This is a genomic window from Biostraticola tofi (assembly GCF_004343195.1).
Classification (GTDB): domain Bacteria; phylum Pseudomonadota; class Gammaproteobacteria; order Enterobacterales; family Enterobacteriaceae; genus Biostraticola; species Biostraticola tofi.
This window is the reverse complement of the sequence record NZ_SMCR01000004.1, coordinates 57,672-115,342: the sequence shown is the minus strand read 5'-3', so window position 1 is coordinate 115,342 and position 57,671 is coordinate 57,672. Positions and strand designations below refer to the sequence as shown.

The window sequence follows — 57,671 nt, the reverse complement described above, 5'->3', positions numbered from 1 at the left end:
AATCAGTAAATGCATTAATACAGTCTTACCGCAGCCGGCAGAGGCGAATATGCCGATACGCTGGCCAATGCCGCAGGTCAGCATACTGTCAATCGCCCGGATACCGGTGACCAATGGCGCATCGATCACTGCCCGTTGCAAATAGGAAGGAGCGGCATTATCGATGCTCCGGGTTTCTGTCCTTGACCTGAATGGCTCAGGCACTAGACGTTCAATAATGTCGCCTGCAGGATTCATTACTGTGCCGGTGATGTCATTGCTCAAATCAATCATCAGCGTTTTACCGGTAGGATGGAGCAGTACATTTCTCGACAGTCCCTGACTGCTGCCAATGAGGCTGAGCACGGTAAGATGCTGGTTGAACCCAAGAACCTGTGCCCGGGCTATCACTTCAGAAGATCGCCAGTCGCGGCGAATCTCGCATATTTCGCCAATCTGGACATCCGGCAATGCGGCCTCGATAATCGGTCCGGCCAAACGCAGGGGCATCGCCTGGCGAGTTAATAATCGCAGACTCTTCATAAGTTACTGCACTACCATGACAAAGCGCTCCAGACGTTCGAAAAAGCCGCTGAGCGCAACGGCAAAATTCTGCCCGCAATCCATGCAGCTGGGGCTAAGTAATCCCTTTAATTCCAGATAGCCCTCACTCTCGGATAACATGAGTTTGCCTCCTCGAGTAAAATCGGCTCCCTGCATCAGCTCTTTTAATAACGCCGGTGCATTCTGTTCCAGCACATGGTCATTCTGCTCAGCAATTCTGGACCACAGCCAAACGTCATCATCGAGCTTACTGATATTAATACTTGGCATATCATTAAAATCGAGAGCTATCGTAGAGTGGCTATCAAAATTACTCAGCAATTTTGGATCACAGCCACTTCCCAGCAATGCCTCCCGCACCAAAGTAGCAATATCGACGTACATTTGTATTCTCCTGAATGATCAGATGGTTTTAATTACATTTACGGTGACGGTTTCCGTTAGTTCACCGAATGAGATCACTTCCAAATCCCTGAAGCGATTTTCAATAAGTATTTTTATAAAGCGGCGAATATCAACCGATGCCAGAAGCACCATATCTTTTTGGTCAATGAAAATGCTTTCCAGCGCAACATTAAACATATCGGTGACCTGATCAGCCGTTGGCGGATCCAGATTCAGAAAGGATCCTGACGACGTCGTTCTAATACCGCCACGAATAATATCTTCAATTTCCGGTGAAACCATAACCACACGCAGTTCATTATTCACTGAAAATTTATGACAGATATATCGTGCCAGTGCGCCCCTCACATGCTCCACCAGCGCAATAACGTCTTTTTCTCTGGGAGCCCAAAGCGCAAGTGATTCCATTATGAGTTTCATATTTCGAGTGGATATACGTTCGGTCAACAAGCGCTGTAATACTTCTGCGATACGCTGTACGGTGGCGTGTCGCAATACTTCCTTGAGCAGATCAGGATATTTATTTTCCATCAGATCCAGCATGTGCTTGGTCTCCTGAACACCGAAATATTCATTCACATGATGAGATAGCAATACGGAAAAGCAGTGGTAAAACTCATCAATAGCGCTGCGCAGGTGATAGCCCAGTGGGGACAGGACAGCCTGGCTTTCACGGCCTACCCAAATGGCACTTTTTTCAGCTATCAAATTAATACCAAGATGATGTAATTCATCACTGGCATTCACCACCCTCAGAGAGTCGAAATGGATAATAAATGAATCAGCCCTGATCTCATTGATAAGCACCACCACTTCATTTTCATTAATTGAATCTGATACACGCAGCACCATTTCCGGTAATTTAACGCCATAATCGATAAAGAACTGGCTGCGTAGACGTCCGCTGATTTCTGCCTTTTCGAGCCGCTGGTGATTATCTTTCGACACCAGCAATATCAGCGCTACCGTTTCAACCGCCACCTGATCTATGTCATTAATCATGTCAGCCTGGCTGGTCAGCTCAGTTCCTTGATCCGATGATTGCTGGCTGAACGCCCCTGGAGAAGGCTCCGAACTCGCACGCCTGTCGAGCTTCGCCCGACGATATCTCATATAAAAGAGAATAATTAACGCTGAAGCCAGCAGAATAAACACCGGCAAAGGGAACCCGGGTAAAAATCCGATACACAGGGCAAGCATGGAGGTTACAACCAATACAAAGGGATTGCCCAATAACTGGTGCATCATATTGCGGCCCATATTGTCGCCTTCGCCGCTTACCCGGGTGACAATCAAACCGGCACTGATTGATATAAGCAACGCTGGGATCTGAGCAACCAGACCATCGCCAATGGTCAACATAGTATAGGTGGACAGCGCCTGGCTCATATCCATGTGATGTTGGCTCATGCCTACGGCAATACCGCCAATGAAATTCACAAAGGTCACGATAATACTGGCGATCGCATCTCCCTTGATAAATTTCATCGCTCCATCAAATGAGCCATACAGCTGACTTTCCCGTTCTAGAACACTGCGACGAAGCTTGGCGCCCTCGGCATCAATAACGCCGCCTTTAAGATCGGCATCAATACTCATCTGTTTACCCGGCATGCCATCAAGTGAAAAACGAGCAGCAACTTCTGCCACGCGTTCAGAGCCTTTGGTAATAACGATAAACTGCACGACCGTGACGATGGCAAAGATCACGAAACCTACCACCAGGTTATCGCCAATCACAAACTGGCCAAAGGTGGCGATAATCTCACCCGCATCGGCATCATTAAGTATCAGTCTGCTGGTGCTGATTGTCAGGGCCAGGCGGAACAGGGTGGTTATCAGCAGTACGGCGGGAAATGTCGAAAAACTCAGGATCTGGTCGATATAAAATGCGCCGAGGAAAACTAATACGGCAATAATTATATTGAGGCCAATGAGAAAATCCACCAAGTAAGTAGGCAGAGGAATAATTAGCATTGCAATGATCATAATGACCAATGCCAGGATAAGCAATTCTGGACGCGTTCGAACAGTATTCAATAAATTATTTAACACTTTAGATTTCCATAGCTGTTTATCGTGGCATCACTGCCTGTCTTTTTTTCTGTTTAGAATTAACTCATGTCGGTATGCTAGGCCGGTCATTTTTTTAAGCTCCGTCAGCAGTAAAAGCGCGGATGCAGGATCAATAAATAATTCATTTGGTAGTGATTTGCATGCTTTGTAAATAAGGCCTAGCAGGCTGGCACGTTCAGAGTATCCCCCCATAAGGAACAGTTCGCCCAAATTATCCTGCAGATGGAGAGCAATTAGTTCAGGAAACTCCAGAATGGACATTAACAATATTAACCACTCTTTTTCGCTTTTTTGTATACTGACCTGCCGTGGTGGAGACAATAAGGTATTAATAAACAGATAATCACCCGACCGCAGACGCTTCAATTGTCCCAGCTTAATGATAAGGGTGCCGAATTCACCCCTTGAACAGCTTGGATCCTGAGATAACATATCCGCTACCAGCGCCGCTTCGATAAACTCCAGTACTCTGGCCCGATGTAAATAGCCATAACAGGTGATCCAATCCTGATATTCTTTTACTTCATGCCGCTCATTTTTTAGGAACTGTCGGTAACTCAGGCGAAGTAAGGCCGGTTTCATCTGCATACTCCGCAGCCCAAACAGCCTGGCTTTAAGCCCGCAATTAATGCCTGCTTTCAATTCCCTTGGCGCAGCCTGTAGCTCTACCTGCTTTAGCAAGGCCTGCAGCTGTTGCTTTACGTGTTCAGTCAACTGTCTTCGGCGCAGCAGCTCACGCAGCACCATCACCAGATCACTCTCATCAGGAAAAGCCGCCCGAGCCTGCTGCAGCAGGAATTCCAGAGATAATTTTCGGGTAGCGCTAATCTTGAGCAGCATATCCACCTTTGGTACCACATCATCTTCAAGAATATGTTCAAAGCTTTCAGCGGCGTCCTGTTCTCGCTTGATACTCTGACGGCGTAGCCCGAATTGCGTCATCGCCAGCGACATTTCGTCCGAGAGCATCGCCAGCTTTTGTTCCCCGCCGGTCTCATCGCGCTCCTCAACACCTTCGTCCTCAGTGACATGATGTGCAGAGGCCCCACTGCCTTTGTTTTCCTTAGGCAGCGTCTGCCTTAGGTAATTGAGCCAAGGCGCGGCGGCAGAATTTATGGTTGCCATTTCTGGCTATCCAGATAATTGCGGGCCCAGTCCTGCAATACATCAGGCTGGCGTTCCGCCACAATCTTTTTCACGAATTCACTGGCATCAGTCGCCAGGGGTTCGGTGATTTCCCGCGGCTGAATAAGGAAGATACGAACCGTATTGGACTGATGATTGACCCGATAGCGAAACAGTCCGCCAATGAAGGGGATATCCCCCAGCAGAGGGATTTTCGCTGTGTTGCCGCTGTCCTCATCGCGGGTGTATCCCCCAATCAGCAGGCTTTTTCCTCTGGGAACCCGCGCCACAGTGCTGATGGTGGTTCGGCCTACCTTCGGCAGATATTCGTCGTCATTCTCATTCACCGTCGGTATCTCGCTGCCATCCTCGATATTCAGCACCATTTCTATTTCATTGCGCGGTGAAAAACGTGGCAGCACGCTGACCAGCGTACCGTAGGTCACCTGCTTCAACTCGACGCTGCGCTCGCCTATAAGCTTGGTGTAAAAAGTGCGATTATTATCGAAGATGGCAGGCACATTCTCCTGGGTCAGCACAATCGGGCGTGAAACGATATTGGCCCGGTTCTTGCGCGATAATGCCATAATTGAAGCCATAAACCGCGCCCCATTGAGGGTGGTATAGGAGCCTCCATTAAGAGAAATATTCAAGCTGTTACCAATGCCGGCATTGCCCTGCCAGTTGATCCCCAACTGGTCGAGATCGTCTTTCTGCATATCCACAATCCACAGCGAAAGTTCAACATGTCTCTTCGGCAAGTCAAGCGCCATGGCCAGATTGCGTACCAGCTCCACCTGCCTGCCGGTGCCTTTCACCAGCAGGCTGTTAGTACTGGGATTAGCAATAACCCTGACGCTCTCAGTCGCTCCCTCAAGGCGCTGGACGGGCGCGGCAAAGGCATTCCCTCCCGTATCGTCTGCCGCCACATCCGAGCCTGATAGCGCGGCGGCGTCAGGCCCGGACTCCACTTTCGGCCGTACAGCCTGAAGATCGCCTGACAGCAGTTGGCCAATGACATTGGCGATACCGGGAATAATCAGTTTCTCGCCGCGCAGCGCATATGAACGATCGCTGACAAAGGTATTGTTAAGCTGGATAACGCGGGTTATTTCTCCTCCTTGCGCTCTATCGACTTTCTCATCCAGAAAGCGGGCGGAGTTAAGCACCAGATCAACATAGACCGGCGGTCCGGAGATATAAAAGGTGCCCCGGTTTTCATCGCCACGAAGAGGATAACGCTCATCGTAAAGCGAGGATTTTCTGAGGTAATTTTTCAGGGTCATAAAAGAGATATTCTGCAGAGACATCATGCTGTTCTGCATTTCGGCCGCATCATAGATGTAGATTGCCTGCCCATCGTGATACCAGACAAGGCCCATCTGGCGAGATATTTTTTCTAGCAGAGCATGGGGTTCAGAGAGATCAAACTCTCCGCTTATCTGTTTTCTGGCGACCGTTTTGCTGACAATAATGGGTATGCCCAAGCGATCAGACAGGGCATCAAAAAACACTTTCAAACCATCTTTATGAGCAATATAGCCTTCCGCAGCGCCGCCCTTTTTCACCAAAGGCATCTGGGTAGCCGTCAATGCCGGCATCCATAAAATAGTTAGCAGGCAAAAACTGAAAAGTCCGCTTCGAATCAAGATTTTATTCATTTTATCGATTTCTTCGTCATCATATTCCATAAGCTTCGAGGTGAGACCCCGAAGGCATCCCTGATATCATTTGAAAGATGGGATGAAGATGCGTAGCCATGACGCATGGCAATAGCCGTCAGGCTTTTTCGTTCTTCAACAACATCAAGCAGGGCTCTCGCAATACGCCAGCCCCGCAATTCGCTTTTTGCGGAGTTACCCAATGCATTCCGGCATAGACGTCGAAAGTGGGAATACGACAGTCCGTAACGTGCGCCAAGCACATTCAGCTTGTCGTTGTTCACAGACTCATTCAGCAGGAACCTGATGAGCCAATAGCATTCCGTCCGGCGCAGAAATGATGCCAGCCGACTCATTTCATCGGAGGGATTATGATGCTGCATCAGCAGCCATCGCTCGATGTCGTTACCGGTATGTATTTCCGGTAATTGCTTCAATTGGATAGTTGTCCAGTGTTGCTGGCGGGCATATTTGATTGCCAGACCCCGGGATTCATCGATAAAAACCTGTAACTTGACCAGCGTAAAGAAAGGCAGCTCCTGATAAGTAGCTTCACCTGAAATCACTTCCATGCTGACTCTGTTCATCAGCAAAAGGCCATTCCAATCCGCGTCCAGCTGCAATCGGGTTATTCCTTCCGGACAGTGAAATGCCATTTCGCAAATATTATCGTTAGCCTTCAGCAACCAGCATTTCTGTTTCGTTATATCTTGCCTGAAGGTGTTAACAAGCGGCGTGCCAGGAGATATAATACTTTCCTTGCTCATAATTATCCCTTTCCGCGTTCGACTCATTCCCACTCTGATGATAATGCCCTATTACCTGCAAAAAATCATGATGGGAATCTGACTAATAGTGTTGTGGTTTATTTTTTATAAAGGATAGGACGTTTGTTCCCCTACCGGCTCGGTTACCTTATTATTGTTTTAAATTATTTTTAAATAAATCCCTGGAAATTTTCTGGGGATATTAATATGAGGCAACTATATCTCTGGGCAAAGCATTTAGCTGATATCGACATATCGAGCCAGTTTACATGTTGAAAAGATAACTTACTTGATGCCGTTACTTTTCTAGGCGCGCAACGTTTTCAACCTGGGATCATGCCGCCAGATAGCCAGGCATGGCGATGCTTCTCGCTCCAGTTTATGTTGCCATTCTCTGGCTGCCGGATCACCCTTGCAATAACGGATGAGGGGCAATATTGCCGCCGGGACCGTGAGCGATGGCTGCTCCATGATGATGTCTACCTGCTCGATACCGTCATCATTCGAACGTGCAAACAGCCCGACATAGAGCATATTAAAATAAATGATGCCATCCCCCGGCATCGACTGGCCCAGGCCAGTACTGACTTCACTCGCCAGATTGAACTGTCCTTTATCACAAAGGATGACTGCCTGCATGCTGCGTAACAGTGGGTGGTTATCGGCGCCCTGGGCTGACACCATTTCCAGAGCCGCGGTCATGTTGCCGCTGCAGTATTCGATCCACATGATAAGTGCCTTGATATCGATCCGCAGCGGCAGCCTTTGGCTGGCCTGCCTGGCGAAGTAGAGGGATGTTTGCAGCTCCCCGTTGATGAAAAGATGCCAGGCATAATAGTAATTTATCACCGGATATCCCGGTGCCAGCGTAATTATCTGCTTGAAGATGTCTTCTGCCTGTTGATATTGCGATTTCATTGCATAGACTAACCCTCGCATGGCAAGGGCGAGGGGATGATCGTCAACCTGCTCAAGCACCTGCTCAGACAGAAGTGCGCAGTTATCGAGCGCGTCGTTCAAGTTGGTTATTCCCATCTGGCCAAGAGAGAAATGGCATTCAGCAAGCTGACTCAGTATTGAAGTATCGTTGGGCGCCTGCAGACGATATTGCTCGGTCATTGCCAGCGCATGCTGCAGGCTTTGGGGTGTATAGACGTTCATCGCGTCCCTGACTTCTGCCAATGCCGGATAAGCGGAGTCTTTTAAAGGAATGCCTAAATCGACATCAAATTGTTTTGACAGGCTGGGAATATAACGCAAGATAATATCTTTGAGCATTTTTTTCAGCAGATCAGGCGTCACATTATTGCCTATGGGTATACACTCACGCCGTCTGACGAAATGGTCATGGGTACGGATCAGCTCAATTCTCAGCGATGGATTGCCGCCGACAATGAGCTCATAGCCGGTGAGGTAGTAATCTGGCCTGACTTTTTCCAGCAGCTCCAGAATTGAGTGTACGGAACGGCAATTGATCGTCAGCGAGGAAGGCAATACATGCAGCCCTATATGCTCGCAGCCGGTCATTTCCTCCACGATGGCATCCTGCAGCCCCAGCACATCAAGCGAGCTTTCAAGCTTGAAAGGCAGCACGGCAATGATACAGCTTGATGTCTTCAGCTTGGGTTCAGTTGGTATCAGACGTGTCACGGGCCAGGAAAACCGGTAGCCCTTGCCATATACCGTATCGATAAAACGCCGGTTCTTTCCCTCCTGAAGAATTCGGCGCAAGACATAAATACAGCGTGTCAGTGATTCTTCACTCACATTGCCACCACACCAGACATCCTGAATCAACTGAGTTTTGGTGACAACTTCGCCTGCTGACTCCAGCAGCAAATAAAGCACCGCCAACTCCTTTGGCGAAACACTTAACTGCTTATCCTTATGAAACAATACCTTGGAAGAATTAAGGACGAAATCGCCAAAGGTATATTGTATTTTTGAATGGCTGATGACCTCTTTTCTGACGCCTTTAATCGGCAGGTAATTGGAGCGGGATTTAGCCGCATAGGGTTTATTTGCTATTTCGGTCATTATTTACACCTCCTAATACTGATTCAATATAATCTTTATTACTAGCAGACATCGTCGATGCCCAAAAAACCAAGCTTACAATTTTAAATCAATGGCATGACCCGTTTTGCCGTCTAGGAATAAAACGCATGATTCAAATAAACATAATTTCATTGCTAACTAATTTAAAATTACTTGATTGTTGATAATACATTACGCCTAGAATATAATCTTTTTAGTTAAAAATATCATATTATCGATTGTGGGAAGTCCAACCTATCACGATGTCCATAAAAAACACAAAACTATTTATTTTAATACGTAGCATTTCAAGAACCCTAAAATCCAGTCGAACGTGAGTTGCTGGCTTTTATACATTAATGGTTAACCGCTTGCAGTCAAATCATTACTCTGATTGTAACAATGAGTTAATTAGGATTCCGTTATAAATCGTGATTATTAATCAAATCACAAACACGTTCAGTCTGATTTTTCGCTATCGCGCCGATCCTATCGACGGGATTCAATTTACAATAAGGCTATTTTCGAGGTTTTTAGCGGTATGCCTTACTTACGGCAATATCGGAACTTTAATTTTTTACTTCATCCTGTCGACTTAAATGAAACCGGGAATCTCATCATAAACTGATAATAATAGAATCATATTCGCTTTAATCGCTTTTCTTCTACGTGAACTGAAACGGTTTTTGACGAAACACTTACAGTGTTTCGTCGAATATGACTATATTCTGATGCATCATTACCACCACATTTTACAACCGGCTTCTTCGTAACCTATGCCAAACCATTCTCGCCGAACCATTAAGTGGCGCAACGTATTCCTGCTGCTGGTACCCGTACTGCTTATCGTCTTGCGGGTTATTCATTTTACCACCGACAGTGCTCACGACGGCAGTGCCGGAGGATCTCCCCCCCGGGCAACCTCGTCATGGGCGGAGCGACTCCGGTGCACAGCGGCCGGGCCGGGCTGCGCCTGATTGATCCGGGCAATATGGTGCACAGCAGTGATACCACCGGGATTGTGACTATCACCCAGACTCAGCCGATTGCCTTGACGTTCAGCGTGCCGCAGGCGAACCTGCAGACCATCCTCAGTGCCCTGCATCAATCGAAAACGTTACCGGTCACCGCCATCGCAGAAGATGGCAAGACCGTGCTGTCGGAAGGCAAACTCAACTTTGTCAGCAACGAAATCGACAGCAACACCGGCAGCATCAAGCTTAAAGCGGTGTTCGATAATCAGGATGACCATCTCTACCCGAACCAGTTCGTCAATGCCAGGCTGCAGACTTTAATCCTCACCCAAGCGACGGTGCTACCGGCGCAGGCCATGCAGCTCAGCAGCGATGGCGCCTTTGTCTATGTGATAAGGCCCGATAATACCGTCGAGCGCAAGGCAGGGGCCAACATGCTGGACCAGTGGCTGAATAACGCATTCAGCCAGCGCCAGATAGCCACCCGGTATAAAACTCTCAACCACTATCATGTGGTCATGTCGCTGGATGCCAATTTTACCGCCGATCCGTCGGTGCTCGACGATCTGCAGGTGGTCAACAACCAGGGAAGCGCAGTGCCGCTACCCGCTTTTACCCGCCTGCGCGGAGCCAATACACCGTTATCGGTTGCCCATCAGGGGCAATCCGCCACCAGCACCATTGACTTCAATCTGGCGGATGACGTCTCTTTGGATAAAGCCCGGCAGGTGATAAAGCACGCCATGGCGAATATCGGCCTGCCCAATACCATTCAGACCGGGTTCGAGGGCACTGCCAAAACGTTTTCCGCGCTTACTGCCACCATACCCTGGCTGATTCTCGCCGCCCTGGCGGCCGTGTATATCGTGCTGGGCATGCTTTATGAAAGCTATATCCATCCACTGACCATATTATCCACCCTGCCCTCGGCGGAGGCTGGCTAACAGCCACCGCCTCCCGTTAGCCGGCGCTCTGCAGCAATGCCGGCCAGAGGGCGATAAGACGGTCGGTTACCTGGTCCAGATCGGCGCAGCTGGTGCCATCTCTGGCCTGCACCGACATACCCTGCAAAAAGCAGGTCAGAAATTTAGCCAGAGCGCCGATATCGATGGTGTTTTCAAACTCACCGCGCTGCTGCCTGAGGGCCAGAAACTTTATCAGCATGTTTTCCTGCAGGTGGTGGCAAGAGCTTAATGCATCAGCCTGTGGCTCCTTGCCACCGTTGAAAGCAGCGGTAGTACAGGTAATAAAACAGCCGCTGGGCAGTTCTTTATCGGTAAACATCGCCGCCGTGGCGCGAAAAAAGTCACCCAGCGCCTGAGGCAGGCTGCGGTTGGGATCGGTCAGCAGGCTGGCATCGCGTTCGGCAAATTGGGTGACATAGCGCTCCACCGCCGCCCGAAACAGTCCTTCTTTATTACCAAATTCAGCATACAGCGTCGGTGCCTTGGCCCCGGTAGCCTCTACTAACTCCGCCAACGAAGTGGCTTCATAGCCGTGACGCCAGAACAGGTCCAGCGCCTTGTCCAAGGCGTCATCACGGTCGAATTGCTTCGGCCGTCCCCGCCCTTTCCTGGCGCATGTCACATGTTCAGTGCTCATAGTGTTGCCTTGTTAATGACTTCATAGCTATATAATTAGTGATCATTAAAATAATTACAAGGGCTTTTGCACCGAATTGGAACGTCACCCGTTGCCATGACGGAGCGTTTGCCCGAGCACCCTTAAAAGGCGGGAGTCAGCCCGGGTATCGGATCAGGTCTGCTACCTACCTGAGGCGCATTATCTTTAGTGGGCCAGATTCGGCAGCAAAGAAATAATTCTATATATATCAGCGTAATACTTATTAAATTAATGATTGATAACAAAAAGAGTTGATCGACGTCACAGTTAAGACTAGTATTTAGTTATCGAACGTTAACTAATAACGTTTTCACTAAGAACATAACTTATTAAACGAGAGTAAACATTATGAAAAACGTAAAATATGCTGTTGCCGCCATCGCCCTGAGTGCCCTGTCTTTTGGTAGTTTTGCCGCTGATTTAGTGACCTCAGTACCTGCCGGCCAGCAGAAAGTGGGCGTCATTAACGCCAGTGCCGGTTCTAATCTGAGTTCGCTGGAAAGCCAGCTGGCCGCTAAAGCCACTCAATCAGGTGCCAAATCTTTCCAGATTACCTCTACCTCAGGTCAGAATAACCTGCACGGTACTGCGGTAATTTATCAGTAATCGACCGAAGACCGGGGCTGCACCCGGCCAGATTAGCAGGCCAGAACCCAATGCCTGCCGGGATAACCCGGCAGGCTTTTTTGTGCACCGGATTCAGGTGCCGACGCCGCTTTTGTGTACGAGATTCAGGCGCGGGGGCCGCTTTTGTGCACGAGATTCAGGCGCGGGTGCCGCTTTTCTGCACCGGATTCAGGTGCCGACGCCGCTTTTGTGTACGAGATTCAGGCGCGGGTGCCGCTGAGGGTCGGCCATAAGGCCATCAAGGTGGTAACGATGCCGTCCAGATCAGCGGCCGATGCCCCGTCTCTGGCCTGAACCGACATCCCCTGCAGGGTACAGGCGAGAAATTTTGCCAGTAGCACGATATCGCTATCAGCCGCCAGTTCGCCCTGCTGCTGTCGGGACAGCAAAAAATCGCGTAGGGTATGTTCCTGCAAATGATGGCGGGCGCGCAGTATCTGGGCTACGTCCTCAGATGAGGCGGAGAGCGCGGCAGAAGTACAAATGATAAAGCAGCCGGAGGGCAGGCTTTTATCGGTAAACATTGAGGCAACCGATCTGAAGTAATCTTCAATGGCCTGGGAGACACTGCGGTCCGGTTGCATCAGCAACGTTTTGCCTTTTTCAGCAAATTTGGTGACATAGCGCTCGGCGGCCGCCTTGAACAGGCCCTCTTTATTGCCGAACTCAGCGTATAGCGTCGGCGCCTTAGCGCCAGTGGCTTCAACCAGATCCGCCAGCGACGTCGCTTCATAACCATGACGCCAGAACAAATCCAGCGCTTTATCCAGCGCAACCTCACGGTCAAATTGTTTGGGCCGCCCACGGCCTTTACGAAGACTGGCAACTGATTCAGAACACATAGGAACCCCTAAAGAGCCGAATGGGAAACGCCATAGATATATTAATGTTCATTATAAAAAATCGTGCCCGAGGTGTCGAGCAACTTATCCGACTTTACATTGCCCTGGCCGGCAGGACTCGCCGGCCGGTGCGTTGTGGGTATTATCAGGCTTGGCTGCCGTTATATTCCCATCCGCAAGATATAAATGGCGCATCTTTATTTAGTCATTTTCTTATATATTTTCCTTTACCACATCAAATTAAAAATATAACAGCATCGATCATGAACAAATGTAAATACCGGTTCTGTTTTTACGTTTCCTTTACTGTTTGGCTTATTGACCCAGATAGGCTTTCCAGGGAATCATTAACTGTAGTTTAATAAATTATCTGGAGAGTATTTATGCGACGCCTTATCGCCTTTGTCGGTATTATCCTGTTAAGCGCAGCGCTGAGCGGTTGCCTGTGGCCCCCTCCTGGCGGTGGGCATGGTGGTGGCGGCCATGGTGGTAGTGGTGGTTATAGCGGTGGTGGGGGCGGTGGTTATAGCAGCGGTGGGGGCGGTGGTTATAGCAGCGGTGGGGGCGGTGGTTATAGCAGCGGTGGGGGCGGTGGTTATAGCAGCGGTGGGGGCGGTGGCCCGGGCGGCCATCCCTAATCCATTCAGTTACGACCCGCAATTTCCTGCCGGCATTATACCTGCGTCATTGGGCGCAAGTATAATGCCGGCAATCCATCTGAATAATCGCATCCACGTTTACGACTGCAGAAAAGCGCTTTTATAAAAGAATAAATTCTCTTTGCAAACATCATCACTTAAAACACCACCACTTAAAACACCACCAATTATAATATAAAGCGATCCCCTTTCCTTTGAAGAGTACTATCACGGCGAAAATGTCCACTGAAGACACCGCAGACACTGCAACCACCGGTCAAATGCTTGCAGTACCGAGTAAATAACGACAGAATCTCCCTTTACGCCTACGCCTTCAGGTAACAAAAGGTAAGTCATGACTGAATTGCGCCGCTTTAAACAGGTTGATGTGTTTACCGATACCCCCCTGTGCGGCAATCCGCTGGCGGTGGTTATCGATGCTGACGGTTTGTCGGAACCCCAAATGCAGGCGATCGCTCGCTGGACTAATTTATCTGAAACGACCTTCGTGCTGCCTCCGACCGATCCGGGCGCTGACTACCAACTGCGTATTTTTTCGCCTGGCGGAGAGTTGCCTTTCGCCGGCCACCCTACGCTGGGCACTGCTCATGCCATGCTTGAAACCGGTTTTCGGCCTAAAAACGCCGATCGCCTTATCCAGCAGTGCGGCGTCGGCAACGTCGCCATCAGCCTTGCCCGCAAAGGCTGGCTGGCGTTTCATGCTCCGGCGGCTGAAATCGTGGCGGTTAACGAAAGTTACTACCCGCTGCTTGCACAAGCGGTCGGCAAATCGACCGCCTTTGGCTTCTGTCCGCCGGTGGTGGTGGATATGGGAATACGCTGGCTGCTGGTCAGGGTAGACAGTGTCGAAGCCTGCCTGACCGCCATGCCGGATCGTGACTCGCTGGCATCTTTGCTGACGCGCTGCGAGGCCAACGGCCTGACCCTCTATAGCCGTCATCGCCCCACCGGGCCGGCTGATTATGAAATCAGGGCCTTTGTGGTTGAGAACGGACAATTGGTGGAGGACCCGGTGACCGGCAGCGCTAACGCTTGTCTGGCGCGTCTGCTCCAGGCTCAGGGATTCCCGGATGATCCGGTGTTTGCCGGATCTTACCAGGTTAGGCAAGGCACTGCCCTTAAACGTCATGGTCGAATAAGCCTTGAGTTCATCAACGGGGAACCCTGGATCGGCGGACAATCGGTCACCCTTATCGATGGCCATTTGCACCTGTAACCCAAGACCCGTCAGCAGTCCCCTATCAATTTCAGCAGGCCCTGTAATCAGGAGGCTTTACCGCCATCAGGCAGGACAGCGTCTTCCGGTGCCGGCGTTTTCTGTTCATCAGGTGAGGTAGCCGCTTCGTCAGCAGCTTTACGCTCATTTCGCTCACGCAGCGCTTTAGCCCGGCTCTCAAGGCCCAGATAGAGCACAATCGCCAGCAGCAGCGGAGCGATAAAATAGACCGCCCGATAGGCCAGCAGGGCGGCGATGATCGAGCCATGCGTCAGGTCTTCGCCGCGCAGCATCGCAACGAACACCGCTTCCAGCACACCGATACCCGCCGGGATATGCACAATAACTCCGGCAATACTGCTGACCAGCAGCACCCCTACTACCAGGGGGAAATCCACTTTATCGCCCAGCAGAATATAAATGATGCCCGCCATGGTCAGCCAGTTGGCGCAGGACACCAGCAGCTGGGTACAGGCCATGCGCAGTGAAGGCAGCACCAGCTTCTGTCCTTTGATGCTCCAGCGGCGACGCCGGGAAAAGGTACATAGCCATAGATATGCGGCGATAAATACCAGCAGGCCGGCGCCGGTCAGCCGTAAAGCGACTTCACCGATGCCCCAGTTAGCCGGCAGCTTGATAACGCCGAACGCACAGATGCCGCCACTGAGCAGAATATATCCCAGCCAATTGGTGGCGATACTCAAGCTAAATACTTTGGTAATGGAACTGTTAGGCAGCCCCAGCCGGGAGTACAGTCGGTAGCGCATGCCTATGCCACCGATCCAGGTGCTGAGCGTTAGCGTAAATGCATAACAGATAAATGACACCAGCATCACCTGATGCTTGGCCAGCTTATGGCCGCAATAGGCCCGGCCGATCAAGTCATAGGCGCCATAAAACAGATAACTCAACACCACCAGACCGATAACCGCCATCAGCGCCTGCCAGCTATAGCTGGTAATGGACTGGGCGACATCATCCCAGTCTACCCGGCGGGCATAAACCGCCAGCAGGACCACCACGCCGATAAAAAACAGCGCCGTCAGCACCTTTTTGGCTGCCGACCATATCCGGTGTTTTTTGCTTTCCGGGCCACGGTTACGGGTTTTCCTGGTACGGGTCATGATTTGGCACCTTCATTTTCAGGCTCGGCCCGATCCTGGGTTTCCAGTTCAGGCTGTACCGGCGGCGCGACCAGGGACAGTTTGGGAGTATGGGCCGGCAGCCATCCAACCCAGGCGGGGAAGTGGCGTAGGAAATGGAACACCAGCACGGTTTTCGCTAAGTGCCAGTAGGTTCGTTTCGGAACCCGGCTCTCATCCACCAATTGACAGTCGCGCTCAATCAGGCCGTTAAGGTTATTCCGCAACTCCTGGTTGAAGGTGCGATCATGGATGATCAGATTAGATTCCAGGTTAAGCGCCAGGCTCAGCGGATCCAGATTACTGGATCCGACCGTAGCCCAGTAATCATCCATGGTCGCCACCTTGCCGTGCAGCGGACGACGGCAATACTCATAGATTTCGACCCCTTCCGGCACCAGGTAATTATACAGCATGCGGGCACCCACCTGAACGATCGGCATATCCGGCTCGCCCTGGACAATCAGTACTACCCTGACGCCGCGCCGGGCAGCATTGCGCATCTCTTTCAACAGGCGATAACCGGGAAAAAAGTACGCGTTGGCGATGATCACTTCTTTCTTGGCGCTGCGCAGCATATCCAGGTAGTGCCGTTCGATATCGGTGTCGTGCTGGTCATTATCGCGGTAAACAAACAGCGCCTGGGCATCACCCGGCTGTTGGTTATGGGCCGGCCGGCGCGAACGGCGCCCGCGTCCCCACCAGCTGCGATGTTCATCTTCGCTATAAAGCGCCTGCAGGGTAAAGCGGTGAATGTCGTCCACCACCGGTCCAGCGACTTCGACGGCGTAGTCCTGCTTGGCCTGCGGGCCGTAGCTGCTCATATGTTCATCAGAGAAATTGATGCCGCCGACCAGGGCGATAGTCGCGTCTACCACCACAATTTTGCGATGCAGCCGTCTGAACAAATTGGTACGCATTCCCATAAACGCCGGGCGGGGATCGTAATAGCGAAAGCGAACGCCGGCGCTTACCATGCCGCTGACGAATTCTTCAGACAAGTCCGGCGATCCATAGCCATCTACCGTCACCTCGACCCTGACGCCACGTTCGGCTGCGTCGATAAGCACGCGGCGCAGGTTTTTACCGACCTCATCCTCAAACAGGATAAACGTTTCAATCAGCACCTCCTTCTGGGCCTGGCCAATCAGCTCATTAACCCGCGGGAAAAATGCCTCGCCGTTCTCCAGCAACGTAATCCGGTTGCCATCACGCCATTCCATCTTCATAGATGAATCTCCACGGCCAGGGGCGCATGATCGGAAAGCTTCGACCACGGCTGGTTAGCCAGTGAGGTCGGTTCGCTGATACGCGCATTGCGTACATAAATGCGGTCCAGCCGCAACAAAGGAAAGCGAGCTGGAAAAGTGCGGGCCGGGCGCCCCTGGGTCTTGGTAAACACTTCTTCCAGCCCGGCTTCTTTATGCAGTATGTCATTGGCGCGTAACCGCCAGTCGTTGAAATCACCGGCGACCACCAACGGCGCATCGGCCGGCAGGGTCTCGATAAAGCGGCTCATCTGCAGCATCTGCTCATGCCGGTGGGCTTCACGTAGCCCCAGATGAACGCAGATCATATGCAGCGACAGGGATCGGCCCGGCACTTCCAGCACACAGTGCAACATGCCGCGTTTTTCCGTTCCTTCCACCGAGACGTCAAGATTCTGGTGCAGGGTGATAGGGAAGCGCGACAGCAGCGCATTGCCATGATCACCGTCAGGGTAGACCGCATTGCGGCCATAGGCAAAATCAGCCCACATGGTATCGGCCAGAAATTCGTATTGCGGCACTACCGGCCAGTTTTCAAACCGCTGGGAGTGCTTCTCGTGAGTCCCCAACACTTCCTGTAAGAAGACCACGTCAGGGCCTACAGTGCGTACCGCATCCCGCAGCTCGGGCAGGATAAAGCGACGATTGAACGCGGCAAACCCCTTATGGGTATTGATGGTCAGTACCTTGAAAGAAAATTCCTGTCCGGTGTCCGGCATGCCTGATACATCCTTTTTTTCATGGTAGTCAGTTCGAAGCATGGTGCTGAACCCCTGAAGTTAACTGTAAAATCCGCCGGTGAGCCGGCTTGTCCTGATAATGACGGTTTTTCCCATTACGGGTTTTGCTCTCCACCAGCCGGTCTGCGCCGATGTTTATTCAAAAACGTCTCAAGAGAACGCGGCCCGCGCGGCGCAGAATGGAGGTCTACTCCGGCCGCATCCAGCAGGCGAACCAGCACCGAGACACTCATATCGCCGTTCGCCAGGTTTTCCATCCGGGCGACGGTCGAACGCGCCACGCCGGCGCGCTGGGCCAGGACTTCCTGTGACAGTCCGGCATGGCGGCGCGCAGTTTTTAACATGACAGCGATGTCAGCCAGTGTCGTCATGCAGGCATTCCTTAAATCGCATTAATAATTGATGTGCTTATTATCGTAGCCCCAGAGGCACAACTCCGCCAGCCGGTGTAGCGCGAGTGCATCAATCTGCCGGCCGGCCATCAGTTAATCAGTCATCTTCAGGCCGCTGTTACAACAGCATTTATACTGTATGGGCCGGGCACGAAACGGTTCAGTATTGAGGGAGTGCCCACGGGGCTTGATTGTCATAAATCCTTCATTCGGCACCGGTAAACTCGCCCGATAACAACCGCTGCGTTCGTTTTTCGTTTTTTGAATAAGGAGATTTCATTGATGCCATTTGCTCGCCGTTCCGCCATCTCTCTGGGGCTGGCTGCCGCCCTGATGACCACCGGTTCCGTGGTTGCACAGACAGCCCCGTCCGCTGTGTCCGACGCCATGTTCCAGCGCGCCGCCCAGGGTGATATCACCCAGCCCGGTGGCGCACGCCGTCTGCAGCTGGATCAAACCGATGCATTGAAGACGCTGCTGACTAAACAGCCGGCCAAGAATGTGATCCTACTTATAGGCGACGGCATGGGTGACTCGGAAATTACTGCCGCGCGTAACTATGCGGTAGGGGCGGGAAACTACTTCAAAGGCCTGGATGCCCTGCCGTTAACCGGTCAGTACACCCACTATGCGCTGGATAAAAAGACCCGCAAGCCCGACTATGTTACCGATTCAGCGGCGTCCGCTACCGCCTGGACCACCGGCGTAAAAACCTATAACGGCGCCCTGGGCGTTGACGTCTACGGCAAGGATCACGTCACTATCCTGGAGCTGGCCAAGGCCGCCGGCAAGGCAACCGGCAACGTATCGACCGCTGAGCTGCAGGACGCCACCCCGGCTGCGTTGGTCGCGCATGTCAGCTCACGTAAATGCTATGGACCGGACGTCACCAGCCAGACCTGTCCGACCCAGGCGTTGGAAAACCAGGGACGTGGATCGATCACTGAACAGTTGCTTGAAAGCCGGGCCGATGTCACGCTCGGCGGCGGCGCCAAAACCTTCGATGAAACCGCCAAGGCCGGAAACTGGCAGGGCAAGACCTTGAGCCGCCAGGCGCAGGAAAGAGGCTATCAGTTGGTCAGCGACCTGAATGGGCTGAATGCCATTACCGAGGCCAATCAGGACAAACCGCTGCTCGGACTTTTTTCCCCAGGCAATATGCCGGTACGCTGGCAGGGACCGAAAGCCAGCTATCACGGCAATATTGATAAGCCGCCGGTCGTCTGTACCGATAATCCTCAGCGCGGCGCCGGCATTCCGACGCTTGCGGCGATGACGGAAAAAGCCATCAGCCTGCTGAAAAGCCATCCTAACGGTTTCTTCCTGCAGGTAGAGGGCGCGTCGATTGATAAGCAGGATCATGCAGCCAACCCGTGCGGCCAGTTCGGCGAAACGGTGGATCTGGATGAGGCGGTTCAGAAAGCGTTGGAATTCGCCCGGGCAGACGGCAATACGCTGGTGATCGTCACCGCCGACCATGCCCACTCCAGCCAGATTGTCGCCGCCGATGCCAAAGCGCCGGGCCTGACCCAGGCATTGACCACTAAAGACGGCGCAGTCATGGGCATCAGCTACGGTAACTCGGAAGAAGATTCCCAGGAACATACCGGCTCTCAGCTGCGTATTGCCGCCTATGGTCCCCATGCAGGCAATGTTCTGGGCCTGACCGATCAGACAGACCTGTTCTATACCATGCGCAATGCGTTAGGGCTGAAGTAGGCAATAAACAGAGAAAGGTATGCCGAGCACGCCGTTCCCGGCGATCCGGGGCGGCGGTTTATCGGCAGCAGCGGATTACCGGGCGCGGAGCATGACGTGAAGCGATGTTTTGGCCGAAGTCGCGTTTATGACCAGCAGCAGCGTGTTATCAGCCGTGCCGGCAAAATATCGGTTCGGGCAAACAGCCGGTCAATCAACCTTTAGGGTCGCCAGAGAGCGAGACATATTGAAACCGGTAATGTGAAAGCCGCATTTTTCATACAGGGCCTTGGCCGACCCATTACCCGCCGCCACCCGCAGACCGACCTCGTTAATGCCCATTGCCGCCAACAGCCTGTCCATTTCGCCCAGCGCAGCGCGGCCAAAGCCACGACCGCGCCACTCAGGCAACAGGCAGAAATCAGCCACCCAGGCCGCCTGATCCTTTACCACTATCCAGAGGTAACCGATAACCGGTTGCTCTTCGCCCGCCGGCACAATACACCACAGTCGGTTGGCGGCAGTGCGCACCCCGGCCGACAGACTGCCGTCAATCGATTCGGTCGCCCGGGCCCTGGCATCTTCCGCGCCATAGCCGCGCGTGGCCGCCAGATCCTGGGCATATTCATCAATAAACAGCCGACGGTAGGCAGGAAACTCTACGTCGCGCATATCCCTTAATTTCACCATACATACTCCTTAATTAAGGAATCTCACATTCCTTTATAAAGACCGAGCCGGCCAATACTGCCGGTAAGCCCTGGCGACCGGAAGCCCCTGCCCTGTGCACTTGGCAATCAGACCTAACAACATCTTTGCAGATGTGCACATTATGCATAGATTACCGTAAGTTAGCCACCGGGCACTCGTTATATCGCGTGGTATAGGCCGGCGACAGCATCTCGCGCTTCATTTTCCAATCCTGATTAACCCCTTGTCCGGCGAACCAGATTTTTCCGCGGCCGGAACGGTTATAGGTGTCCAATAGGGTCATCAGCGAGTCGCTGTTGGCTCGCGGCCTGAACTCGTCGAACAGGCCGGGCTGCGCCACACCATGGTTGAAAAAATCCCCCAATACGATGCCGGCCTTGATGTAGCGCTGGTCCGGCTGCCAAATACGTTCCAGGCCGTGCAGGGCGAGCGCGATAATGTCGCGGGTATCCTGGGTAGGGATCGGGATGCGGCTGGTCGCCTGGTTAGCATAATATTTGCTGGCGGTGTCGTGCGGGCTGGTGCGGATAAACACCGATACCTGCCGGCAATACTGTTTCTCAGTCCGCAGTTTCTCGGCCGCGCGCGAGGCATAAGAGCATACCGCTTCGCGCATCGCCTGGTAGTCGCTGATCCGGTGGCTGAAGCTGCGGCTAGAGACAATCTGCTGCTTGGTCGCCGGCAACGCTTCGATAGCCAGGCAAGCTTCGCCACGCAGTTCCCTGACGGTGCGTTCCAGTACCACGCTAAAATTGTTGCGGATAAAGGCCGTATCGGCATCGGCCAGCTGAATGGCGGTGGTGATGCCCATGGCGCCAAGCCGTTTACCCAGCCGGCGTCCCACGCCCCAGACATCCTCGACCGCGGTCAATGCCAGCAGTTTTCGCTGCCGCAGCGGATTGCTGAGATCGACCACGCCGCCGGTGCGGGACCATTTTTTAGCGGCATGATTAGCCAGCTTGGCCAACGTCTTGGTCGGCGCGATCCCGACCCCGACGCCCAGCTTGGTGCATTGGGCGATGCGCTGGCGAACCTCGCGGCCAAATTGTTCCAGGGACACGCAGTTATCGATCCCGGTCAAGTTGAGAAAAGCTTCATCGATGCTGTAGATTTCGATGGCCGGCGCCATCTCCTCAAGCAGCGTCATGACCCGCATCGACATATCGGCATACAGCGCATAATTACTGGAAAACACCACCACCCCGTGGCGTTCAAGCAGCCCGCGCAATTTGAAATAGGGTTCGGCCATATTGATACCGAGCTTTTTGGCCTCCGCCGAGCGGGCGATGACACAGCCGTCGTTATTACTTAATACCACTACCGGCCTGCCGCGAAGGTCTGGCCTGAACACCGTTTCGCAAGAGGCGTAAAAGGAATTCACATCCACCAGCGCGTACATGTTCACAGCGCCGCATGGATGATATAGGTGACCACGCCAAATATTTCCATCAGCTCTTCGGGATTAAGCTGAATGGGCGAATAGGTCGGATTCATCGGCAACAGCTGAATACGCGGGGTAAGCTGCAGGCGCTTGACAGTGAAGGCACCGTCCAGTGAAGCAATAACGATATTGCCATGCTGGGGTTTTAGCGAGCAATCGACGATCAGCACATCACCCTCCTGGATATTGCCCTCGATCATCGAGTCCCCGCTGACCCGGACAAAATAGGTACTCGCCGGATGCCGTACGCATATTTCATTGAGATCAATAGCGTTTTCCACATAATCCTGTGCCGGGCTGGGAAAACCGGCGGCCACCCGATCAATATAAAACGGTAAGGGTAGCCGGACGATCTCTTCTGCTGCGCGATAAAATTTCATACCTACCTGCCTGACTCTTATAACTGTATTTTTATACAGTATAAGCATTAACTTTTAAGCTTGTGAAGCCATAGTAGGAGGCTTATTAGTCAGGTAATTGATTTGGCGAAGGTTAAATTTCGGCTCAATCCCCAGGTTTGCCGCGCCCATAGTTCAGCCTTTTCGGTCTTTATGCGCAGCAGGATCACATTTTCGACCATCAAGAACCGGCGGATCGGCAAAAAATTGTTCAGGGACAAGTTTCAGAACGGCGTTTATACCCACACTGGCTCAACGGATATCAAGCTAATAATTAGAAAGCAACAGGATATACCGCTTCGATTCTTTTTTGAGCAATGTCAGTGGGTGACCCATGAAAAATAAATCAGCGGCAGCAGCGGCAGAGACACCGGGAATCAGTCGCCGGGGCCTGGTCAAAGGCGGTGTAGCGGCAGGCGGCTTACTGCTGGCCAGCCAGGCGTTTGATCTGCCTTTTCGTTTCGCGCAGGCAGCCGCGGCTGGCAGTACCGGCACCGGTAGTGAGGCCGATAAAGTGGTCTGGAGCATGTGTTCGGTTAACTGCGGCAGCCGCTGTGCTCTGCGGTTACACGTCCGCAATAATGAGGTCTATTGGGTCGAAACCGACAATACCGGATCGGACCAGTATGGCGATCATCAGGTACGCGCCTGCCTGCGCGGACGTTCAATGCGTCGGCGGATGAACCATCCGGACCGGCTCAACTACCCCATGAAGCGGGTAGGCGCGCGCGGTGAAGGCAAATTCCAGCGCATCAGTTGGGACGAAGCGCTGGACATCGTCAGCGATAACCTGAAGCGTATCGTCAAAGAATACGGTAACGAAGCGGTGGATATTCATTATGGTTCCGGCGCCACCGGCGCCAATTTTGTTCGCTCTTCCTCTTCCGGCTCGCTGGTTTCCCGACTGATGAACTGCTATGGCGGCTTTTTACGCAATTACGGCACCTACAGTACCGCACAAATCAGCGCGGCGATGCCTTACACCTACGGCAGTAACGAAGGCAACAGTACCTCGGATATCGTCAATACCAGACTGGTGGTGATGTTCGGCAATAATCCGGCCGAAACCCGGATGAGCGGCGCGGGTATCACCTATCATCTGGAACAGGCCCGGGAGCGTTCAAACGCCAGGATGATCGTGATTGATCCACGCTATACCGATACTGCCGCTGGCCGCGAGGATGAATGGATCCCGATTCGGCCAGGCACCGACGCCGCGCTGGTATCGGCCCTGGCCTGGGTGATGATAACCGAGGATCTGGTCGATCAGGCGTTTCTGGATAGCTACTGCGTCGGCTACGACGAAAAAACGCTGCCCGCCAGCGCGCCGGCCAACGGCCACTATAAAGCCTGGATCCTTGGCCAAGGCAGTGATGGCATTGCCAAGACGCCAGAATGGGCGGAAAAAATCACCGGTATTCCCCGCCGCCGCATCATTACGCTGGCGCGGGAAATCGGCAGCACCAAACCGGCCTATATCTGCCAGGGCTGGGGCCCGCAGCGCCATGCCAATGGCGAGCAGACCGCGCGCGCCATCGCCATGCTGCCGATCCTGACCGGCAATGTCGGGGTAAACGGCGGCAACAGCGGCGCCCGCGAGTCGACCTATACCATGACCATCGAACGGATGCCGTTGGGCGACAACCCGGTCAAAACTCAGATCCCGGTCTTTATGTGGACAGATGCGATCTATCGCGGACGGGAAATGACCGCCCTCAAAGACGGCGTTAAAGGCAAAGACAAGCTGGATGTGCCGATCAAGTTCCTCTGGAATTATGCCGGCAATACGCTGGTCAATCAGCATTCCGATATCAATCGGACCCATCGCATCCTGCAAAACGATAAGGACTGTGAAATGATCGTGGTCATTGAGAATTTCATGACCTCCTCAGCCAAATACGCCGACATCCTGCTGCCGGATCTGATGACCACCGAACAGGAGGATATCGTCCCCAACGACTATGCCGCCAATATGGGCTATCTGATTTTCGGCCAGCCAGCGACAACGCCTAAATTTGAACGCCGCTCCATTTATCAGATACTGAGCGGCATTGCAAAGCGTCTGGGACCGGACATCGAGCAGAAATTTACCGAAGGCCGGACCCAAGAGCAGTGGCTGCAGTATCTGTATGCCAAAATGCAGGCCAAAGATGCACAGCTCCCCGCCTATGAACAATTGAAAGCGCAAGGCATCTATAAGCGCCAGGATCCTGATGGCCATTTTGTCGCCTATAAAGCGTTTCGTGACGATCCGCAGGCCAATCCGCTGAAGACACCGTCCGGCAAAATAGAGATTTATTCGGCCGCCCTCGCCGAGATCGCTGCCAGTTGGCAATTGCAGGCGGATGAGTCCATCAGCGCCCTGCCGATTTACGCCCCAACCTTTGAAGGCTGGGACGATCCGTTACGCCAGCGTTTTCCCCTGCAGTTATCCGGTTTCCATTACAAAGCGCGTACCCACTCCAGCTACGGCAATATCGATGTGCTCAGCGCCGCCTGCCCGCAGGAAGTGTGGATTAACCCGATTGATGCCGCTTCCCGCCGGATAAAAAACGGCGACACGGTGCGGGTGTTCAACGATCGGGGCGAAGTGCGCATCGCCGCCAAAGTGACGCCGCGTATCCTGCCGGGCGTGACGGCGATAGGCCAGGGCGCCTGGCATCAGGCCGATATGGCCGGCGATAAAATCGATCATGGCGGCTGCATCAATACGCTGACGACGCAACGCCCTTCCCCCTTGGCGAAAGGCAATCCGCAACACACCAATCTGATTCAGATTGAGAAAGTATGAGGGGGAATAGATGAGTACCCAATACGGATTTTATATCGATTCACAGCGCTGTACCGGCTGCAAGACCTGCGAGCTGGCCTGTAAAGATTACAAAAATCTGGGCCCGGACGTCAGCTATCGCCGGATTTATGAATACGCCGGTGGTCACTGGCTGCAGGATGGCGACGGCTACCATCAGAATGTATTCGCCTATTACCTCTCCATTGCCTGTAATCATTGCGATGATCCGGCCTGCGCCAAAGTATGCCCCAGCGGGGCGATGCACAAACGCGCGGATGGCTTTGTGGTGGTAGATGAAGCGATATGCATCGGTTGCGGCTACTGCCATATGGCCTGTCCTTACGGTGCGCCGCAGTTCGATAAAGCCAAGGGGCATATGACCAAATGCGACGGCTGCTACGAGCGCGTCGGCGTCGGGCAGAAACCGATCTGCGTTGAATCCTGTCCGCTGCGGGCGCTGGATCTGGCGCCGATTGCCGAGCTGCGGGAAAAATACGGTCAACAGGCGGCGATTGCCCCGCTGCCGGCGGCGCATTTTACTCGCCCTAATATTGTCATCAGGCCGAACGCCAACAGTCGCCCGGCCGGTGATACCAGCGGCCATCTGGCCAATCCGCGGGAGGTGTAACATGGGCAACGGATGGCATGAATGGCCGTTGATGTTTTTTACCGTCGCCGGTCAATGCGTTATCGGCGGCTATCTGGTGATGGCGATGCTGTTGCTGGCCGGCCACCTCGGCGCTGAACATATCCGCCGGGTGCAGCGCGCGATGTTCTATCTCTGGCTGTTGATGGGGCTGGGCTTCATCGCCTCGATGATGCACCTGGGATCGCCGCTGCGCGCGATGAATGCACTGAATCGCCTCGGGGCATCGGCGCTCAGCAATGAAATCGCCGCCGGATCGCTGTTTTTCGCCCTCGGCGGTCTTTACTGGCTGCTGGCAGTGCTCAACAGGATGCCGCGGGCGCTGGATAAACTGTGGCTGGTGGCGATAGCCTTGTCCGGGCTGCTGTTTCTGTATGCCATGGGACGGGTGTATTTTATCGACACGGTACCCACCTGGGCCAATGCCTATACGCCGCTGGGCTTTATCCTGACGGTATTTATCGGCGGTCCGCTGCTGGGCTACCTGCTGCTGCAATCTGCCGGCGTCAGCGGCCCTGGCTGGCGATACCTGCCCTGGGTCAGCGTTATCGCCGTGCTGGCAAGCCTGGTGGTGGTGGTCATGCAGGCCAGTACGCTAGCCGGGATCCAAAGCTCGGTACAGCAGGCTTCGGCGCTGGTCCCAGACTATGGTCTGCTGATGGCCGGCAGGATAGTGCTGCTGTCGCTGGGGCTGGCCTGCTGGTTGATACCCATAATACGCGATCGGACGCCGGCGCCGGCGGGCTTGATGCTGGGTATGGTGCTGGTGCTGGCCGGCGAACTTATCGGTCGCGGCGTGTTCTACGGCCTGCATATGACCGTCGGCATGGCAGTCGCCGGCTAAACGCTAACCCGGGGCCGCCCCCGGCGTATTCCCGTGGAGGGGTCATGACCGATACCGCTATCGCTTTTACCGGCCGGACGCTAGGTTCCCTGCTTTATCATCCGCCATTCTCGCAGCATAACGTCGCCTTGCTGGAAGCACTGGCTAAATCAGACTGGGCTGCCGACTGGCCAGTATCAATATCCGAATCCACTGTCGGACTGATACGCCAGGGACTTGACTCGACCTGGCGGCAACAGTTGGCGATGGCCTATCAGCAGCTGTTTATCGGCCCCGATGCGCTGCCCGCCCCGCCGTGGGGATCGGTCTACCTGGACCGGGAAAGCGTACTGTTCGGCGAATCGACGCTGGCGCTGCGTCAGTGGCTGCATCAGCAGGGGATAGCCGCCCTGTCGCCGCCTACCGAGCCGGAAGATCACATTGGCTTACTGCTGATGCTGGCGGCCTGGCTGGCGGAAAACGACACCGAAGCGCTGGCTGTGCTGCTCGAGCAGCATCTGCTGCCCTGGGCCGGACGTTATCTTACCCTGCTGGAGGCTGGCGCCGACCATCCCTTCTATCAGGGCGTCGCGCAATTGGCGCAGGCAACGCTTGCCGACTGGCGGCAACGGTGTCGGGCCGAACCCTGTTCGTCCAGGCTGTATTGCTGAGCGACGGTCGGCACAGCTGCAGCGGCCGGTCTGGCTAACGCAGGTGTATTGCTGAGCGGCGGTCGGCACAGCTGCAGCGGCCGTTCTGGCTAACGCAGGCGAATAATCGGCGCGTTGGACAGATCGTCATTGCCGCTGAAGGTCATCACCTGCTGGCCGGCCCGCAGACCGGCCGCAACCTCTGAATGTAACCTTCCGCGGCGCTTGATTGTGACCGGCGTGCGCAGCGCCTGCTGGCTTTGCCGCTGATAGAGGTAGACATAGTTGCGGCCCTGAACACTGAACAGCGCCGCGGTCGGGATCACCAGCGCATCCCGGCCCAGGGCCATGGACATTTCCACATCCAGCGACTGGCCCCGTTTAAGCGTCATTTTTTCGCCCTTGACCGGCTTAAGCATCGCTTTGAACTTTCCCTTCTCCACCACCGGCAGTACCGAGTGAATCACCAGGGGAATCTGCCGCTCGCCGATGCGGGCGGTAACTCGCTCCGGCGGAATAAAATTATCCAGATAAAACTCACTGAAATAGGCTTCAAAATAGTAGTCGTTCAGATTGTCCACCAGGGCTATTTTTTCGCCCGGTTTGATTTGCTGGCCCATTTTGATATCCAGCGATGAAATAACACCGTCGATCGGCGAGACAATCTCCAACTGTGACAGGCCCTCCTTGATAAGGTCCACCAGATGCATCAGTTGATTGACTGACTCGTCGATTTCCCGCATCTGTATCGGCAGCATGCTGCTTTGTTTGGCGTGGTGTTCCAGCAAAATGGCGCTGGTCTTTCGCCAATGCTCAGACTCATCCACCAGCTTTTCAAAGGTCACTTTTTCAATAATGGAGTTGTCATAAAGATGCCGGTTGCGATCGACATCCTTGGATAGCCTGAGCAGATTGTAGGCGGATTTCTGCAGTTCAAGCCGGGTATCACGGCTGTCGCGTTCCAGCAGTAGGCGCATGTTATGCAGGTTATTGATTTGTTCGGTCGCGGCGGCAATGCGCGAGGTCACCTCCAGCACGAAGTCATAGTTGGATAAGCGCACAATCACGTCGCCCCGTTTCACTTCAGCCGACGGTGCCGTGTAAATATCGGTGACCTTCCCTCCCCGGGCCGAGGACAGGATGACGCTTTGGTGCGGAATGGCGATGGCGCGCGAAACCAGCGTTTCCAGGTAAGGGCCGCGCACCACCGTATGGACCTGCGCCTGTGACCGGGGAAGGGTAACGGTGCGGTTGAACAGCAGGTAAAAACACAGCCAGCCGCAAAAGCCGACCGCCAGCAATGCCGCCGGCAACAGCGGGCGTTTTTTTCCGGCTAACCGGCGCACCATTTTCGAGATATTCATGTCCACCGGTTTTCCCTGCCATACCCTTGGGGTCAAACACGGTCGCCGGAGTCACCTTGACGAAGATGCAGGTTGGCATGACCCCTGTCGGCGCTGCTTTTAGTGATCTTATTTAGCCGACATTGATACTGTCAAGGTAATGAGTAATTAACAGATACAACTTAACCTGCTGTTTAAAGGCCATTCTTGCCGATTAATAGCGCTCCAGATCCTGCATTTATCCAGCCTGAGCCATCCATCCAGCCGGAGCCGTACAGGCCGCGGACCCGCCGGTCATACCCGCTTTTTAGTGGCGGTATCCATCCACACCGCCAGCAGCAGGATGCTCCCCTTGACGATGTACTGCCAGAAGGTCGGCACATCCAGCATGCTCATGCCATTATCCAGCGAGGCCATGATAAATGCCCCCATCACCGCGCCGGCCACGCTGCCGATACCGCCGGCCAGGCTGGTGCCGCCGATAACGCAAGCCGCAATGGCGTCCAGCTCGGCGATATTGCCCGCCGAGGGAGATCCGGCCCCAAGGCGGGAACTGAGGATGAGGCCGGCGATGGCGACCATCAGACCATTGATGGCAAAAACCGCCAGCTTGGTACGCTCCACATTAACCCCGGACAGCCGGGCGGCATCAATATTGCCGCCGATGGCATATATACGACGGCCGAAAGCGGTGCGCGTCGCCATAAACAGTCCCGCCAGCATCAGCGCCACCAGCATCAGTACCGGCGTCGGCACCCCGCGATAGTCATTAAGCAGGTAAATAGCCGCCAGCACCAGAATGGCGGTCATCGCCTGACGCGTGATATTACCGACAGGCGTCGGCACGGCCAGCCCCAGCCGCAGGCGTTTGGCACGGCGTCGCCACTGCAGGCCGACGAACAGCGCCAGACCGACAACGCCGATGCCAAAACCGACGCCGCCCGGCAGATAGCTCTGGCCAATCTGCGACATCGCCGCTGAAGTAGGGGATATAGTGGTGCCGTTGGTCAGACCGATAAGAATACCGCGAAACGCCAGCATGCCTGCCAGTGTCACAATAAACGAAGGCACCTTACGGTAAGCTACCCACCAGCCATTCCAGGCCCCGAGCAGCATACCCAACGCCAGCGTCACTGCGATGGTCAGCGGCAGCGGCCAGCCTAGCCAGACATCAAATATCGCCGCCACGCCGCCCAATAGCCCCATCATCGAGCCGACGGAAAGATCGATTTCGGCACTGATAATGACAAACACCATGCCGACCGCCAGGATGCCGGTAATGGCGGTCTGACGCAGCAGGTTAGAAATATTGCGTGCGCTAAGATAGGACCCCTCAGTAGTAAGGGTAAAAAACAGCATGATGGCGACGATAGCAGCCAGCATGACAAACACCTGCAGATTCATTGTTTTAAGCTTGCCGCCGGCGGCGGAGGCTTTGGTGTCAGACCGAAGAATTTTCGACATGGTGGTCACTCCTGAGCGCCGCTTCCATGACCTGTTCCTGGGTCAGGTCGCTATTGATAAGATCGGCTTTGATAGCCCCCTGATGCATCGCCAACACCCGGTCGCTGATGCCCAGCACCTCGGGCAGTTCAGAGGACACCACGATCACCGCGATACCCTGCTGCACCAATTGATTAATCAACAGATAGATTTCCTGCTTGGCGCCGATATCAATGCCGCGGGTCGGTTCATCCAGGATCAGAATGTCCGGGTTAAGCAACAGGCATCTGGCCAGGATCGCCTTTTGCTGGTTGCCGCCGCTGAGACGGCCGATGGCCAGCTCGGGAGACGAGGTTTTCACCCTCAGCCGCAGGATGGCATCGCGGATGGCCGCCTGTTCGGCGGCTTCATCCAGTATGCTCAACGCCCCGCTGAACTGGCCAAGCGCAGCCAGGGTAATATTGGATCCGACCGCCATCACCGGTACGATACCGTCTTTTTTACGATCTTCCGGCACCATGGCAATCCCCTCGGCCATCGCCTGCCGGCAGTGTTCAAAGCGGACCGGTCGGCCCTTGAGGGTGATGTTGCCTTCCCAGCGGCCGTGGTAACTGCCGAACAGACACTGGACCATTTCGGTGCGCCCGGAGCCGACCAGCCCGGCCACCCCGAGAATCTCGCCCTTGTGCAGGGAGAAACTGGCGTTATTGACCCGCTTGATATGCTGGTTGACGGGATGCCAGGCCGTCAGTCCCTCCACCCGAAGGATTTCTTCGCCCAGGGTGTGAGGCTGATGAGGATAGAGTTCGGTCAGCTCGCGTCCGACCATCATGGTAATCAGCGCTTCTTCGCTGAGATCGGCGGCATTACGGGTGCCGATATGCCGACCATCGCGGATGACGCTGATAACATCGGAGATCGCCATCACTTCGTTCAGTTTGTGGGAGATATAGATGCAGGCGATATCGTGGTTACGCAAATCATCGACGATATCCAGTAGAATGGCGGTTTCGCTTTCGGTGAGCGACGCCGTCGGCTCATCAAGGATCAGCAGCCGAACCTGTTTATTAAGCGCTTTGGCGATTTCAACCAGTTGCTGCTGGCCGAGGCCCAGTTCACCGACCACCGTGTCGGGACTGATATCCAGTTTAACCTGCGCCAGCATGCGCTGGCAGCGCAGGTACATATTGTCATCATCCATAACACCGTATTGACCCCATTCAGCGCCGAGGAAAATATTCTCAAGCACCGTCATCTGTTTAACCAGCGCCAATTCCTGATGGATGATGGCGATGCCTTTCTGTTCGGTATCCCTGATACCTTGCGCGAGCAGCGGTTCGCCGCCGAAGATGATCTCGCCTTGAAAGGTCCCTGACGGGTAGACGCCGGACAGCACTTTCATCAGGGTGGATTTGCCCGAGCCGTTTTCGCCGCACAATGACAGCACCTGACCGGCAGCGATGGCAATAGACACATTGTCTACCGCCTTTACCTGGCCGAACTGTTTGGTGATGTGTTTCATTTCAAGCAATATGGACGCCATGCCAAACCTCCGTTGCCGGGCTGCGGTCACGCAACCCGGCACTGCTCATCAATCGGCTTTATTCAGTCGGCGCAGCCTATTTGAGGTCCGCTTTGCTATGGAAACCGTCGGCAATCACCGTGCTGTCGATATTGCTTTTATCCACCGAAACCGGCGTAAGCAGATAGGCGGGGATATCCTTCAGGCCGTTATTCAGCTTGGCATTGGACGCAGGCTGTTTGCCATTGCCCAGCTCAACCGCGATCTCGGCTGCCTGGGTCGCCAACTGCTTGATAGGCTTATAGACCGTCATGGTCTGGGTACCCTGTTCAATGCGTTTGATCGCGGCCAGGTCGGCATCCTGGCCGGAGATGGCGACTTTACCCGCCAATCCCTGGGCCGCCAACGCCTGAATGGCGCCGCCGGCGGTGGCATCGTTGGAGGCCACCACCGCATCAATGTTGTTGCTGTTGGCAGTCAACGCATTTTCCATGATTTTCAACGCATTTTCAGGTAACCAGCCATCGGCCCATTGGTCGCCCACGACTTTAATTTTGCCGCTGTCGATAAGGGGTTTAAGCACATTCATCTGTCCGGCGCGGAACAGTTTGGCGTTGTTATCAACCGGCGAACCGCCCATCAGAAAATAGTTACCTTGGGGAACCCGGCTGACGATGCTCTGCGCCTGCAGCTCACCGACTTTTTCATTATCAAAGGAGATATAAAAATCCACATCGGCATTATTGATCATCCGATCATAAGCCAATACCTTGATACCTTCCCGCTTGGCCTCAGCAATAACATTACTTAATACTTGCCCGTTATAGGGAATAATGACCAGTACATCGACGCCGCGGTTGATCATATTTTCAACCTGTGACATCTGCGTTTCTTCATTACCGTTAGCCGACTGGACAAAAACGTCGGCACCCAGCGATTGGGCTTTGGCGACGAAAATATCGCGGTCTTTTTGCCAGCGTTCAAGGCGCAAATCGTCAACCGCCATGCCGATTTTGACTTGCTTGGACATTCCGGGATGGCTTACCAGCACAAGCGTTGCACAAACAGAAAGTAAGAAGGTTTTCAGTTTCATGTTAATTCCTTAAGTGACTTATAGCACCGGTATTTCAGCCACCGGATATGTACTAACAGGATTATGATTCAACATTTATCTAATAAGGAAGGTGTAGGGTTATGGCTGTCTGTATTTTGCCTCCGTAGTATTGAGGGCGAAAATAAATTGCAGCAATTGCAAATTTTCACAATGCGATTACGATATTTAACTGAAATGCAGGTTCTGTGAGCTATGCCTTATTTTGTCGCCACCGTTTGCCAACGCTAATCCGCTGCTGCCATGTGATCGCGCCCACAATTAATAATTTCATGAATCACAATGTGAAATAACGTAATTGATCGACAATGGAGATGTTACCAGAATCGCATTACGTTAATTATCCAGCGCATTAATGATTCACCGATGAGTGCGCCGGATCCTGTCCGCTTTAGTCCGGACTGTATGGTTTACAAGGAGCCAGCCCTATGTCGCCGTATTTTGATAAAATCGAGAAAATTCGTTTTGAAGGCCTGCAAAGCCGCAATCCACTGGCTTTTCGTCACTACAATCCGGATGAAATCATTCTGGGCAAGCGCATGGAAGATCATCTGCGCTTTGCCGCCTGTTACTGGCACACTTTCTGCTGGGGCGGTACCGATATGTTTGGCACCGATGCCTTCGACCGGCCGTGGCAGCATAGCGGCGATGCATTGGCCCAGGCGCGGCTGAAAGCGGATGTGGCCTTCGAGTTTTTCAGCAAGCTGGATGTCCCCTATTACTGCTTCCACGACGTGGATGTGTCGCCTCAGGGCAATTCCATTAAAGAATACCGCAACAACTTTGCCGCCATGACCGACGTTTTGGCGCAAAAACAGCAGCAGACCGGGGTAAAGCTGCTGTGGGGCACGGCTAACTGCTTCTCCCACCCGCGCTACGGTGCCGGGGCGGCGACCAATCCAGACCCGGAAGTGTTCGCCTGGGCGGCGACCCAGGTATTCAGCGCCATGGCCGCGACCGAGAAACTGGGCGGTGAAAACTATGTCTTATGGGGTGGCCGCGAAGGCTATGAAACGTTGCTTAATACCGACTTGCGCCAGGAACGCGAGCAAATCGGCCGGTTTATGCAGCTGGTGGTCGAGCATAAGCATAAAATAGGTTTCCAGGGCACGCTGCTGATTGAACCCAAGCCTCAGGAACCGACCAAGCACCAGTACGACTATGATGTCGCTACGGTGTATGGCTTCCTGAAACAGTTCGGGCTGGAAAAAGAAATCCGCGTCAATGTGGAAGCCAACCACGCGACCCTGGCCGGTCATTCATTCCATCATGAAATCGCTACCGCCATTGCGCTGGGTGTGCTGGGATCGATTGATGCCAACCGGGGCGACCCGCAGCTGGGCTGGGATACCGATCAATTCCCGAACAGCGTGGAAGAGAATGCGCTGGTGATGCTGGAGGTACTGAAAGCCGGCGGTTTCACCACCGGCGGGCTGAATTTTGATGCCAAAGTACGTCGCCAGAGCACCGACCGCTACGATCTGTTCCACGGCCATATCGGTGGTATGGATACCCTGGCGCTCAGCCTGAAAATCGCCGCCAAAATGATTGAAGACGGCCGTCTGGAGCAGGCGGTCAAGGATCGTTATGCCGGCTGGAATGGTGAGCTGGGCCAACGTATTCTGCAGGGCAACCTGTCGCTGAGCGAACTGGCGCAGTATACCGAACACCATTCCCTGGCGCCGACTCACCGCAGCGGCCAGCAAGAACTGCTGGAAAACCTGGTTAATCAGGCCCTGTTCGGTTAAGGGCATTGTCAGCCGCCCGGTCTTTTTTCCCGGCCGGGCGGCTCTTACTCACACCCTGGGGCACGATATGTACATCGGTATCGACCTGGGCACGTCTGGCGTCAAAGCCATTCTGCTCAATGAACAACAGCAGATCCTGGGCAGTCATACCGAAAAACTGTCCATTTCCCGGCCTCATTCCCTCTGGTCAGAACAACATCCCCAGCAGTGGTGGCAGGCTACCGACCGGGCGATGCAGGCCCTCGGCGCTGAACACGACCTGCGCCAGGTGCGCGCCCTAGGCCTGACCGGCCAGATGCACGGCGCAACGCTGCTTGACCGTCAACAGCAGGTGCTGCGGCCGGCGATTCTCTGGAACGATGGACGCAGTTTTGCCCAGTGCCAGGCGCTGGAGCAACAGGTTCCCGCTGCACGGCAGATTACCGGCAATCTGATGATGCCCGGTTTTACCGCACCAAAATTACGCTGGGTCGCCGAACATGAGCCGGACATTTTCGCCCGGATTGATAAAGTGCTGCTGCCGAAAGATTACCTGCGCCTGCTGATGACCGGTGAATTCGCCAGCGATATGTCCGATGCGGCGGGGACGATGTGGCTGGATGTCGGCCGGCGCGACTGGAATGATGAACTGCTGGCCGCCTGCGGGTTATCCCGGCAACAGATGCCGCGCCTGTATGAAGGCAGCCAGGTGACCGGGCAACTGCTGCCGGATCTGGCCAGCCGCTGGGGCATGGCCTCGGTGCCGGTGATTGCCGGCGGCGGCGATAATGCCGCCGGCGCAATCGGGGTCGGGGTTTATCGCCAGGGCCAGGCAATGCTGTCGCTGGGCACCTCGGGGGTTTATTTTGCCGTCAGTGATGGCTTTCTCAGTAATCCGGAAAAGGCGGTGCACAGCTTTTGTCACGCCCTGCCGAACACCTGGCACCTGATGTCGGTGATGCTCAGTGCCGCGTCCTGCCTGGACTGGGCTGCACGGTTAACCGGCCTGGGCACCGTACCGGCCCTGCTTGACGCCGCGTCCCGCTGCCGGGAAGACGGCGCGCCGCTGGTGTTCCTGCCCTATCTTTCCGGCGAACGGACGCCGCATAATAATCCCAACGCCACCGGGGCCTTCTGGGGATTGACCCACGATCACGGACCGGCCGAACTGGCGCGTGCGGTAGTCGAAGGCGTCAGCTTCGGCCTGGCCGACGGCATGGATGTGCTGCATGAAACCGGCCTGCGGCCAGACAGTATCACACTGATTGGCGGTGGCGCACGCAGCCAATATTGGCGGCAGTTGCTGGCCGATGTCAGCGGCCAGCAGCTTGCCTACCGCACCGGCGGCGATGTGGGTCCGGCGCTGGGCGCCGCCCGGCTGGCGCAGCTGAGTTGCCATCCGGGCAGCGACTGGGCAGATCTGCTGCCTGCCTTGCCGCTGGAGGCCAGCTACGTGCCGGATGCGGGTCGCCATCAGGCTTACCAGCAACGCCGGCAGCTGTTCAGCGCCTTTTATCAGCAGATTGCCGCCGGGTTTCCGCTCGGTCAATAACGCCGCCGACCCAGGCGGCTAGAGCGCTGGCGGCGCTCTGATACCCGTGCGCCGGAATTTGTACCCATTTTGTTAACTGGCGCACACTACGTCGATTTTTTGTCAAGGATCAACGGTATATCCTGATTCACGGTCGATTGAGGCGAGAGTACCCATATGTTTGAAAAGCGTTATCGTATTACTTTGTTATTTAATGCCAACAAAGTGTATGACCGCCAGGTTGTCGAAGGTGTGGGCGAATATCTGCAAGCATCGCAGTGTGATTGGGACATTTTTATCGAGGAAGATTTCCGTTATCGCATCAGCCGCATCAAAGAGTGGTTAGGCGATGGCGTGATCGCTGATTTCGATGATAAAGAGGTGGAGAACCTGCTCAGCGACGTTTCGGTGCCGATTATCGGTGTCGGAGGCTCGTACCAGCGGGCGGAAGATTATCCTGCCGTTCACTATATCGCCACCGATAACCATGCGCTGGTGGAGAGCGCCTTTATGCACCTGAAGGAGAAGGGCCTGAACCGCTTTGCGTTCTATGGCCTGCCTGCCAGCAGCGGCAAGCGCTGGTCCCAGGAACGCGAAACCGCCTTTCGCAAGCTCACTGCCCAGGAATATCATCAGCCGATTGTCTATCAGGGCGTGGAAACGGCGCTGGATAATTGGCAGCACGCCCAAAACCGGCTGGCCGACTGGCTCCAGTCTCTGCCGCCACATACCGGGATCATTGCCGTTACCGACGCCCGGGCGCGCCATCTGCTGCAGGTCTGTGAGCATCTGAATATCGCGGTGCCCGAAAAGCTCTGCGTTATCGGCATCGATAATGAGGAACTGGCCCGCTGCCTGTCCCGCGTCCCGCTGTCGTCGGTGGCCCAGGGTACCCGGCAAATGGGCTACCAGGCCGCCAAGCTGCTGCACCAGTTGCTTAATCAGTCGCCATTACCGCCCCAGCGTATTCTGCTGCCGCCGCTGAAGGTGGTAGCACGGCGTTCAACCGATTTCCGTTCACTGCGTGACCCGGCGGTCATCCAGGCGATGCACTATATTCGCTATCACGCCTGCAAAGGCATCAAGGTGGAACAGGTGCTCGATGTGGTCGGCATGTCCCGTTCCAATCTGGAAAAACGCTTCAAGGATGAGACCGGGAAAACCATCCACAATGCTATCCATGAAGAGAAGCTGGACAGTGCCCGCAATCTGCTGATTTCTACCTCATTAACCATCAACGAAGTGTCGCAGATGTGTGGTTACCCTTCGCTGCAGTATTTTTACTCAGTATTCAAGAAAGGGTTTGAGTTCACGCCCAAGGAATATAGGGATAAATACGGTGAAACCTCTTATCAGGCATCCTGACTATTCGGCATTTTAATAAAGGATCCATTTATTATTTCCAACAGCCGCCCTGACAATCAATAGGGCGGTTTTTTATTATTCATACTCTAAATAATATTAAACACTAAGAGCATCTCGTTACAATGTGAACTCGACTGCATACTCAATGCAAGTCTAAAAATCAATGAAATATACTTGCGGCTGAAATAGCAATTTTAAACGTGCCTCGGCAAAGGCTATATTATATGAACCTTTATTGGCATAAGGTATTTCTTTAAGGAGTCTACCCGCTTAATTACCCATACCACAAGTTACAGGAAGAACACTATGCCATGGACATATAATCAACGTGTAGGGTCGTTGTGCCACAATGGCAACTTTATCGAAAAGGGATATTCTGGCGCCGCCCCTTATAAAAATGACCCTGCCGCCCAGTCTATTCCCTTCAAAGGACCCATACCCAGAGGGGTTTATAATATAACCCACGCAACTCACAGCAAAGGACCGCTGACTATTGTGCTGGAGCCTAAGCCTGCCACCAACACGTTTGGTCGCAGCCTGTTCCGCATCCATGGGGAAAGCAAAATTTCGCCGGGCAATGCGTCGCAGGGCTGTATTATCGTCGGTGCGGATACAAGAAGCGCCATTATGGAAAGTAACGACAGGGAGTTGATTGTCAAATGAAGAACGCACTACTGCTGTATATGCTGGTAATACCGCTGCCCGGACTGGCTTTTGTGTCGGAGGTGCCGCAAACCTGCAGCGGCCTCAATAACTGGGCACCGCGCATGGCGATGCAGGCCCTGCAGAATGCAAATATACTTGAACAGAGTGATATTGCCCCTGAAAGGAGTAAGAATGAACTGTTGCATTCAGAAAAAGTGGATAATCCCAAGAATAAAAACCTGCCGCTGTATCGCCTGGTACAAAAGCTCACGCTATATAGTGCGAAGGATGGTTCACGCTATGAAATGCTGACCGTAAGCCTGGCCAGCAGCGAGGAGTGTTCCATGGATCAGCCGGGCATCATGCTATTTGCTCGCCATTATCCGCGTCTGCTCTGATGTGCGGTTCTCGCTAGCGGTCGCCACAGCACCGTGTTATTCGGCCCCGTCAGGCATTTGCCGTCAGGAGAAAAACTGTCTTTGCAGACATCCCCTGGCCTGACGGCCTAGCAGTCCTGCGTCAATTGCCGGCCTTTTGCCGAATGGCCTGGATATGGCCGATATTGTCTTCAATCCAATCAGCCAACCCCTCCACCCGTTGAGCCGCCTCCCGGCCTAGGCCGCTCAGACTGTATTCCACATGCGGCGGCATCACCTGCAGGGAGCGGCGTATGACCAATCCGTCCTCCTCCAGACACTGCAGCGTCTGGGCCAGCATCTTTTCACTGACGCCGCCGATCGCCCGACGCAGCTCGCTAAACCGGCTGGTCCGCTGTGAGAGGCTGATAAGCACCAGCACGCCCCAGCGGCTGGTCATATGCCGCAATACGTCGCGTGAGGGGCAATTGGCGCTCATCAGGTCGCCCCGGCGCATTTGCTGGGCCAGCGACAGCCTGCTGTTATCGTTCGGGCCAGACTGCGCATCCTCATTATCTTTCATGATACTTACCTTTTTGTAGGTACTTACTTATAGAAAGTATAATGGATATGATGGGATTTCCAAACTTTTACGGAGAGAATAATGATGATAACCGTCACCGGCGCCACCGGCCAACTGGGCCGCCTGGTCATGACTGAATTATTGCACACCGTTCCCGCCTCAGCACTCACGGCAGTGGTGCGGAATCTGGAAAAAGCCAGCGAACTGGCGGCGCTGGGGGTTAACCTGCGCCAGGCTGACTATAGCCGGCCCGAAACGCTCAAGGCAGCCTTGCAGGGAACCGACAAACTGCTGCTGATTTCTTCCAGCGAAGTCGGCCAGCGGATACAGCAGCACGGCGCGGTCATTGATGCGGCCAGAGGGGCGGGCGTCAGTCTGCTGGCCTATACCAGCCTGCTGCGGGCCGATACCAGTCCATTGGGGTTAGGCGAGGAACACCGCGCCACCGAGGCGCTGCTGCGCGAGTCCGGCCTGCCGGTAGTGCTGCTGCGCAACGGCTGGTACAGCGAAAACTATGCGGCCGGCATTCCGGCGGCACTGGCACACGGCGCACTGACCGGCTCAGCAGGCAACGGTCGCATCGCCTCAGCCACCCGGGCTGATTTCGCGGCGGCGGCGGCGGCGGTTCTGACCGGTGAAAACCAGGCGGGTAAAGTCTATGAACTGGCCGGCGATGAAGCCTATACCCTGACGGAACTGGCGGCGCTTATCAGCCGCCTGTCGGGCAAAACCATCGGCTATCATGATGTGCCCTGGCAGCAGTATAAGGCGCTGCTTGAACAGGCCGGATTGCCTGAGCCGATTGCCGCGCTGCTGGCGGACTCGGATGCAGGCGCCGCCAAGGGCGGGCTGTATGACGACGGACACCGGTTAAGCAGCCTGATTGGCAGGCCGACCACGCCTATCGCCGACGTGGTGGCACAAACGCTGGCATCCGCCTTATAGCGGCTTAAGCTCGACCAGCACCACTGACGCCAGCAAAGCAATCAGGGTAAAGGCGGCCGCATGGCGTAAAATAGCCGGGGCGATCAGGGTATTTTGCGCCAGGCTGCGGCGCATGGCGCCCGACTGCATGCCGTGTAGCGCAGACAGCCCCAAAACGAAAACGCCTTTCAACAGCAGCGAGGCGGAAGGCGGCCAGTTTCCCATCATGGTGAGGGCCACCCCGGTTATCCAGGTCAGGATCATCGCCGGCAGGGTGACTTTGCGGTTCCAGCCTGAAATGGCCTCAAGCAAGCGCACCGATGAAGCCATTCCAGCTGCCGGGGCTTTTTGCCAGGCGGTCATGGCCACCGCCAGAATCAGCATGCCGCCAATCCATAACGTCATCACCACGATGTGCAGCGCTTTAATCAGCATATAGGTCATCATAGCCATTGTTCCTTTACTGAGTCAGTGTTAGCGGCCGGAGGCGGTTGCCCGCCGACGGATCATGCCGGTATTGAAAAAAGTGCCGAAAGGCACGAAAGCAAGAATTAACAGCCTGACAACCTCGGCTTTGCGCCATAAGCCGCCTGAGGCGCTGTTCACCACCATCCAGGCATAAAACAGGAAAGCCAAGCCGTGGATCGGCCCCATTACGCTGACCGGTTGGGGAACGCCAGCCAGATGTTTTAGCGGAACGGCGATACAGACCAGCAACACCAGCGTGGTGCCCTCCAGCCAAGAGGCGATACGCAAGCGTTTCAACGTAGCCATATCGGCGTCGTCCAGCAGGGTTTGGGCAGAGAGCGTCATCAGTTGAAAACCTTAAAATGAGTGGCGGTCATTCATACATTGGTGGCGACGAGATAACGACTGCTGTCGCCTTCGCGTGACACCAATTTCATTTTGCTTGAGGCCGGAAAAATGTGAGGCGTTTCAGCCCTAATTCATTAATACCTGTAAGGGCATTCTACTCATCCCCCTCTCAACGGGCAAGGCATTACCCGCGTCACACCGCCGCGGTACCCCCCTTGACCCGGCTGCATTTAACGTTAGTCTGAAAGCATGTCAGCGCGTTGCCTGGCGCCGGACTGCCGGCATAAAGATCCCTGCCTGCCTACCCTTTGGAGCGACACACATGGAATTGTCAGCATGCCGGTGGCTTAATCCGCCGCAAAAATGGCAGCTTTACCAGCACACCCTTCCGGCGATTGACACGCTCAGGGTGGTATGCCCGGGAGAACATTGATGAAATCAACGCGCCATCAGGCGATTCTGGCCTTAATGGTCCAGCAGGGACAACTTTCCGTCGATTTCCTGTCGGACCGCTTCGGCGTCAGCAAAGAGACCATCCGCCGGGATCTGAATACCCTGCAGGAGCAAGGATGGCTTATCCGCCAGCATGGCTGGGCAAAAAGGATCGACTGCAACTCTCCCGATAGCGGTGTCTCTTTTTCGGCGCGTATCAAGAGTCATTATAACCGTAAGGAAGACATCGCCGACCAGGCGCTAGCGCTGGTAGAAAGCGGGATGGTGATTGCTCTGGATGCCAGTTCCACCTGCTGGTACCTGGCGCGCAAGCTGCCTAATACCCCGCTAACGGTATTTACCAATAGCGTCAGGGTCTGCTTTGAGTTGGCGAAGAAAAGCCAGATAACCCTGATCAGTTCCGGCGGGGTATTGGAGCGCAAGTATGCCTGTTATGTGAATACCGGCTTGATTTCTTTGGTGCGGCATCTGGATATCGACGTGTTTCTCTTCTCATGCGCCGGCATCGACAAGGATGGCATGATGTGGGATTCCAATGTCTTTCATGCCGAATACAAAACCCTGTTAATGAAGAGATCCGTCCAGTCGGTGCTGCTGATGGACCAAAGCAAGCTGCGTCGCAAGAGCACGATAAAAATCGGGCCGGTTTCTGAGGTGGATCGGGTGATCACCGATACCGGCAGCCATCATTAACCCTCGCCAACTTGCTAATTTTTAAAACACTGTTTCTTTAAAAAAGAAGTAATTTTTCAATTTTTGACACTGATCTCTCCCATCTTTCTCTCTTTGCCACATCATGCAAAATCGTGGCAATAACGGGAAGGTTTAGCCAACCCCCTGGCGCTACGTTGAATCACAGCCAATCCGCGATGACGACTTGCGGTAAAGCGGTACCCTAACCATGATTCAATCCGGGGCATAATCACAATGAAAACTCGTACTATCGGACTACCCCAATACCTGGCCTATGGCTCGGGTGATTTCCTCGGGGCAGGCACCACTGCCCTGACGGCAGCCTGGTTACTCTATTTCTACACCACCTTTTGCGGCCTTTCTCCTATTGAGGCAACGTTTATCTTTGCCGCCGCCAGAGTTCTTGATGCGGTGGTCAGCCCGCTGATGGGCTACCTGACCGATAACTTCGGCGGCACCTGGCTGGGCAAACGCTTTGGACGGCGCAAGTTCTTTATCCTGCTGGGAATCCCCTGCGTGTTCAGCTATAGCTTCATGTGGGTCGGCGATATGAATTTCTGGTACTATCTGCTGACTTACCTGCTATTTGATGTCATCTACACCATGATCCTGGTTCCCTATGAAACACTGGTGCCGGAGATGACCGATGATTTTAAACAAAAGACCAAATTTTCCGGCGCCCGCATCGCGCTGGCGCAGCTTTCCGCTATTCTGGCGGCCTTTCTGCCAGGCATCCTGCTTTCGCATTTCGGTAAAGACAACGCCATTTCCTTTTTCTATGCCAGCCTGGTTTTTTCCATTATCTGCGCCATCGTACTGACCCTGGTATATCTCTTTACCTGGGAGCGGCCGGCCGAACTCAAATCGGAAGCGGTGCTGAAACTGGAGCGTGAAAAACAGCAGTTGACCCTGACACAAAGCCTGAAGCGGTTGCACGTGGAATTGACCTCTACCCTCAGGATCAAAATTTTCCGTCAGCATCTGGGCCTGTATCTCGGCGGTTATATCGCCCAGGACGTGTTCAATGCGGTATTCACTTATTACGTGGTATTCGTGCTGATGCAAAGCGCGACCGTGGCCTCCAACCTGATGGGCGTTATGGCCATCATGCAGTTTATCTCGGTTATCGGTATGATCCCGCTGTGTATCCGTTTCGGACCGGCGCCGTCTTACCGTCTGGTGGTCTGCCTGTTCGGCCTGGCGGCTATCTCCTACTCAATACTGTATTACGCCGGGGTAAGCGATGTATTTGCCCTGCTGCTGCTGGTATCGGCTATCGCCGGTCTGGGGCGCGGCGGCATCAACTATGTGCCGTGGAATATCTATACCTATATCGCCGATGTCGATGAAGCGGTCACTTCACAGCGCCGCGAAGGCATCTTTGCCGGCATCATGACCCTGACCCGTAAAGCGTCTCAGGCCGGCGCGGTGATGTTGGTCGGTATCGTGCTGCAATTGTCGGGATTCGTGTCTGGCAAGACCGAACAGTTGCCATCGGTCAGTCATACCATCCTGCTGATTTTAAGCGTTGGCACCATCATCGTACTGGCCATCGGCTTTGCCATTTCGCTGAAATTCAAACTAAATCTGCAGACCCATCGGGTATTACAGCAGGAAACACGCAAGATGCGCGATGCTAACCGCACCGTGCCGGAAAACATTACCCCCGAAGCGCGCGCCACAGTTGAGATGCTGTCCGGCCTTAAATATGAGTCACTGTGGGGCAACAATAATATTGGCTACCTTAACCGCCATAAAGCGGCGCCGGTCAAAGCGACCGCCGAGAATTCGGGTATCCAGGGTTCAGAACACGATAAATATGCAGGATAAGACCATGACAATCTTTAGCGTAAAACACAGTGCCCTTTTGCGTCAGCCGGAACACTTTATTTCCCGTGACCAACTGAAATCCTTGATTTGCAAAGTGACGGATAATCTCGTCAATATCGAGGACAAAACCGGTGAGTTCCTGTTACGCCTGGACGATGGACGGGTTATCGACACCAAAGGATGGGCCGGTTGGGAATGGACCCACGGCATCGGTCTTTACGGCATCTATCAGTACTACCAGCAGACCAATGACGATGGCATGCGGGCGATAATCGACGACTGGTTTACCGCTCGTCTTACCGAAGGCACGCCGACCAAGAACGTGAATACCGTCTGTCCGTTCCTGACGCTTGCTTACCGCTACGAAGAAACCGGCAATCCGGCATGGCGTCCTTACCTGGAACGCTGGGCCGAATGGGTGATGTATGAAATGCCGCGCACCGAGAAACAGGGCCTGCAGCATATTGTCTACAACAATGAAAACCATCAGCAGATGTGGGACGACACGCTGATGATGAGCGTGCTGCCACTGGCCAAAATCGGCAAACTGCTTAACCGGCCGGAATTTGTTGAAGAAGCCACCTACCAGTTTTTGCTGCATATCCAATACCTGATGGACCGGGAAACCGGTCTCTGGTTCCACGGCTGGAGCTTTGAAGGCAACCATAACTTCGCCAAGGCCCGCTGGGCGCGCGGCAACAGCTGGCTGACGGTGGCGATACCTGAGTTTATCGAGTTGCTGGATCTGCCGGAACAACATGCCACACGGCGCTATCTGCTGCAGGTACTGACCAGCCAGGTCAGCGCCCTGGCCGGGTGCCAGGATGAAAGTGGCCTGTGGCATACGTTGCTGGATGACCGGGATTCCTACCTGGAAAGCTCGGCAACTGCCGGTTTTGCCTACGGCATCCTGAAAGCGGTGCGTAAACGCTATATCGACCCCTCCTGGGCGCCGATGGCCGAGAAAGCGATCCGCGGCGTGGTCTCCCATATCAACGATGAAGGCGAACTGGTGGATGTGTCCTTCGGCACCGCCATGGGCAGCGACCTGGATTATTATCGCCAAATACCGCTGACCTCAATGCCATACGGTCAGGCAATGGCGATCCTTTGCCTGTCTGAATATCTGCGCGTTTATCTTTGAACGCTTCCCGGCCTGAATAAACCGCCTGTTAAGGTTGGACGGGTGAAAGCGGGCTACCGCTGAGAGCCGGTGTTATTTGACCGAGGCCTGCGCACCTTACGGCAGGCCTCGCCTCCCTCTCCCCCGACCAGGTTGTACCTGCTGCGGGAACATTGCATAAATTGTGCGCAACTGACATTATATTGACTTGTGAACGTGGTCCCCATATATTTAGCAAACTACCTATTTACATAGTAACTATTACATGAGCCAGCTCAACGATCGCGATAAAGCCCTGATGTCTATAACAGTAACCATGACGCTGCTGACCCGAGGCTATCGGGCAAAAGCGGATAAGGCGGTCGCCCCGCTGGGACTTTCCTCGGCCATGGCCTGGCCCTTGGTGCTGATTGGCCGACATCCCCAAGGCATCCGGCCTGGAAATCTGTCCGAAGAGCTTGGCATTGAAGGTCCTTCCCTGGTCCGTTCGCTCAATCAGTTGGTCGATGCCGGCCTGGTCAGGCGTGAAGAAGACCAGATAGATAAACGGGCCAAGATCCTGCATCTGACCGACGACGGCAAAGCCATCAGCGTCCGCATTGAAGATGTACTGATCGAACTGCGCGCTACGCTGTTCGACGGTGTGGCCGAAGCTGACATTGACGCCTGCCTTCGCACCTTTGAGACGCTGCAGAAACGGCTCGGCGTTAACGCTATCCCGCTATTCCTTAATGGTGATGGACGCTAATTGGTGTCGCCGCTTCAGCGGGTAAGCTTTTTTACCCGCAATGAAATTATTTATTCGCTGAAGAGCTTCAGTGCAGCGATGCTGGCGCTATATTTGTCGAGCCGTGCCGGGCTGCCGAATACCTTCTGGTCGCTGATGACCGTCTATGTTGTCAGCCAACCGCTGGCCGGCATGGTGCGTTCCAAAGCGCTGTACCGCATCCTGGGCACCTTTGCCGGCAGCACCGCGACGGTATTTATGATTCCGTCGCTCTCCAATGCGCCGGTACTGCTAACGCTGGCGATGGCCCTGTGGGTCAGTCTATGCCTGTTTGTTTCTCTGCTCGATCGCACGCCCAAGGCTTATGCATTTATGCTGGCGGGCTATACCGCGGCACTGATCGGTTTCCCTACCGTACAGCATCCAGAAACCATATTCATCACCGCCGTATCGCGGGTAGAAGAAATCTGCCTGGGGATTCTCTGCGCCACATTAGTCCACAGCGTCGTGCTGCCGGCGGGCCTTGCTGGCACCATCACCGGCTTGATGGATAAAACGCTGAACGATATTCGCCGCTGGCTGGCGGATATCTTCTCAACGCCCGACACCAGCGAGAATGATCGCCAAAGCCTTTCTGTCGCCCGATTAAAACTGTCGATCGATATTACCCAACTGCGGCTGATGTCGACCCATATTCCGTTTGATACCAGCAATCTGAAATGGACTTCCGGGGCGGTCCGCGCCATGCAGGACCGGATTGCCGAGCTTATTCCTACCCTGTCGGCGGTCGAAGATCGCTTACAGGCGCTGTATAAGGCTGAAGGCGGCTGGAGCCCGGATATCCTGGCAGTGCAGGATGCTGTGTCTCGCTGGCTTGCCGCCCATGCGCTGCTGACCGACACGGCAGAGGCTTTCACGGCCACCAGCGACAGCGAACCGCTGGATGAACTGCGACAAAAGGTGCTGGCGCTGGAAACGGGCGGCGACGCATCGGACTGGTCCAAGGCGCTGCGTCTGTCGCTGGTGGATTATCTGGATGATTTGATGATCCAGTGGCAGTCCTGCCTGCAGCTGCGCCGGGATATCGACATCGGCCTGCAACAGGGGACGCCGCCGAATCGCCGTCAGGCATTCATTGGCAATCGGGTACTGCACCGGGATGTGGGCATGGCGCTGCTGTCGGCACTGTCGGCGTTTATCGCCATTTGCCTTTGCTGTCTGTTCTGGATAACCACTGGCTGGGCGGACGGCGCCACTGCCGCCATGATGGCTGCGGTATTCTGCAGCTTTTTTGCGGTGATGGATGATCCGGTGCCGGCCATCAATATGTTCCTGAAATTTACCCTCTGGTCGGTGCCGATTTCGGCGTTGTACATTCTGGTACTGCTGCCCTCGGTGCAGGATTTCGGCATGCTGGTGCTGGTCTGCGCACCCTTGTTCATTATCCTTGGCTGCTACAGCGCCCGGCCGGCGATGCTGCTGATTGCGCTGCCGCTGCTATTCGGAGTGGCCGGTACCCTGTCGCTTCATGATACCGCCCGGGCTGACCTGACCGGCTTTATCAATATTACTACCGCGCAGTTGCTCGGCACACTGCTGGCCGCCAGAGTCACCCGGCTAATGCGTTCCGTTGGCGCAGACTGGAGCGCCAGGCGGATCCGCAAAGCCATCAGGCAGGATCTGGTAACGCTGGCCGGCAGGGCCAGGGCGCAACAACTTAGGATTTTCGCCATCAGAATGGTTGATCGCATCGGTCTGGTGGTCTCGCGCATCGCCCAAAGCGAAGTCGGCCGCCACAACCGGGTGGCGCGAGAATCCCTGCGAGACTTGCGGTTGGGCGTCAATATCATTGCCCTGCAGCATATCCGCCGGTATTTCCCGATGGTGGCGTTTGGTGCCCTGCTGGCGCAGCTGGCTGAGTTGTTCAGAGATGAAGACAACCTGCCCAAGCCAGAACTGCTTATCGATATAGACACCGCGCTGAAAACGGTACTGGACCAAGGCCGGCATTATACCCCTCACAAGCGAACCGCCATCACCGCGTTGGTGGGCATCCGCCACAACCTGTTTCCCGATGCCCCCGCTTTCCTGATGACTCCTGGAGTGAATGCATGATTGGTGAAGCCAGTTTTTACGGCCTCTATTTCCCCTGGCTGATGCTGCTTTGCCTGGCAAACCTGGCGCTGTTCTGGCTGGTTCGCCGTGGGCTGGTGGCGGTCGGCTTTTATCGCTGGGTGTGGCACCCGGCGCTATTTGATATTGCGTTGTATTTTTTGCTCCTTTATGGCCTGTGCCATGCCACCTACCTTTTGCAGCGGTAACGGACTTATGAAACCTGATGACCTTCATCCACGCGCACGCCAAGCCGGCCGCATTGTTATCACCCTATTGGTGACCGCCGCCGCCTGTTGGGCGGTATGGCAACTGTGGGATCACTATGAACTCGCCCCCTGGACCCGCGATGGCCGGGTGCGCGCCAATGTGGTGCCGATTGCCCCCGATGTTTCCGGCCTGGTGACCGAGGTAGCAGTAAAAGATAACCAGCAGGTCAGGGCCGGGGAGTTGCTGTTTGTGGTCGATCATACCCGTTACCAGCTAGCGGTCAGGCAAGCGGAAGTGGCCGTCAAGTCTCAGCGAATTGCCATGGCCCAGGCCCAGCGAGAAGACAAGCGCAATGCCCAATTGGGATCGCTTATCCCGCAGGAAGAACGCGAACGCAGCCGCACCCAGCTTGAGCAGGCCCAAAACGGCCTGGCCCAGGCAGAGGTGGCGCTGGACAGCGCCAGACTGAATCTGGCCCGCGCCCAGGTGCGTTCGCCGGTTGATGGCCGGGTAACCAACCTGGACCTGCGTGTGGGAAGCTACGCGACGACCGGCAGACCGGTGATGGCGTTGGTCGATATCCGCTCCTTCTATGTAGAGGGCTACTTTGAGGAAACCAAACTGCCGCGCATTCATCTGGGCGACCGAGTAAGGGTTCTCCCGATGGGCGGCAATGGCCCGTTCGGCGGCACCGTAGAAAGTATCGCCGCCGGCATAGCCGAGCGGGATCGCCAGACCGGCGACAATCTGTTGCCCAGTGTCAATCCGACGTTTAACTGGGTCCGATTGGCCCAACGGGTGCCGGTGCGGGTGAAAATAGACCCACTGAATCCGGGCCAGCGCCTGGTGGCCGGCCAAACCGTTACCGTCGACGTGTTGGCCACCGGCAATAGCGCCACCGCTGCCCGGCAGGGGCAATAACCATGCCGGCCTCATTCAGCATTCACCCCCTGCAACCTAAAGCGCCACCGCTTGCCGATGCCTCCCTCACGCTTACCGCCAGCGAAGAACCCGAACCTTGCCGTCTTGCCGCTAGCCGGCCGGTGCAGCATAGACTGTCTATCGCCAAGCTGGTTCGACAGGCCATCCCTTCGGCGGCCCTGAGCATCAGCATGTTGTTATTAGCCGCCTGTAGCCTGAAGCCGCTGGGGCCGGATTATCATCCGCCGGCCGCCGGCCTGGTTCAGCAGGCGGGCAATGCCTCCCTGGTCACGGCTGATAACGACCGGGCAACGGTGGCAACCGTGACCGAACCGCTGCCGGACCATTGGTGGCAACTTTATCAAAATCCGCTGCTGGACCGACTGGTACAGCAGGCCCTGAGCCACAATACCGATCTACGCGTGGCGATGGCGACCCTTGAGCGGCAACAGGCATTACGTCAGGAAGCCGACAGCGGCCGGCAGCCCTCGCTAACCGCCAATGCAAAACCCTATTATGGCCATCCCTCGGGATTATCAGTGCTGCAACCCGGTAACGTGCCGGACAATGCCTGGCGCTATGACAGCGGTATAAGCCTCTCCTATCAGGTTGATTTGTTTGGACAAATCCGCCGGGCTATCGAAGTGGCGGATGCCAATAGCCAGGCCGCTGAAGCCGCCCTGGATCTGGTCAAGATAACGGTGGCCGCCAACACCGCCCGTGCCTATGCCGACGTTTGCGCCACCGGCCTGCAGTTGCACACCGCCCGCCGTTCTATTGATTTACAACAGCAATCGGTTGACCTGACCGGCCGCCTCCTGCAAGCGGGTCGTACCGGAGAGCTGGATCACCTGCGCGCCCGCGCCCAGTTGCAGCAGTTGAATGCCAGTCTGCCGCCATTGCAGGCGCGCAGACAAAACGCCCTGTACCGGTTGGCGACCCTCAGCGGGGAACTTCCCCAGAACTTTCCCCGCCAGGTCAGCGCTTGCGAGACGCCGCCGCAGTTAACGCATCCGATCCCGCTGGGTGATGGACGCGCCCTGCTGCAGCGCCGACCGGATATCCGCCAGAATGAACGGCTGCTGGCCGGCGCTACTGCCCGGGTAGGCGTAGCCATGGCTGACCTCTACCCAAAGATATCACTGGGGTTGACCGGCAGTGCAGCCGGTTTGATGGGCGGCATCGGTCAAGCGGATACCTTGGGCTGGAGCCTTGGGCCGCTTATCTCCTGGACCCTGCCTAATACCGGTGCCGCCCAGGCGCGGATTGCCCAGGCAGAGGCCGGCAGCCGTGAACAGCTGGCACGTTTTGACGGTTCGGTATTAAAAGCGCTGGAGGAAGTGGAAATGGCGCTGAACAATTACGCCCGCGAACTGGACCGTTGGCAATCGCTGCAGGCGGCGGTGAAGCAAACCAAAGAAGTGGCCGATAAAACCCGCCTGCTCTACAGCAGCGGAAAAATCGGTTATCTGGAAGTGCTGGATGCCGAGCGAAGCCTGGCATCCAGCGAGGCCGCCCTGGCCCAGTCCAGCGGACAGCTTGCCGACCATCAGGTGATGCTGTTCCTGGCCCTGGGCGGCGGCTGGCAGTCTCAATCGGCGGTCAACTAGGCTCGAGCTGCAATCGGTTTTTTCACAAACAGACCATAACTGAACGCCCCGGTTAACAGCAGTCCGGCGCCAAGGAAAAACACATTGGTGAAAGCGCCGGTGGCATCCAGAATAATCCCGGTGACAATCGGCGCGCTCGCCGCCCCAAGGAATCCGCCGAAGTTCTGGATAGATCCCAAGGAGGCAACCTGCTCCTTGGGAGCAATATCGGTCGCCAGCGTCCAGATGACCCCAGAAGGCAGTTGAGAACAGAAATACCCTAATGACAGCAGGGCTATGCACAGCGTGGTGTTATCAACAAACGGAATTGGCGCCACAAAGCAGGCCGCCAGCGCCGCGCCGCCGACAATCGGAATTTTACGTGCGGTAATGGTATTTATCCCGTTGCGGATCATGCGATCTGAAATGGCACCGCCGCACAATACGCCCAAAATACCGGCAAAAAACGGAATAGAGGCAATCCAGCCGGTCTGCTTCAGGCTGAATCCCAGCGAGTTCTCCAGGTAGCTCGGCAGCCAGGTCAGATACACCCAGATAGTAAACATGATCGAAAAGTTACCGATGATCATAAACCAGGTGGTTTTATGCCGGAACAATGACCCCCAACTGGCGTTAGACAGCGGTTCGCCGGCGCTGGCAGGCCGTTGCGCCCGCATGGCGTCAGCATGGATCAGCGCTTCTTCTCGGGCGGTCGGATCACGGTAGAATTTTATCCACGCCAGCAGCAGCGGGATCCCGGCCAGGCCGATGGCGATAAACATCCCACGCCAGCCCAGGGTCAGCAGCAATACCGTCAGGATCGGCGGTGCGATGGCGTTAGCAATCTGCGAACCGGTATTAATGATGGCGGTCGGCAGTCCCCGCTCCTTATCGGAAAACCAGCGATGGGTAATCTTGATACCGGAGGTGAAAAACGGCGATTCTGAAATTCCCAGCAGCATCCGCAAGCCGTAAAACATGGAATAACTGTTTACAAAGGCTGCCAACACGGTAAAGCCGGACCACAGTGCCAATGCCCAGGAAAACATTTTCTTCGGGCCCAGTTTGTCCACCAGCCAACCGGCCGGCAGATTGGCCAGCGCATACGGCCAGAGGAAGGCAGACAGCAGCATCCCCATCTGAGTAGAGCTGAAGCCAAACTCCTTCGCTATGGTGGTGTTGGCAATGCTTAGATTCGCCCGGTCCAGGTAATTAACCACCGCCGCGGTCAACAATATAATAATAATGCCCCAGCGTAACCGTGATACCGGTGAATGAGGAGTAGGTGTTAATGTTTTTGGGGTTGAGGTCGGTTCTTTCATCATTATTGTCGGTCCGTAAACAGGTTCAGGTGAAGTGCTTCACGGCTCTACGAACGTCATATTCGCCGTAGTTTGATTTCTTATCTAACCTCTTATCAGCAAACGATAAGCAAGGCTTACCCGCGTCCGCTCAATGTCGGGCGCAAAGCATCAACTCATCAAAGAATTTTTAAAACGGTAGATCAATTTTGCCGGTAAATAGCGGGCGAAAAATAGCTATCCGCCCTTCTCCATTACAGCCAGATTATTTATTGAGAAATTTTATCGTTATAATGGGCAGTGCCGCTGTTGATTTGATCCAACAGCACGGTTAATCCCCAAAATTTCTCCAGCACATCGTCTTTATTCACCCGGCAAAATGCACTGTCAAAAGTACCCAGCCGCTGATGATAAATCTTGGCATTCTTCGGGTATCCCAGGGTTTCGGTGACGGCGGCCAGGGAAAGGAAAGTGGCCAGTTCCTGCGCCAGCGCCGGATCGGCACTGGAACGATGATAAAGCCAGCTGTACAGTTCGGGATGGAAATTGGTAAATACCCCGCTGAACCCTTTGGAACCCGCCTGCATGGCGGTAAAAGCGATGGCTGCATTGGCATTGATGATATGGAGCGGCGTACCGGCAACCAGGCTGACGCGGCGGGTCACGGTAGGCAAATCGCAACTGACATCTTTAAGCACCACGAACCGGCCGCTATTGGCACAATACTGCAGCTCCTCATCGCTCAGCAGGCGACGATAAGGAGCCGGACACTCATACAATCCTAGCGGCATATGGGCCGGCAACGCAGCCAGCACTGTATCCAGCGTGCGGTAAAACACCTCACTGCCCCGGTTTTCTGGATCCAGATGATTGGTCACCAGCACCAGCGCATCAATACCGGTGCCCGCCATGGCAGTCAGCTCTTCGATCTGACTTGGGATAGCATCGCTAATGTGGCCTGAGGCAATCACCGGAATCCGTCCAGCCACTTTTTCCACCACAAAAGAGGCGAGAGCCACCCGTTCTGGCAGACTTAGAAACTGCATTTCGCTCGACTGGCAGACGGCAAACAGCGCATCGACGCCTTTGGCCAGATACCAGTCAATCAGCTTCTCAAAGCCGCGGTAGTCAATTTCATTATTATCGGTAAATGGCGTCAGCATTACCGGTACGATACCTTCGATTTGTTTCATCTTCTGACCCTTTTAAATGCAGGATATGTGGCCTGCCAAACAGCAAAATAAATGGTTAGCGCTGCGCCAGCCGTGCCACCACCTGCTGGTGGTCCGGCATATTAGCGGCGCCTTCGCGCTCAACGGCCAGGGAAGCAAAGGCCGAGGCATAGGTTGCCGCCTGGGCAATTGCCTGGCCGCCGGCCAGTGCCGCGGCAAAAGCGCCGTTAAAGGCATCGCCGGCGCCGGTGGTATCCACGCTGAGTGCTGGAAAAGCAGGGATATGCTGAAATTGCTGATTGTCTAGAATCAACGCCCCACGCGAACCCATGGTTATAATCACCCGCTCGGCCCCCAGGGCGACAATTTTCTGTGCAGCCTGTTTTGCACTGTCCAGGTCCCTGACATCGACTCCGGAAAGCAGCGAAGCTTCAGTTTCATTCGGTGTAATGACATCCACATATTTCAGGCAGCCGACAATATCGCTGGAATAAGGCGCCGGATTGAGAATAACCAGACAGCCCAGGGTCTTGGCGAGTTTCATTGCATTCAATGTGGCGACGAAGTTATTTTCCAACTGAACCAGCAGCACCTCAGAGTCGGATAGTTCCGCCTGCATGGCGATAACCTCTTCATCGGTAATGGTTTTATTCGCGCCTGGATAGATGGCAATCATATTTTCACCATCCTGCTGAGAAACATAAATAATGGCGTTGCCGGTAGGCTCGTGCTCGGACTGATAAAGTTTGAATGAATGAATTTGGGACGAAGACAAATGATCAAAGGCGAACTGGCTGAATTGATCTTTGCCGACTTTAGAAACGAAATGCACTTTGGCCCCGGCATGGCTGGCGGCCATCGCCTGATTTGCGCCTTTGCCGCCAGGGCCCAGCGCACTGCCCAGCGCCAATAAAGATTCTCCGCCTTTAGGAAAGCGTTCCACTTTCGCGACAATATCGACATTAAAGGAACCGAGAATACACACCTTACCTTTCATCATATTTCCTTTATTCATTGAACCCTGTTTTCTCTTCTGGCCTTCGAGACGCCGCAAAAGAACTTCAAAGTTGCCGTCGGTTTCAGTAATCAATGTGGACTGCATGCTGCGCCGGTTAATCACCGCCCCGCCATGACAGCGCTGGACCAGGTTCAATTGTGCTAATGCATTCAAGTCACTGCGTATCGTTTCTCTTGAGACGCTAAATGCTTTAGACAGGAACTCAACACTGATGCGTTCATGTTTATCCAGGTATGCAAGAATATGATTTCTTCTTTCTGCCAGAAACATCTTTGCCCCTTGGTGTTTGGTGAGAATAATCGAGTCAACCGCGTTTAAAAGTGACTATGTTCATAGGTTTTACGGCAAAACGGAAGCAAACGGAAGACAGGTTAAGCATACGAACACCCCTTAGCTGCAGGGATTATGCGGTTCTACCGGGCGTTAGCGTCCTCGCTCACTCGCGTCCAAACACCCGATCGGGCGGGACGGCATATTGATGGCTTGCAGTGACGGCTCTCAGGACACGTAAGGTGAAAATGCAAGCTAAGCGGCTTAAAGTGTCAAGTATCAGGGATGGGGTGGAGGTATGAGCCGTAGGTTCTGGGGCAAGAGGTATGCGGTATGCGGTATGCGGTATGCGGTATGCGGTATGCGGTATGCGGTATGCGGCATGCGGTGTGAATTATGAAGCAATGGGGTTTGGCCTAAAAATGGAGCATAAGCCTCTTTGTACTGATGCTCTGATTACGCCTCCAGCCGTAGGCGGACGATATTGCCAGAGCAGAACTGCCGCCCTGGCAATATCAGACTGCTTATGCGGTCGCTTTCAGGGACTTCATATCGATAACAAAACGATACTTCACATCGCTTTTCAGCATCCGTTCATATGCTTCGTTGATGTATTGGATATCAATGATTTCCACATCGGACACGATGCCGTGCTCAGCACAGAAATCCAGCATTTCCTGCGTTTCCTTGATACCACCGATAAGCGAACCGGCAATCGATCTACGCCCCATGACCAGCGATGCGGTGCTCGGCGCCGGATCGGTTTGGCCAATCAGCCCCACCAGCACCAAGGTGCCGTCCAGATTCAGGGTAGCCGTGTAAGGGTCCAAATCATGGGCATAAGGCACGGTATCAATAATCAGATCAAAATGATTGGCCACGTCTGCCATCTGCTGTTCATTGGTCGACAACACCACGTGATCGGCCCCCAAACGGCGGGCTTCCTGCTCTTTGCCGGCAGAACGGGTAAACAGCGTGACATCGGCACCGATGCCTTTGGCCAGTTTCAGCGCCATATGCCCCAGACCGCCCAAACCGACAACCGCCACTTTACTGCCTGGCTTGACATTCCAATGACGCAGCGGCGACCAGGTGGTAATACCGGCGCACAGCAACGGAGCCGCTGCTTTGGCATCCAGTTTTTCAGGTACGCGCAGGACAAACTTTTCAGACACGACGATTTTTTCCGAATAGCCGCCCAATGTAAGCTGGCCGTCATGGCGATCTGTACCGTTATACGTGGGCGTCATGCCTTCCTTACAGTATTGCTCAAGGCCCGCTTCGCAAGAGGAACAATGCTGACAGGAATCGACCATACAGCCAACGCCGACCCGGTCACCGGCTTTAAATTTCTTTACGCCACTGCCGACGCTGACCACTTTGCCGATAATTTCGTGTCCGGGAACCAGCGGATAAATAGCGCCACCCCAATCATTACGGGCCTGATGGAGGTCGGAATGGCAGACGCCGCAGTATTCGATGTCAATAACCACGTCATCGGCACGCGGATCTCGCCTGACAAATTGATGTGGGCCTAAAGCGGATTCAGAGGATTGGGCCGCATAGCCTAAAATGTTCAAAGACATTGTATTCTCCCGTATTTCATTAAACCAATGCCAGCAGTCTGGCACCGTTAAATCTACTTCGCCACCCAAAAGCGGTACTGTAATCATAGACCCTGGCGCTTAACCTGTGGCCGCTCAAGGGGTGGGCTGTAAATTACCGCCCTGGATAGCCGCAGAGCACTGTCGCTAGATGAGTACTTCCTGGCTCGCCCATACCCTAGCCTATAAGGTGAATGGTTGCATGCATTAATTGTTAATGGTTGTTAATATAATCGCCAAAAAATGCCAATGGCCACCGCCCGTTGGCAACCGACAGATTTAATTCAAATAATTAGCGGTTTAAATTACAGTATCCCTTATAACTCGTTTGCTTGTTTGTCGTCAGTGCCCTGAAGGGCAAGCAGGCAGGAAATAAAAAACAGGGATAAGGCAATTTATTATGTCGGATCAGTACACATCAAGTCAGCTGACAAGAGGTGAGGTATATACCCGTAAGCAGCTCAAAGCGCTATTTTCAATTAAAGACGCCACCCTCAATAACGGGATATTTCGCCCTAAGGGAACACCTTCAATCTGGTTATTCGTCACCCAGACCAAAACGGCGGATCGCACTCAATATGAGGATAAGCTCGAAGGCGACATACTGACGATGCAAGGCCAGACGCTAGGTCGTACCGACGACTTGATTATTTCCCATCAGCGTCGTGGTGATGAACTGGTGTTATTTTATCGGGCTCACAAGAGCCAGTATCCTGGGTATGGATTTGAATATATCGGCACATTTCGCTATGTATCCCATGCCGGAGCGCAACCTACCGGCTTTACCCTGCAAAAAATAGGCGAAGATCCCATCACCCGAGTGTTAGAAACGCTCAGCGATGATTTGCAGGGTGAACATTACTTTGATGTGGCCGATATTGAAGATGAGAGAAAAAAAGTATTACGCGCTATCGTCCAGCGACGGGGACAACACCCCTTCAGGCGGTCGCTGTTAAAGGCTTATAAAGGGAGCTGCTGCATTACCGGTTGCAAAATTGAAGAAATCCTAGAGGCAGCGCATATCTATCCTTATAAAGGCGAGAAAAGTAATGCAGTGGCTAACGGCCTATTGCTTCGTGCCGATCTACATACTCTGTTTGATTTAAAACACCTCAGCGTGGATCCCAAAACCTATCAGGTTCACCTCTCGGCAAAATTAATCGGTACCGAATATCAGGTCTATGAGGGAAATAAGCTGCTGCTGCCGGAACAGGCTGAAAACATGCCCAGTAGGTCTTCTCTTGCAAGCCATTTCAGCGAGTTTATCGCCCAACATACCGGCCTGTCGGTGAGCACGCCGGTTAAGTGATCGGTTGGTGCTCCCATTGTGGGTTAAAAAGTCTCTTCTATCTGCCTGACGATGGTATCCAGATAGCGCCGTTCGCTGTCGGAGGCTTGATGGGTGTAAATAATCATCGAAGCGACGCCTTGGCCTGACGCAATGAAATGGAAAAGATACTGCCGCGGATTGCCGGGGAAGGTGCCGGCACCATTCCAGAAGCGCAGTGGGTCCCTGATCATCCTATAGCCTGGCGTCGATAGTTTTACCCCGCTGTCGTTGATAAAGGCCTTTACTTGGGCGTCTAGCGAGGCATTTTCTGCGGTATTAAGCGTCAAAGAGAATGACATATCGGTCTGCTTATCCTGAAACGAGTACCCTACACTGCCTGGCAGGGTTTCGTTTCTGATAATCCAGCGCTGGGCCAGACGCAGTGACTGTCCGGTCAAGGGATTGGTCCAGGTCTGCGGCAGCGTGCTGCCTTGATCCTGAATCGGCAGGGGAGCGCGCTGCAGCGGGGGGGAATAAAAATGGCCGGTAATGGCGCCGGAAATAGTGCTCAGGGCCAGGGCCGCCAGCATAACCACCGGCAACAGCAGCCAATTAATTACCCTCCGTCGCCCTTCGACCCCTTTTATCCGTAAAAAAATCAGCATTACCAAAATGCCGCCCACAACGGTATCAAGCAACCGGGCCATAACCCTGGCGGCGGTACCCGCAAGCGGCGGCGTTGCAGGCAGTTCAGCGT

51 protein-coding genes and 2 pseudogenes (2 of these 53 cut by a window edge) are annotated in these 57,671 nt (G+C 54.4%); 25 read left to right on the top strand and 28 right to left on the bottom strand.

Annotation, left to right across the window (positions count from 1 at the left end):
- From sctN to EDC52_RS10305, 7 genes are all read right to left on the bottom strand, one after another.
- Positions 1-522, bottom strand: the start of a protein-coding gene (gene sctN / locus EDC52_RS10335; protein WP_131865249.1) for a type III secretion system ATPase SctN. It extends 777 nt beyond the left edge of the window; the window shows 522 of its 1,299 coding nt (coding positions 1-522); the start codon lies at positions 520-522; its stop codon lies beyond the left edge, outside the window.
- A gap of 3 nt (positions 523-525) precedes the next feature.
- Entirely contained in the window at positions 526-927 is a 402-nt protein-coding gene (locus EDC52_RS10330; protein WP_131865248.1) for an InvB/SpaK family type III secretion system chaperone, read from the bottom strand.
- A gap of 18 nt (positions 928-945) precedes the next feature.
- On the bottom strand, positions 946-3,003 hold the full coding sequence (locus tag EDC52_RS10325; RefSeq protein ID WP_131865247.1) for an EscV/YscV/HrcV family type III secretion system export apparatus protein: 2,058 nt from the start codon (positions 3,001-3,003) through the stop codon (positions 946-948).
- Positions 3,004-3,033: 30 nt separating this feature from the next.
- A complete protein-coding gene (gene sctW / locus EDC52_RS10320) occupies positions 3,034-3,978 on the bottom strand; it encodes a type III secretion system gatekeeper subunit SctW (RefSeq protein ID WP_165911693.1) in 945 nt (314 codons plus the stop codon).
- A 158-nt stretch (positions 3,979-4,136) separates the two neighbouring features.
- The gene (gene sctC, locus EDC52_RS10315) at positions 4,137-5,810 is read right to left on the bottom strand and encodes a type III secretion system outer membrane ring subunit SctC (RefSeq protein WP_131865245.1); all 1,674 of its coding nucleotides are present in this window, start codon (positions 5,808-5,810) and stop codon (positions 4,137-4,139) included.
- Complete coding sequence (locus tag EDC52_RS10310; protein ID WP_230468013.1) at positions 5,807-6,397, bottom strand: helix-turn-helix domain-containing protein; 591 nt, start codon at positions 6,395-6,397, stop codon at positions 5,807-5,809. The genes sctC and EDC52_RS10310 overlap by 4 nt, the downstream gene beginning before the upstream one ends.
- Positions 6,398-6,883: 486 nt before the next feature.
- On the bottom strand, positions 6,884-8,614 hold the full coding sequence (locus tag EDC52_RS10305) for a winged helix-turn-helix domain-containing protein (RefSeq protein ID WP_131865244.1): 1,731 nt from the start codon (positions 8,612-8,614) through the stop codon (positions 6,884-6,886).
- 928 nt (positions 8,615-9,542) lie between these two features.
- Between EDC52_RS10305 and EDC52_RS20330 the strand changes: the two are divergent.
- Positions 9,543-9,857, top strand: a pseudogene (locus tag EDC52_RS20330) (HlyD family efflux transporter periplasmic adaptor subunit); the annotation flags it as partial.
- 132 nt (positions 9,858-9,989) lie between these two features.
- Positions 9,990-10,529: pseudogene (locus EDC52_RS20325) on the top strand (efflux RND transporter permease subunit); the annotation flags it as partial.
- Positions 10,530-10,548: 19 nt separating this feature from the next.
- Here the strand turns inward: EDC52_RS20325 and EDC52_RS10295 are convergent.
- A complete protein-coding gene (locus tag EDC52_RS10295; RefSeq protein ID WP_131865242.1) occupies positions 10,549-11,190 on the bottom strand; it encodes a TetR/AcrR family transcriptional regulator in 642 nt (213 codons plus the stop codon).
- A gap of 369 nt (positions 11,191-11,559) precedes the next feature.
- On the opposite strand from EDC52_RS10295, the gene bhsA reads away from it, so the two are divergent.
- Complete coding sequence (bhsA, locus tag EDC52_RS10290; protein ID WP_131865241.1) at positions 11,560-11,817, top strand: multiple stress resistance protein BhsA; 258 nt, start codon at positions 11,560-11,562, stop codon at positions 11,815-11,817.
- A gap of 221 nt (positions 11,818-12,038) precedes the next feature.
- Here the strand turns inward: bhsA and EDC52_RS10285 are convergent, their stop codons facing one another.
- Positions 12,039-12,680, bottom strand: a complete 642-nt coding sequence (locus tag EDC52_RS10285; RefSeq protein WP_131865240.1) for a TetR/AcrR family transcriptional regulator — start codon at positions 12,678-12,680, stop codon at positions 12,039-12,041.
- A gap of 468 nt (positions 12,681-13,148) precedes the next feature.
- Here EDC52_RS10285 and EDC52_RS19965 point away from each other — a divergent pair, with 468 nt between their 5' ends.
- Together EDC52_RS19965 and EDC52_RS10275 are read left to right on the top strand one after the other, a co-directional pair.
- Positions 13,149-13,445 (top strand): hypothetical protein, encoded by a 297-nt coding sequence (locus EDC52_RS19965; RefSeq protein WP_196237756.1) that lies wholly within the window; start codon positions 13,149-13,151, stop codon positions 13,443-13,445.
- A 228-nt stretch (positions 13,446-13,673) separates the two neighbouring features.
- Complete coding sequence (locus EDC52_RS10275) at positions 13,674-14,555, top strand: PhzF family phenazine biosynthesis protein (RefSeq protein WP_131865239.1); 882 nt, start codon at positions 13,674-13,676, stop codon at positions 14,553-14,555.
- 47 nt (positions 14,556-14,602) lie between these two features.
- Here the strand turns inward: EDC52_RS10275 and EDC52_RS10270 are convergent, their stop codons facing one another.
- The 4 genes from EDC52_RS10270 to EDC52_RS10255 all read right to left on the bottom strand — a co-directional run bounded on the left by EDC52_RS10270 (position 14,603) and on the right by EDC52_RS10255 (position 18,076).
- On the bottom strand, positions 14,603-15,679 hold the full coding sequence (locus EDC52_RS10270; protein ID WP_131865238.1) for a lysylphosphatidylglycerol synthase domain-containing protein: 1,077 nt from the start codon (positions 15,677-15,679) through the stop codon (positions 14,603-14,605).
- Complete coding sequence (gene clsB / locus EDC52_RS10265; protein ID WP_131865237.1) at positions 15,676-16,926, bottom strand: cardiolipin synthase ClsB; 1,251 nt, start codon at positions 16,924-16,926, stop codon at positions 15,676-15,678. The genes EDC52_RS10270 and clsB overlap by 4 nt, the downstream gene beginning before the upstream one ends.
- The gene (locus EDC52_RS10260) at positions 16,923-17,684 is read right to left on the bottom strand and encodes an endonuclease/exonuclease/phosphatase family protein (RefSeq protein ID WP_131865501.1); all 762 of its coding nucleotides are present in this window, start codon (positions 17,682-17,684) and stop codon (positions 16,923-16,925) included. The genes clsB and EDC52_RS10260 overlap by 4 nt, the downstream gene beginning before the upstream one ends.
- A gap of 116 nt (positions 17,685-17,800) precedes the next feature.
- Positions 17,801-18,076, bottom strand: a complete 276-nt coding sequence (locus tag EDC52_RS10255) for a helix-turn-helix domain-containing protein (RefSeq protein WP_131865236.1) — start codon at positions 18,074-18,076, stop codon at positions 17,801-17,803.
- Between the two features lie 354 nt (positions 18,077-18,430).
- Here EDC52_RS10255 and phoA point away from each other — a divergent pair, with 354 nt between their 5' ends.
- Positions 18,431-19,816 (top strand): alkaline phosphatase, encoded by a 1,386-nt coding sequence (phoA, locus tag EDC52_RS10250; RefSeq protein WP_131865500.1) that lies wholly within the window; start codon positions 18,431-18,433, stop codon positions 19,814-19,816.
- A gap of 189 nt (positions 19,817-20,005) precedes the next feature.
- Here phoA and EDC52_RS10245 read toward each other — a convergent pair whose 3' ends face one another.
- The 3 genes from EDC52_RS10245 to umuD all read right to left on the bottom strand — a co-directional run bounded on the left by EDC52_RS10245 (position 20,006) and on the right by umuD (position 22,327).
- On the bottom strand, positions 20,006-20,485 hold the full coding sequence (locus EDC52_RS10245) for a GNAT family N-acetyltransferase (protein ID WP_131865235.1): 480 nt from the start codon (positions 20,483-20,485) through the stop codon (positions 20,006-20,008).
- A gap of 151 nt (positions 20,486-20,636) precedes the next feature.
- Positions 20,637-21,905, bottom strand: a complete 1,269-nt coding sequence (umuC, locus tag EDC52_RS10240) for a translesion error-prone DNA polymerase V subunit UmuC (protein WP_131865499.1) — start codon at positions 21,903-21,905, stop codon at positions 20,637-20,639.
- A gap of 2 nt (positions 21,906-21,907) precedes the next feature.
- Positions 21,908-22,327, bottom strand: coding sequence for a translesion error-prone DNA polymerase V autoproteolytic subunit (umuD, locus tag EDC52_RS10235; protein WP_196237755.1), 420 nt, complete (start codon positions 22,325-22,327; stop codon positions 21,908-21,910).
- 352 nt (positions 22,328-22,679) lie between these two features.
- Between umuD and EDC52_RS10230 the strand changes: the two genes are divergently transcribed.
- From EDC52_RS10230 to dmsD, 4 genes are read left to right on the top strand one after another with little or no spacing between them, the layout of a single operon-like run.
- Positions 22,680-25,136, top strand: a complete 2,457-nt coding sequence (locus EDC52_RS10230) for a DmsA/YnfE/YnfF family dimethyl sulfoxide reductase (protein ID WP_131865233.1) — start codon at positions 22,680-22,682, stop codon at positions 25,134-25,136.
- Positions 25,137-25,146: 10 nt separating this feature from the next.
- Complete coding sequence (locus tag EDC52_RS10225) at positions 25,147-25,764, top strand: DMSO/selenate family reductase complex B subunit (protein WP_131865232.1); 618 nt, start codon at positions 25,147-25,149, stop codon at positions 25,762-25,764.
- Position 25,765: 1 nt separating this feature from the next.
- Entirely contained in the window at positions 25,766-26,626 is an 861-nt protein-coding gene (locus EDC52_RS10220; protein WP_131865231.1) for a DmsC/YnfH family molybdoenzyme membrane anchor subunit, read from the top strand.
- Positions 26,627-26,670: 44 nt separating this feature from the next.
- A complete protein-coding gene (dmsD, locus tag EDC52_RS10215; RefSeq protein ID WP_131865230.1) occupies positions 26,671-27,276 on the top strand; it encodes a Tat proofreading chaperone DmsD in 606 nt (201 codons plus the stop codon).
- Positions 27,277-27,365: 89 nt separating this feature from the next.
- Here dmsD and darC read toward each other — a convergent pair whose 3' ends face one another.
- From darC to xylF, 4 genes are all read right to left on the bottom strand, one after another.
- Complete coding sequence (gene darC, locus EDC52_RS10210) at positions 27,366-28,619, bottom strand: darobactin export ABC transporter periplasmic adaptor subunit (RefSeq protein ID WP_131865229.1); 1,254 nt, start codon at positions 28,617-28,619, stop codon at positions 27,366-27,368.
- A 273-nt stretch (positions 28,620-28,892) separates the two neighbouring features.
- Positions 28,893-30,062, bottom strand: a complete 1,170-nt coding sequence (gene xylH / locus EDC52_RS10205; protein ID WP_131865228.1) for a xylose ABC transporter permease XylH — start codon at positions 30,060-30,062, stop codon at positions 28,893-28,895.
- Positions 30,040-31,584: a xylose ABC transporter ATP-binding protein gene (locus tag EDC52_RS10200; RefSeq protein WP_131865227.1), complete on the bottom strand. Its 1,545-nt coding sequence runs from the start codon at positions 31,582-31,584 to the stop codon at positions 30,040-30,042. Before EDC52_RS10200 ends, xylH begins: the two co-directional genes overlap by 23 nt.
- A 76-nt stretch (positions 31,585-31,660) precedes the next feature.
- Positions 31,661-32,656 (bottom strand): D-xylose ABC transporter substrate-binding protein, encoded by a 996-nt coding sequence (xylF, locus tag EDC52_RS10195; RefSeq protein ID WP_131865226.1) that lies wholly within the window; start codon positions 32,654-32,656, stop codon positions 31,661-31,663.
- A gap of 446 nt (positions 32,657-33,102) precedes the next feature.
- Here xylF and xylA point away from each other — a divergent pair, with 446 nt between their 5' ends.
- The 5 genes from xylA (at position 33,103) to EDC52_RS10170 (ending at position 38,340) form a co-directional block, all read left to right on the top strand.
- Positions 33,103-34,422 carry a xylose isomerase gene (gene xylA / locus EDC52_RS10190; protein ID WP_131865225.1) on the top strand — a complete coding sequence of 440 codons (1,320 nt, stop codon included), beginning with the start codon at positions 33,103-33,105 and terminating at the stop codon, positions 34,420-34,422.
- 67 nt (positions 34,423-34,489) lie between these two features.
- Entirely contained in the window at positions 34,490-35,953 is a 1,464-nt protein-coding gene (gene xylB, locus EDC52_RS10185; protein WP_131865224.1) for a xylulokinase, read from the top strand.
- Positions 35,954-36,109: 156 nt separating this feature from the next.
- Positions 36,110-37,297, top strand: a complete 1,188-nt coding sequence (xylR, locus tag EDC52_RS10180) for a D-xylose utilization transcriptional activator XylR (RefSeq protein WP_131865223.1) — start codon at positions 36,110-36,112, stop codon at positions 37,295-37,297.
- Positions 37,298-37,603: 306 nt separating this feature from the next.
- Positions 37,604-37,960: a tlde1 domain-containing protein gene (locus tag EDC52_RS10175; RefSeq protein WP_131865222.1), complete on the top strand. Its 357-nt coding sequence runs from the start codon at positions 37,604-37,606 to the stop codon at positions 37,958-37,960.
- Complete coding sequence (locus EDC52_RS10170; RefSeq protein ID WP_131865221.1) at positions 37,957-38,340, top strand: hypothetical protein; 384 nt, start codon at positions 37,957-37,959, stop codon at positions 38,338-38,340. Before EDC52_RS10175 ends, EDC52_RS10170 begins: the two co-directional genes overlap by 4 nt.
- Before the next feature lie 121 nt (positions 38,341-38,461).
- On the opposite strand, the gene EDC52_RS10165 is transcribed toward EDC52_RS10170, so the two are convergent.
- Positions 38,462-38,881 carry a winged helix-turn-helix transcriptional regulator gene (locus tag EDC52_RS10165; protein ID WP_131865220.1) on the bottom strand — a complete coding sequence of 140 codons (420 nt, stop codon included), beginning with the start codon at positions 38,879-38,881 and terminating at the stop codon, positions 38,462-38,464.
- 84 nt (positions 38,882-38,965) lie between these two features.
- Here EDC52_RS10165 and EDC52_RS10160 point away from each other — a divergent pair, with 84 nt between their 5' ends.
- The gene (locus EDC52_RS10160) at positions 38,966-39,826 is read left to right on the top strand and encodes an SDR family oxidoreductase (RefSeq protein ID WP_131865498.1); all 861 of its coding nucleotides are present in this window, start codon (positions 38,966-38,968) and stop codon (positions 39,824-39,826) included.
- Here the strand turns inward: EDC52_RS10160 and EDC52_RS10155 are convergent.
- Together EDC52_RS10155 and EDC52_RS10150 are read right to left on the bottom strand one after the other, a co-directional pair.
- Positions 39,821-40,252, bottom strand: a complete 432-nt coding sequence (locus EDC52_RS10155; protein ID WP_165911691.1) for a CopD family protein — start codon at positions 40,250-40,252, stop codon at positions 39,821-39,823. The genes EDC52_RS10160 and EDC52_RS10155 overlap by 6 nt on opposite strands.
- A 27-nt stretch (positions 40,253-40,279) precedes the next feature.
- On the bottom strand, positions 40,280-40,618 hold the full coding sequence (locus tag EDC52_RS10150; RefSeq protein ID WP_230468011.1) for a DUF3817 domain-containing protein: 339 nt from the start codon (positions 40,616-40,618) through the stop codon (positions 40,280-40,282).
- A 435-nt stretch (positions 40,619-41,053) separates the two neighbouring features.
- Here EDC52_RS10150 and fucR point away from each other — a divergent pair, with 435 nt between their 5' ends.
- From fucR to EDC52_RS10110, 8 genes are all read left to right on the top strand, one after another.
- Positions 41,054-41,767: an L-fucose operon activator gene (fucR, locus tag EDC52_RS10145; protein ID WP_131865218.1), complete on the top strand. Its 714-nt coding sequence runs from the start codon at positions 41,054-41,056 to the stop codon at positions 41,765-41,767.
- Between the two features lie 234 nt (positions 41,768-42,001).
- Entirely contained in the window at positions 42,002-43,597 is a 1,596-nt protein-coding gene (locus EDC52_RS10140; protein ID WP_131865217.1) for an MFS transporter, read from the top strand.
- 4 nt (positions 43,598-43,601) lie between these two features.
- On the top strand, positions 43,602-44,741 hold the full coding sequence (gene bglB, locus EDC52_RS10135; RefSeq protein WP_131865216.1) for a beta-galactosidase BglB: 1,140 nt from the start codon (positions 43,602-43,604) through the stop codon (positions 44,739-44,741).
- Positions 44,742-45,018: 277 nt separating this feature from the next.
- Positions 45,019-45,468 (top strand): MarR family winged helix-turn-helix transcriptional regulator, encoded by a 450-nt coding sequence (locus tag EDC52_RS10130; RefSeq protein WP_131865496.1) that lies wholly within the window; start codon positions 45,019-45,021, stop codon positions 45,466-45,468.
- Positions 45,469-45,471: 3 nt separating this feature from the next.
- The gene (locus EDC52_RS10125; protein ID WP_230468010.1) at positions 45,472-47,562 is read left to right on the top strand and encodes an FUSC family protein; all 2,091 of its coding nucleotides are present in this window, start codon (positions 45,472-45,474) and stop codon (positions 47,560-47,562) included.
- Positions 47,559-47,768 (top strand): DUF1656 domain-containing protein, encoded by a 210-nt coding sequence (locus EDC52_RS10120; protein WP_131865215.1) that lies wholly within the window; start codon positions 47,559-47,561, stop codon positions 47,766-47,768. Before EDC52_RS10125 ends, EDC52_RS10120 begins: the two co-directional genes overlap by 4 nt.
- 7 nt (positions 47,769-47,775) lie before the next feature.
- The gene (locus EDC52_RS10115) at positions 47,776-48,690 is read left to right on the top strand and encodes an efflux RND transporter periplasmic adaptor subunit (RefSeq protein WP_131865214.1); all 915 of its coding nucleotides are present in this window, start codon (positions 47,776-47,778) and stop codon (positions 48,688-48,690) included.
- A gap of 2 nt (positions 48,691-48,692) precedes the next feature.
- Positions 48,693-50,300, top strand: a complete 1,608-nt coding sequence (locus EDC52_RS10110; protein WP_230468009.1) for an efflux transporter outer membrane subunit — start codon at positions 48,693-48,695, stop codon at positions 50,298-50,300.
- On the opposite strand, the gene EDC52_RS10105 is transcribed toward EDC52_RS10110, so the two are convergent.
- From EDC52_RS10105 to EDC52_RS10090, 4 genes are all read right to left on the bottom strand, one after another.
- A complete protein-coding gene (locus EDC52_RS10105) occupies positions 50,297-51,601 on the bottom strand; it encodes an MFS transporter (RefSeq protein ID WP_196237761.1) in 1,305 nt (434 codons plus the stop codon). The two genes, EDC52_RS10110 and EDC52_RS10105, sit on opposite strands and share 4 nt — an antisense overlap.
- Positions 51,602-51,849: 248 nt before the next feature.
- Positions 51,850-52,773 carry a dihydrodipicolinate synthase family protein gene (locus EDC52_RS10100; protein WP_131865212.1) on the bottom strand — a complete coding sequence of 308 codons (924 nt, stop codon included), beginning with the start codon at positions 52,771-52,773 and terminating at the stop codon, positions 51,850-51,852.
- 55 nt (positions 52,774-52,828) lie between these two features.
- Entirely contained in the window at positions 52,829-54,040 is a 1,212-nt protein-coding gene (gene rbsK, locus EDC52_RS10095; RefSeq protein WP_131865211.1) for a ribokinase, read from the bottom strand.
- Between the two features lie 524 nt (positions 54,041-54,564).
- Positions 54,565-55,626 (bottom strand): NAD(P)-dependent alcohol dehydrogenase, encoded by a 1,062-nt coding sequence (locus EDC52_RS10090; RefSeq protein WP_131865210.1) that lies wholly within the window; start codon positions 55,624-55,626, stop codon positions 54,565-54,567.
- A gap of 418 nt (positions 55,627-56,044) precedes the next feature.
- Here EDC52_RS10090 and EDC52_RS10085 point away from each other — a divergent pair, with 418 nt between their 5' ends.
- Entirely contained in the window at positions 56,045-56,953 is a 909-nt protein-coding gene (locus tag EDC52_RS10085) for an HNH endonuclease (protein ID WP_131865209.1), read from the top strand.
- A gap of 23 nt (positions 56,954-56,976) precedes the next feature.
- Here EDC52_RS10085 and EDC52_RS10080 read toward each other — a convergent pair whose 3' ends face one another.
- On the bottom strand, positions 56,977-57,671 hold the 3' portion of the coding sequence (locus EDC52_RS10080; protein ID WP_131865208.1) for a DUF4339 domain-containing protein. 238 nt of this gene lie beyond the right edge of the window; 695 of the gene's 933 nt are visible here — the last part of the coding sequence; its start codon lies off the right edge, out of view; the stop codon is at positions 56,977-56,979.

Bases quoted from the DNA above. Each gene is read 5' to 3' on its own strand.
- xylB (WP_131865224.1), top strand. From the start codon at position 34,490: ATGTACATCGGTATCGACCTGGGCACGTCTGGCGTCAAAGCCATTCTG.
- clsB (WP_131865237.1), bottom strand. From the start codon at position 16,926: ATGAAGATGGAATGGCGTGATGGCAACCGGATTACGTTGCTGGAGAAC.
- dmsD (WP_131865230.1), top strand. From the start codon at position 26,671: ATGACCGATACCGCTATCGCTTTTACCGGCCGGACGCTAGGTTCCCTG.
- bhsA (WP_131865241.1), top strand. From the start codon at position 11,560: ATGAAAAACGTAAAATATGCTGTTGCCGCCATCGCCCTGAGTGCCCTG.
- umuC (WP_131865499.1), bottom strand. From the start codon at position 21,905: ATGTACGCGCTGGTGGATGTGAATTCCTTTTACGCCTCTTGCGAAACG.
- EDC52_RS10225 (WP_131865232.1), top strand. From the start codon at position 25,147: ATGAGTACCCAATACGGATTTTATATCGATTCACAGCGCTGTACCGGC.
- EDC52_RS10120 (WP_131865215.1), top strand. From the start codon at position 47,559: ATGATTGGTGAAGCCAGTTTTTACGGCCTCTATTTCCCCTGGCTGATG.
- EDC52_RS10255 (WP_131865236.1), bottom strand. From the start codon at position 18,076: ATGACGACACTGGCTGACATCGCTGTCATGTTAAAAACTGCGCGCCGC.
- EDC52_RS10305 (WP_131865244.1), bottom strand. From the start codon at position 8,614: ATGACCGAAATAGCAAATAAACCCTATGCGGCTAAATCCCGCTCCAAT.
- EDC52_RS10105 (WP_196237761.1), bottom strand. From the start codon at position 51,601: ATGAAAGAACCGACCTCAACCCCAAAAACATTAACACCTACTCCTCAT.
- sctW (WP_165911693.1), bottom strand. From the start codon at position 3,978: ATGTCGCTGGCGATGACGCAATTCGGGCTACGCCGTCAGAGTATCAAG.
- EDC52_RS10285 (WP_131865240.1), bottom strand. From the start codon at position 12,680: ATGTGTTCTGAATCAGTTGCCAGTCTTCGTAAAGGCCGTGGGCGGCCC.
- EDC52_RS10260 (WP_131865501.1), bottom strand. From the start codon at position 17,684: ATGCCGGACACCGGACAGGAATTTTCTTTCAAGGTACTGACCATCAAT.
- EDC52_RS10220 (WP_131865231.1), top strand. From the start codon at position 25,766: ATGGGCAACGGATGGCATGAATGGCCGTTGATGTTTTTTACCGTCGCC.
- EDC52_RS10230 (WP_131865233.1), top strand. From the start codon at position 22,680: ATGAAAAATAAATCAGCGGCAGCAGCGGCAGAGACACCGGGAATCAGT.
- EDC52_RS10090 (WP_131865210.1), bottom strand. From the start codon at position 55,626: ATGTCTTTGAACATTTTAGGCTATGCGGCCCAATCCTCTGAATCCGCT.
- EDC52_RS10170 (WP_131865221.1), top strand. From the start codon at position 37,957: ATGAAGAACGCACTACTGCTGTATATGCTGGTAATACCGCTGCCCGGA.
- bglB (WP_131865216.1), top strand. From the start codon at position 43,602: ATGACAATCTTTAGCGTAAAACACAGTGCCCTTTTGCGTCAGCCGGAA.
- EDC52_RS10275 (WP_131865239.1), top strand. From the start codon at position 13,674: ATGACTGAATTGCGCCGCTTTAAACAGGTTGATGTGTTTACCGATACC.
- EDC52_RS10085 (WP_131865209.1), top strand. From the start codon at position 56,045: ATGTCGGATCAGTACACATCAAGTCAGCTGACAAGAGGTGAGGTATAT.
- EDC52_RS10160 (WP_131865498.1), top strand. From the start codon at position 38,966: ATGATAACCGTCACCGGCGCCACCGGCCAACTGGGCCGCCTGGTCATG.
- EDC52_RS10175 (WP_131865222.1), top strand. From the start codon at position 37,604: ATGCCATGGACATATAATCAACGTGTAGGGTCGTTGTGCCACAATGGC.
- fucR (WP_131865218.1), top strand. From the start codon at position 41,054: ATGAAATCAACGCGCCATCAGGCGATTCTGGCCTTAATGGTCCAGCAG.
- EDC52_RS10295 (WP_131865242.1), bottom strand. From the start codon at position 11,190: ATGAGCACTGAACATGTGACATGCGCCAGGAAAGGGCGGGGACGGCCG.
- EDC52_RS10155 (WP_165911691.1), bottom strand. From the start codon at position 40,252: ATGATGACCTATATGCTGATTAAAGCGCTGCACATCGTGGTGATGACG.
- rbsK (WP_131865211.1), bottom strand. From the start codon at position 54,040: ATGTTTCTGGCAGAAAGAAGAAATCATATTCTTGCATACCTGGATAAA.
- EDC52_RS19965 (WP_196237756.1), top strand. From the start codon at position 13,149: ATGGTGGTGGCGGCCATGGTGGTAGTGGTGGTTATAGCGGTGGTGGGG.
- xylF (WP_131865226.1), bottom strand. From the start codon at position 32,656: ATGAAACTGAAAACCTTCTTACTTTCTGTTTGTGCAACGCTTGTGCTG.
- sctC (WP_131865245.1), bottom strand. From the start codon at position 5,810: ATGAATAAAATCTTGATTCGAAGCGGACTTTTCAGTTTTTGCCTGCTA.
- xylR (WP_131865223.1), top strand. From the start codon at position 36,110: ATGTTTGAAAAGCGTTATCGTATTACTTTGTTATTTAATGCCAACAAA.
- umuD (WP_196237755.1), bottom strand. From the start codon at position 22,327: ATGAAATTTTATCGCGCAGCAGAAGAGATCGTCCGGCTACCCTTACCG.
- EDC52_RS10165 (WP_131865220.1), bottom strand. From the start codon at position 38,881: ATGAAAGATAATGAGGATGCGCAGTCTGGCCCGAACGATAACAGCAGG.
- EDC52_RS10140 (WP_131865217.1), top strand. From the start codon at position 42,002: ATGAAAACTCGTACTATCGGACTACCCCAATACCTGGCCTATGGCTCG.
- EDC52_RS10330 (WP_131865248.1), bottom strand. From the start codon at position 927: ATGTACGTCGATATTGCTACTTTGGTGCGGGAGGCATTGCTGGGAAGT.
- EDC52_RS10200 (WP_131865227.1), bottom strand. From the start codon at position 31,584: ATGGCGTCCATATTGCTTGAAATGAAACACATCACCAAACAGTTCGGC.
- EDC52_RS10100 (WP_131865212.1), bottom strand. From the start codon at position 52,773: ATGAAACAAATCGAAGGTATCGTACCGGTAATGCTGACGCCATTTACC.
- darC (WP_131865229.1), bottom strand. From the start codon at position 28,619: ATGAATATCTCGAAAATGGTGCGCCGGTTAGCCGGAAAAAAACGCCCG.
- EDC52_RS10110 (WP_230468009.1), top strand. From the start codon at position 48,693: ATGCCGGCCTCATTCAGCATTCACCCCCTGCAACCTAAAGCGCCACCG.
- EDC52_RS10270 (WP_131865238.1), bottom strand. From the start codon at position 15,679: ATGACCCGTACCAGGAAAACCCGTAACCGTGGCCCGGAAAGCAAAAAA.
- EDC52_RS10150 (WP_230468011.1), bottom strand. From the start codon at position 40,618: ATGACGCTCTCTGCCCAAACCCTGCTGGACGACGCCGATATGGCTACG.
- xylA (WP_131865225.1), top strand. From the start codon at position 33,103: ATGTCGCCGTATTTTGATAAAATCGAGAAAATTCGTTTTGAAGGCCTG.
- EDC52_RS10310 (WP_230468013.1), bottom strand. From the start codon at position 6,397: ATGAACAGAGTCAGCATGGAAGTGATTTCAGGTGAAGCTACTTATCAG.
- xylH (WP_131865228.1), bottom strand. From the start codon at position 30,062: ATGTCGAAAATTCTTCGGTCTGACACCAAAGCCTCCGCCGCCGGCGGC.
- EDC52_RS10115 (WP_131865214.1), top strand. From the start codon at position 47,776: ATGAAACCTGATGACCTTCATCCACGCGCACGCCAAGCCGGCCGCATT.
- EDC52_RS10130 (WP_131865496.1), top strand. From the start codon at position 45,019: ATGTCTATAACAGTAACCATGACGCTGCTGACCCGAGGCTATCGGGCA.
- phoA (WP_131865500.1), top strand. From the start codon at position 18,431: ATGACCACCGGTTCCGTGGTTGCACAGACAGCCCCGTCCGCTGTGTCC.
- EDC52_RS10245 (WP_131865235.1), bottom strand. From the start codon at position 20,485: ATGGTGAAATTAAGGGATATGCGCGACGTAGAGTTTCCTGCCTACCGT.